This window comes from Paraburkholderia terricola (assembly GCF_900142195.1).
In the GTDB taxonomy this organism is placed as follows: Bacteria; Pseudomonadota; Gammaproteobacteria; order Burkholderiales; family Burkholderiaceae; genus Paraburkholderia; species Paraburkholderia terricola.
In genome coordinates this window covers 230,049-272,194 of record NZ_FRAB01000004.1, presented here as the reverse complement: position 1 = coordinate 272,194, position 42,146 = coordinate 230,049, and the positions used below count along the sequence as shown (strand labels likewise).

38 protein-coding genes, 1 tRNA gene and 2 pseudogenes (1 of these 41 only partly in view) are annotated in these 42,146 nt (G+C 62.9%); 25 read left to right on the top strand and 16 right to left on the bottom strand.

All coding sequences use genetic code 11. From position 1 onward, the window contains the following. A pseudogene (locus BUE39_RS05835) lies at positions 1-251 on the bottom strand (IS3 family transposase); the annotation flags it as partial. Between the two features lie 143 nt (positions 252-394). Then, the gene (gene argP / locus BUE39_RS05830; RefSeq protein ID WP_084561360.1) at positions 395-1,393 is read right to left on the bottom strand and encodes an HTH-type transcriptional regulator ArgP; all 999 of its coding nucleotides are present in this window, start codon (positions 1,391-1,393) and stop codon (positions 395-397) included. A gap of 743 nt (positions 1,394-2,136) precedes the next feature. Between argP and BUE39_RS05825 the strand changes: the two genes are divergently transcribed. After that, positions 2,137-2,223, top strand: a tRNA-Leu gene (locus tag BUE39_RS05825). A gap of 167 nt (positions 2,224-2,390) precedes the next feature. Here BUE39_RS05825 and BUE39_RS05820 read toward each other — a convergent pair. After that, on the bottom strand, positions 2,391-3,335 hold the full coding sequence (locus tag BUE39_RS05820) for an AraC family transcriptional regulator (RefSeq protein WP_073427683.1): 945 nt from the start codon (positions 3,333-3,335) through the stop codon (positions 2,391-2,393). Between the two features lie 185 nt (positions 3,336-3,520). Between BUE39_RS05820 and BUE39_RS05815 the strand changes: the two genes are divergently transcribed. Together BUE39_RS05815 and BUE39_RS05810 are read left to right on the top strand one after the other, a co-directional pair. Then, a complete protein-coding gene (locus BUE39_RS05815; protein WP_006046916.1) occupies positions 3,521-3,982 on the top strand; it encodes a (2Fe-2S)-binding protein in 462 nt (153 codons plus the stop codon). Positions 3,983-3,984: 2 nt separating this feature from the next. Continuing rightward, positions 3,985-6,195 carry a xanthine dehydrogenase family protein molybdopterin-binding subunit gene (locus BUE39_RS05810; RefSeq protein WP_073427682.1) on the top strand — a complete coding sequence of 737 codons (2,211 nt, stop codon included), beginning with the start codon at positions 3,985-3,987 and terminating at the stop codon, positions 6,193-6,195. A gap of 124 nt (positions 6,196-6,319) precedes the next feature. On the opposite strand, the gene BUE39_RS05805 is transcribed toward BUE39_RS05810, so the two are convergent. From BUE39_RS05805 to BUE39_RS05780, 6 genes are all read right to left on the bottom strand, one after another. Then, a complete protein-coding gene (locus BUE39_RS05805; protein WP_073427681.1) occupies positions 6,320-7,012 on the bottom strand; it encodes a TetR/AcrR family transcriptional regulator in 693 nt (230 codons plus the stop codon). A gap of 173 nt (positions 7,013-7,185) precedes the next feature. Continuing rightward, positions 7,186-8,655: an NAD-dependent succinate-semialdehyde dehydrogenase gene (locus BUE39_RS05800; RefSeq protein WP_073427680.1), complete on the bottom strand. Its 1,470-nt coding sequence runs from the start codon at positions 8,653-8,655 to the stop codon at positions 7,186-7,188. A gap of 11 nt (positions 8,656-8,666) precedes the next feature. Further along, positions 8,667-9,677: a dihydrodipicolinate synthase family protein gene (locus BUE39_RS05795; RefSeq protein WP_073427679.1), complete on the bottom strand. Its 1,011-nt coding sequence runs from the start codon at positions 9,675-9,677 to the stop codon at positions 8,667-8,669. 52 nt (positions 9,678-9,729) lie between these two features. Continuing rightward, positions 9,730-10,734: an ornithine cyclodeaminase family protein gene (locus BUE39_RS05790; RefSeq protein ID WP_073427716.1), complete on the bottom strand. Its 1,005-nt coding sequence runs from the start codon at positions 10,732-10,734 to the stop codon at positions 9,730-9,732. A gap of 104 nt (positions 10,735-10,838) precedes the next feature. Continuing rightward, positions 10,839-11,972 carry an FAD-dependent monooxygenase gene (locus tag BUE39_RS05785; protein ID WP_073427678.1) on the bottom strand — a complete coding sequence of 378 codons (1,134 nt, stop codon included), beginning with the start codon at positions 11,970-11,972 and terminating at the stop codon, positions 10,839-10,841. A 38-nt stretch (positions 11,973-12,010) separates the two neighbouring features. Continuing rightward, entirely contained in the window at positions 12,011-13,009 is a 999-nt protein-coding gene (locus BUE39_RS05780) for a fumarylacetoacetate hydrolase family protein (RefSeq protein WP_073427677.1), read from the bottom strand. Positions 13,010-13,258: 249 nt separating this feature from the next. On the opposite strand from BUE39_RS05780, the gene BUE39_RS05775 reads away from it, so the two are divergent. The 3 genes from BUE39_RS05775 (at position 13,259) to BUE39_RS05765 (ending at position 15,629) form a co-directional block, all read left to right on the top strand. Further along, positions 13,259-14,209 (top strand): VOC family protein, encoded by a 951-nt coding sequence (locus BUE39_RS05775; RefSeq protein ID WP_073427676.1) that lies wholly within the window; start codon positions 13,259-13,261, stop codon positions 14,207-14,209. A 24-nt stretch (positions 14,210-14,233) separates the two neighbouring features. Then, positions 14,234-14,602, top strand: a complete 369-nt coding sequence (locus tag BUE39_RS05770) for a Rieske (2Fe-2S) protein (RefSeq protein ID WP_073427675.1) — start codon at positions 14,234-14,236, stop codon at positions 14,600-14,602. 127 nt (positions 14,603-14,729) lie between these two features. Continuing rightward, the gene (locus tag BUE39_RS05765) at positions 14,730-15,629 is read left to right on the top strand and encodes a SphA family protein (RefSeq protein WP_073427674.1); all 900 of its coding nucleotides are present in this window, start codon (positions 14,730-14,732) and stop codon (positions 15,627-15,629) included. Between the two features lie 104 nt (positions 15,630-15,733). On the opposite strand, the gene BUE39_RS05760 is transcribed toward BUE39_RS05765, so the two are convergent. The 3 genes from BUE39_RS05760 to BUE39_RS05750 are packed head-to-tail and all read right to left on the bottom strand — an operon-like array spanning position 15,734 to position 18,924. Beyond that, on the bottom strand, positions 15,734-16,921 hold the full coding sequence (locus tag BUE39_RS05760; RefSeq protein ID WP_073427673.1) for an MFS transporter: 1,188 nt from the start codon (positions 16,919-16,921) through the stop codon (positions 15,734-15,736). 3 nt (positions 16,922-16,924) lie between these two features. Further along, positions 16,925-17,875: a PDR/VanB family oxidoreductase gene (locus tag BUE39_RS05755; protein WP_073427672.1), complete on the bottom strand. Its 951-nt coding sequence runs from the start codon at positions 17,873-17,875 to the stop codon at positions 16,925-16,927. Continuing rightward, positions 17,872-18,924, bottom strand: a complete 1,053-nt coding sequence (locus tag BUE39_RS05750; protein ID WP_073427671.1) for an aromatic ring-hydroxylating dioxygenase subunit alpha — start codon at positions 18,922-18,924, stop codon at positions 17,872-17,874. Before BUE39_RS05750 ends, BUE39_RS05755 begins: the two co-directional genes overlap by 4 nt. A gap of 109 nt (positions 18,925-19,033) precedes the next feature. On the opposite strand from BUE39_RS05750, the gene BUE39_RS05745 reads away from it, so the two are divergent. Beyond that, on the top strand, positions 19,034-19,966 hold the full coding sequence (locus BUE39_RS05745; RefSeq protein WP_073427670.1) for a LysR family transcriptional regulator: 933 nt from the start codon (positions 19,034-19,036) through the stop codon (positions 19,964-19,966). 2 nt (positions 19,967-19,968) lie between these two features. Here the strand turns inward: BUE39_RS05745 and BUE39_RS05740 are convergent, their stop codons facing one another. Genes BUE39_RS05740 through BUE39_RS05730 form a run of 3 tightly spaced genes read right to left on the bottom strand, consistent with a single transcriptional unit; the run spans position 19,969 to position 22,290 of the window. After that, positions 19,969-20,445 (bottom strand): PaaI family thioesterase, encoded by a 477-nt coding sequence (locus BUE39_RS05740; protein WP_073427669.1) that lies wholly within the window; start codon positions 20,443-20,445, stop codon positions 19,969-19,971. After that, the gene (locus tag BUE39_RS05735) at positions 20,438-21,403 is read right to left on the bottom strand and encodes a fumarylacetoacetate hydrolase family protein (protein WP_235004809.1); all 966 of its coding nucleotides are present in this window, start codon (positions 21,401-21,403) and stop codon (positions 20,438-20,440) included. The genes BUE39_RS05740 and BUE39_RS05735 overlap by 8 nt, the downstream gene beginning before the upstream one ends. Before the next feature lie 26 nt (positions 21,404-21,429). Next, complete coding sequence (locus tag BUE39_RS05730; protein ID WP_073427667.1) at positions 21,430-22,290, bottom strand: ABC transporter substrate-binding protein; 861 nt, start codon at positions 22,288-22,290, stop codon at positions 21,430-21,432. Positions 22,291-22,455: 165 nt separating this feature from the next. Between BUE39_RS05730 and BUE39_RS05725 the strand changes: the two genes are divergently transcribed. The 5 genes from BUE39_RS05725 (at position 22,456) to ppnP (ending at position 26,645) form a co-directional block, all read left to right on the top strand. Beyond that, on the top strand, positions 22,456-23,025 hold the full coding sequence (locus BUE39_RS05725) for a cupin domain-containing protein (RefSeq protein WP_073427666.1): 570 nt from the start codon (positions 22,456-22,458) through the stop codon (positions 23,023-23,025). Next, positions 23,022-23,951, top strand: a complete 930-nt coding sequence (locus BUE39_RS05720; protein ID WP_073427665.1) for a beta-keto acid cleavage family enzyme — start codon at positions 23,022-23,024, stop codon at positions 23,949-23,951. The genes BUE39_RS05725 and BUE39_RS05720 overlap by 4 nt, the downstream gene beginning before the upstream one ends. 154 nt (positions 23,952-24,105) lie before the next feature. Beyond that, positions 24,106-25,350 (top strand): MFS transporter, encoded by a 1,245-nt coding sequence (locus BUE39_RS05715; protein WP_073427664.1) that lies wholly within the window; start codon positions 24,106-24,108, stop codon positions 25,348-25,350. 172 nt (positions 25,351-25,522) lie between these two features. Further along, entirely contained in the window at positions 25,523-26,227 is a 705-nt protein-coding gene (locus BUE39_RS05710; protein ID WP_073427663.1) for a hypothetical protein, read from the top strand. A 97-nt stretch (positions 26,228-26,324) separates the two neighbouring features. Beyond that, positions 26,325-26,645, top strand: a complete 321-nt coding sequence (gene ppnP / locus BUE39_RS05705; RefSeq protein ID WP_073427715.1) for a pyrimidine/purine nucleoside phosphorylase — start codon at positions 26,325-26,327, stop codon at positions 26,643-26,645. 112 nt (positions 26,646-26,757) lie between these two features. Here ppnP and pdxR read toward each other — a convergent pair. Next, positions 26,758-28,306, bottom strand: a pseudogene (pdxR, locus tag BUE39_RS05700) (MocR-like pyridoxine biosynthesis transcription factor PdxR). 125 nt (positions 28,307-28,431) lie between these two features. Here pdxR and BUE39_RS05695 point away from each other — a divergent pair. The 13 genes from BUE39_RS05695 to BUE39_RS05635 form a co-directional block, all read left to right on the top strand. After that, positions 28,432-29,070 carry an FMN-binding negative transcriptional regulator gene (locus tag BUE39_RS05695; protein ID WP_073427662.1) on the top strand — a complete coding sequence of 213 codons (639 nt, stop codon included), beginning with the start codon at positions 28,432-28,434 and terminating at the stop codon, positions 29,068-29,070. A gap of 495 nt (positions 29,071-29,565) precedes the next feature. Then, positions 29,566-30,855: a quaternary amine ABC transporter ATP-binding protein gene (locus BUE39_RS05690; protein WP_073427661.1), complete on the top strand. Its 1,290-nt coding sequence runs from the start codon at positions 29,566-29,568 to the stop codon at positions 30,853-30,855. Continuing rightward, positions 30,852-31,745 (top strand): ABC transporter permease, encoded by an 894-nt coding sequence (locus tag BUE39_RS05685; protein WP_073427660.1) that lies wholly within the window; start codon positions 30,852-30,854, stop codon positions 31,743-31,745. The genes BUE39_RS05690 and BUE39_RS05685 overlap by 4 nt, the downstream gene beginning before the upstream one ends. Before the next feature lie 116 nt (positions 31,746-31,861). Continuing rightward, on the top strand, positions 31,862-32,743 hold the full coding sequence (locus tag BUE39_RS05680; RefSeq protein ID WP_073427659.1) for a glycine betaine ABC transporter substrate-binding protein: 882 nt from the start codon (positions 31,862-31,864) through the stop codon (positions 32,741-32,743). A gap of 91 nt (positions 32,744-32,834) precedes the next feature. After that, positions 32,835-34,130: a serine hydroxymethyltransferase gene (gene glyA, locus BUE39_RS05675; RefSeq protein ID WP_073427658.1), complete on the top strand. Its 1,296-nt coding sequence runs from the start codon at positions 32,835-32,837 to the stop codon at positions 34,128-34,130. A gap of 78 nt (positions 34,131-34,208) precedes the next feature. Continuing rightward, on the top strand, positions 34,209-35,096 hold the full coding sequence (locus BUE39_RS05670) for a dihydrodipicolinate synthase family protein (protein WP_073427657.1): 888 nt from the start codon (positions 34,209-34,211) through the stop codon (positions 35,094-35,096). Between the two features lie 4 nt (positions 35,097-35,100). Then, entirely contained in the window at positions 35,101-36,432 is a 1,332-nt protein-coding gene (locus BUE39_RS05665; protein WP_073427656.1) for an NAD(P)/FAD-dependent oxidoreductase, read from the top strand. Positions 36,433-36,449: 17 nt separating this feature from the next. Then, positions 36,450-37,943: an aldehyde dehydrogenase gene (locus BUE39_RS05660; RefSeq protein WP_073427655.1), complete on the top strand. Its 1,494-nt coding sequence runs from the start codon at positions 36,450-36,452 to the stop codon at positions 37,941-37,943. Between the two features lie 105 nt (positions 37,944-38,048). Then, positions 38,049-38,819 carry a pyrroline-5-carboxylate reductase gene (locus tag BUE39_RS05655; protein ID WP_073427654.1) on the top strand — a complete coding sequence of 257 codons (771 nt, stop codon included), beginning with the start codon at positions 38,049-38,051 and terminating at the stop codon, positions 38,817-38,819. Between the two features lie 224 nt (positions 38,820-39,043). Beyond that, complete coding sequence (locus tag BUE39_RS05650) at positions 39,044-40,045, top strand: LysR substrate-binding domain-containing protein (RefSeq protein WP_073427714.1); 1,002 nt, start codon at positions 39,044-39,046, stop codon at positions 40,043-40,045. Between the two features lie 113 nt (positions 40,046-40,158). After that, positions 40,159-41,187, top strand: a complete 1,029-nt coding sequence (locus tag BUE39_RS05645) for a GlxA family transcriptional regulator (RefSeq protein WP_073427653.1) — start codon at positions 40,159-40,161, stop codon at positions 41,185-41,187. 116 nt (positions 41,188-41,303) lie between these two features. Beyond that, complete coding sequence (locus BUE39_RS05640; RefSeq protein WP_073427652.1) at positions 41,304-41,723, top strand: cupin domain-containing protein; 420 nt, start codon at positions 41,304-41,306, stop codon at positions 41,721-41,723. A gap of 128 nt (positions 41,724-41,851) precedes the next feature. Beyond that, on the top strand, positions 41,852-42,146 hold the beginning of the coding sequence (locus BUE39_RS05635; RefSeq protein ID WP_073427651.1) for a LysR substrate-binding domain-containing protein. Its footprint extends 665 nt past the window's final position; the window shows 295 of its 960 coding nt (coding positions 1-295); the start codon lies at positions 41,852-41,854; its stop codon lies beyond the right edge, outside the window.

The window sequence follows — 42,146 nt, the reverse complement described above, 5'->3', positions numbered from 1 at the left end:
GTAGTAGCTGCTTCGCGGCACCTTCAGCAACCGGCACATCACGCTGACTGGCCAGGCCTTCTTCAGCGAACGGATCACCTCGAGGAGCGATCCAGTTCCTTGACGAAGAAGGCCGTGGACTTTTTTAGTATCTCGCGCTCCCTTTCGAGCTCGGTCACGCGCGCCTCCAGCTCCCGGATACGTCGCTGGTCAGCCTTCAGCTGTACCTCGGTGCGCGGAGGCTCAGCCTGCCCGGCCCGCCATTGCGCCAGCGTGCTGTACACGCTGGTCGGCATGCGGTAGAGCCGCATCGCCCGATGACCTGTCGGCTCGTGGTGTCGCCTGAGAGACCGCCCGTTCGCGCTGGAGGACATCCACCTGCCACGTGTTCCGGTAGACGTCTTTCCCTTCTCTCCTACGCAAGCGCCGTGTGCGCCTTGCGCACCGGGTTGAACCAGATTTCGGTCATGCCCCAACGCTTGCCGGTCTGCTCACCGGCTCCGTTGAAAATCGGCTGCGCTTCCATGTGCGCGACGACATCGATGGTGAGAAACAGCAGGCGCTTGAGCGCGGCATCGTCGTAGGCCGCAGCCTCGGGGTGTTCCCAATGATGCCAATACAGATCGACAGGAATCTTGTGATGAGGAGCCAGGGATACAAGATCACCTGAATTCAGCAGCGGCTGCGCCTGCAGCGATGGCACGAGCCCATAACCGACGCCGAACTGGATAGCAGCAAGCAATGCCGAAGGCGACGGAAAATAATGCGCGACGTAGCCTCTTACAGGAAAGCCCAGCAGGCGCTCAAGAAACAGCGCATGCAAGCCGTCCTTGCGATTAAACAGGACGGCCGGTACGGCAAGGATCGAGTGCAACGTTAGCCCCCGGGCAAAATGCATCTGGGCAAATGCCGGATCAGCGACGCATTCATACTCCATCGCGCCAATTGACTCTGCAACAAATCCAGTCGGCGCAGTGCTTTCCGTCGAGACGCAGCCCATGGCCTCCCCGCGAGCCAATATCGGCAATGTGTGATCCTGATCATCGACGATGAGTTCGAGTACAAAATCACTACTGGCGATAGCACAGCCAACAGGCTCGAACCACGTCGCCAAGGAGTCTGCATTGACCGCAATCGCGACTCTCGTACGCTCGCTCCCTTCCGGTTTGATTTGTTTGAGCGTATCCGTTTCGAGCGCCCTGATCACCTGTATGTGCCTCAAGAGTGCTTCGCCCGCAGGCGTGGGCGCCGCACCATCGCGCACCAGCAAGGGCACCCCGAGAGATTCCTCCAATGCATTAATTCGCTGGGACACTGCTCCGCGGGTAATATTCAGCAATCTTGCGGCATGCCCGAAATGCCGCAACTCCACGACGACGGCGAAAGTCTCTAACTGCTGACGGTCAAACCCCATACAGCCTGCTGCCGGTAAGCGTTGCCCACCGCGACTCCGTTGCCCACTATCGGCCTCTTTATTCTGGCACCAGCAACGGCAATCTGCAGACGAATCTCTCTTGCCCATTTCGAAGCTGCATAAAAGCGACACGCTGCCTCCCGACCAATCAAGCCGAACTTACGAGGTTTTCGCGCACATAAGTGCGTATATCGCGCGGCCGGGGATAAATTTATTCGCAATTCCATGGATATATTACATATAATATTCTAAACCACTCTTGGTCGAACACGAAATTCTCGTCGACGGCGCTCGAACCGGTAGGGGCGACATCCCTTGATTCGTCGAACACCCCGGGCGAGAGTGAAGCATCGCGTGCGGCGGTGCCAGCGAAACAGACGTGTAGCGTAAAGCTTACGTGTTCGGCATAGAGTCTGAACAAGGAACAATGCATAGGGATATCCGGTGGAATCCAATGGGTTTGCGTATACACATACGTATACATCACGCAAGCAGATACATTTTTTTATTTATAATCAATCTGTTGAAAACGGTATTCGAGTCCTCTCTTGGCACCAGATTCAAAGTAAAGCCGCCTGGCATTTTTAGGCGGCTTTACTTTTTGTGTGAGACGCTTGAAGCATCGCTTCGCGGCACGAGCCGTTGCCCGATCCGATCGGGGTGATTGACGAAGCAAGTTGTTTGTTGGCGGGGATTGACACGCTGCATCATCCCGATAAAATAGCTGTCTAGCTTGAAAACGTGCCCAGGTGGCGGAATTGGTAGACGCACTAGGTTCAGGTCCTAGCGGTGGCAACACCGTGGAGGTTCGAGTCCTCTCCTGGGCACCAACAGTTGTTACGGCGTAAGCCGATATAGTTTGCGAAGTAGATCGAGAAACCCCGTAAGACCACAGTCTTACGGGGTTTTTTGTTGGCCTGTCGCTTCTTGCGTTTCTCGCCCGCTTCTCACGCGTTTCTCGCGGACGGAAACGGGCTCGCTTCATCGAAGCGCGGCTTTACTCTCCGTACCCCACGCCGTTACGGCGCCTTAACTGCACCACATCGCGAAGCGGCGGCGCCCCGAACAGCCGGCTATATTCGCGGCTGAACTGGGAAGGGCTGTCATACCCGACCTTGATCGCCACCGACCCGACATCCCCGTTCTGCCCCAGTAACAATCTCCGGGCCTCGTGCAGCCGCAGTTGCTTCTGATACTGCAGCGGACTCAGCGTCGTGACGTTCTTGAAGTGATGATGGAACGACGACACGCTCATATTCACTTCCTGCGCCAGCATCTCCACCCGCAAAAGCTCGGTGTAGTGATTCTGGATCCATTCGATCGCGCGCACGATCCGGTACGTCTGACTCCCGTTCACGGCGATGTGCCGCAGCCGCTTGCCCTGCTCGCTCGTCATCAGCCGGTAGAGCAATTCCTTTTCGATGAGCGGCGCGAGAACCGGTATGTCATCCGGAGTATCGAGCAAGCGCACGAGCCGCAGCGCCGCATCGAAGACCGGCGCCGACAACGAGCCCACGGCAATGCCCTCGCCCGCCGACACGGCGCCCGGTTCCGGCAGACGCAGTTGCGTCGCCAGTTCGGCGATGCACTGCGGATCGAGCGCGAGCTTCACGCACAGGTAAGGCGCGTCGGACGACGCTCGCGTGACCCGCGACGTCATCGGCAGATCGACGGACGTCACGAGGCAATGCAGATGATCGTAGTCGTAAGCCTGCCCCGCGACCACGACCCGCTTGGCGCCTTGCGCCGCGAACACGAACGCCGAGCTCGCCACGCCGCAGCCGAGATCGACGGGCGCCGAGTATCGGTAGAAGGCCAGCGAGGGAATCGCCGTCTGATGCGCGCCGTCCGTTGGCGCGAAGCGGCTGACGAGCGCGGCGAGTTCGCGGCGAGCCGTTTCGCGCGCCTCGGCGGGATCGAGCCAGGAAGAATTCTGTTTCATACGCATGAACTCCGTTGACGGGATCGAGCATACCCAGGCGCCTGCCGCGCAGCCACGGCTGGGCCGCTCGATTTGCAGCATTGTTCAATATTTTTGCAGGATCGTGTAAGCACAACGGCGCGTGCTCGGTCACACTGCCGCGTACACCCGGCGCCAAGTTCGGGCTTTCCCCACGGAGAGGTTCCATGTCCACATCGTTTGTCCTGAACGGCAAGAACGTTACGCTCGATGCCGATCCCACTACCCCGCTTCTCTGGGCGATCCGCGAGAACGCGGGCCTGCACGGCACGAAGTTCGGCTGCGGCATGGCGCAATGCGGCGCCTGCACGGTTCATCTGGAAGGCGAAGCCACCCGTTCGTGCGTGCTGCCGCTCGCCGCCGTCGCGGGCAAGCGCATCACCACCATCGAAGGCATCGAAAGCCGGCCCGCCAAAGCCATCCAGGCCGCATGGGTCAAGCTGCAGGTGCCGCAGTGCGGTTACTGTCAGTCCGGGCAGATCATGTCCGCGACCGCCTTGCTCGAACGCAACGCCACGCCTACCGACGCCGACATCGACGCCGCGATGAACGGCAATCTGTGCCGCTGCGCGACCTACGCCCGCATCCGCGCGGCCATTCACGAAGCCGCCGCCACCCTGAAGGCCTGACCATGACCACCGATCTCGATCTCACGGACGCCGTGCGCCCGTCGCGCCGGACCTTCCTGAAAGCAGCCGGCGCGGTCGCGGCGGTCGGCCTTACCATCGGCTTCGAGTGGGCGGGCACGGGCCGCCGCGCGCTCGCCGCCACGACGCCCGGGGCGGCGTTCGCACCCAACGCCTTCCTGCGCGTCGCGCCGGACAACAGCGTGACGGTCATCGCGAAACACGTCGAGATGGGCCAGGGCGCGTACACCGGCATCGCGACGATCGTCGCCGAGGAACTGGATGCGAACTGGCAGGACGTGCGTGTCGAAAGCGCGCCCGCCGACGCCAAGCGCTACGCGAATCTCGCGTTCGGCACAATGCAGGGCACGGGCGGCAGTTCGGCGATGTCCAACTCGTGGATGCAACTGCGCGAGGCCGGCGCGAAAGCGCGCGCGATGCTGGTCTCCGCCGCCGCCGCGCAGTGGCGGGTGCCCGCGTCCGAATTGACGACCCGCGACGGCAGCGTTCATCACGCGGCCACGAACCGGAGCGCGACCTACGGCTCGCTCGCGTCGGCCGCGGCGCGGCTACCAGTGCCCGACAAGGTCACGCTGAAATCGCCGAAGGATTTTCGTCTGATCGGTCACCAGGTGCCGCGCGTCGACGTCCCGCCGAAAACCGACGGCACCGCGCAGTTCACGCTCGACGTGACGTTTCCCGGCATGCTGGTCGCGTTGCTGCAGCGTCCGCCGCTGTTCGGCGCAACGGTCAAGTCGTTCGATGCGTCGGCTGCCAAAGCGGTGCCGGGCGTGGTCTCGGTCGTGCAGGTGCCGGGCGGCGTCGCGGTGGTCGCCAAGGGCTTCTGGGCGGCCAAGCAGGGCCGCGACGCGCTGAAGATCGAATGGGACGATTCGAAGGCCGAGAAGCGCAGCTCGGACGCGATCATGGCCGAATACCGGCAACTCGCGGAGCAACCCGGCGCATCCGCCCGCAAGGACGGCGACGCCGCACAGGCGCTCGCCGGCGCGGCGAAGAAGATCTCCGCCACCTATTCATTCCCCTATCTCGCTCACGCGCCGATGGAGCCGCTCGACGCCGTCGTCAAGCTCACCGCCGACAGTTGCGAGATCTGGGCCGGCGACCAGTTCCAGACCGTCGACCAGGGCAATGCCGCGCACACGGCCGGGCTCGACCCGCAGCAGGTGAAGATCCACACGCTGTATGCGGGCGGCAGCTTCGGGCGGCGCGCGAACGCGCGCTCGGACTATATCGTCGAGGCCGTCTCGATCGCCAAGGCGCTGGGCGCGAACGGCACGCCCGTCAAGCTGCAGTGGACCCGCGAGGACGACATCCACGGCGGCCTGTACCGGCCGATGTACTTCCACAAGCTCGACGCGGGCCTGAGCGCGGACGGCAAGCTGGTCGGCTGGCGGCACCGGATCGTCGGCCAGTCGATTCTCGCGGGCACGCCGTTCGCGAGCTTCATGGTCAAGAACGGGATCGACGCGACGTCCGTCGAGGGCGCCGCCAACATGGCCTACGCGGTTCCGAACATCTCGGTCGAACTGACGACCACGCAGACCGGCGTGCCGGTGCTGTGGTGGCGGGTGGTCGGCAGCTCGCACACGGCATTCGCGGTCGAGGCGTTCATCGACGAAGCCGCGCACGCCGCGGGCAAGGACCCGTTCGCGTTCCGCCGCGATCTGCTCGCGCACGAACCGCGCATGCGGGCCGTGCTCGAACTCGCCGCCCGGAAAGCGGGCTGGGACCCGGCCAAACCGTTGCCGAAAGGCCGCGGGCGCGGCATCGCGGTGGCCGAGGCGTTCAAGACGTTCGTCGCGCAGGTCGCGGAAGTTTCCGTCGACAAGGACGGTAACGTGAAGGTGGAGCGCGTCGTGTGCGCGGTGGATTGCGGCACGCCGATCAATCCCGACGTCATCGCCGCCCAGATGGAAGGCGGGATCGGCTTCGGTCTCGGCGCGGTGTTGCATAGCGCGATCACGCTGAAGGACGGCAAGGTCGAGCAGAACAATTTCGACGGCTACCAGGTGCTGCGAATCGCCGAGATGCCCAAGGTCGAGGTGCATATCGTGCCGTCGGGCGAGGCGCCCACGGGTGTCGGCGAGCCGGGTGTCGCGCCGGTCGGGCCGGCGGTCGCGAACGCGATTTTCGCGGCCACGGGCAAACGGCTTCACAGCTTGCCGTTTCCGGCCGTTGCGGAAAAAAGCGCCTGACGGTCGCTTGTTCGAAACCGTTCGACAAGCGCCGCTCCCTGCCGGGAGCGGCGTTTTTTTTGCTTGATGGGCGGACCGGCGAACCGAAGCGGGTCACAAGCGCGTGGCGCTCACACGCCACGCCTCAGCGTGCGGCACCCGCCGTCTTTTTCGTGGGCGCTTTCCGCTTCATCTGCTCACGCAGTTGCACCACGTCCGGCACGTCGACGCCCAGCAACGTGTAGACGTAACTGATGTGCTCCTGCGCGAAATGGTCGTCGAGCGGACCGTTTCCGACCAGCAGGCGCATGTAGACCGGCGCATACAGAATCTCGCTCAGCGTCTCGATGTTCGGCGGCACGGGAATGCGCGCGCAACCGCGCCACTGCTCGAGCATTTCGCGAACGAGCGCCCGACGCCCATAGTGAAACCGCTCGCGGAATTCGCGCAGCACAGCCGGATCGGCCTGACCTTCCGCGATGATTTGCGCGACGATCCTGCCGGACCACCCGGCGTATTCGTGAATCAGCGAAACAAGATGCGCCGCAATGGCCTCGCCGGGCGGCAAGTTCCGCGGCATCGGCGTCTTGACGAGGTGGTGCTCGATGAACGCATCGATCACGACGAGCGCCTTCGAATTCCACCAGCGGTAGATCGTCGCCTTGCCGACACCGGCCTCCTTGGCGATAGCCTCGATGGAGATCGACTGAATCGTGCGCGTCTCGAGCAGACGAACCGTCGCCGCAAGAATCTGCGTACGCGTTTCCTCGCTGCGCGGTCGGCCGACGCCTCGTGCGGTGAAGGATGCGGTAACGGGAGGCTGAGCGTTTGTCTTCATTGGCGTAACGGAAAGTCGGTTGGCAAGATCGCCTCGATGTGCCGCGAGCGCGGACCGCGCAACACGCAATTATAAGACACATCGTATCCTATTTGCCTGTCCAACTCGAAGAAGCACGCCAGCCGCGGCGTTCCCGCCTGGACGGCAATGCCTACCGACGCGATCCACCGCCGTCAAAGCCCGCCGAGCGCCACATACTTGATTTCAAGGTAATCATCGACGCCATACTTCGAGCCCTCGCGACCCAGACCCGAGTGCTTGACGCCGCCGAACGGCGCAACCTCCGTCGAGATCAAGCCCTCGTTGACGCCGACCATGCCGAACTCGAGTCGATCGACGACACGGAAAATGCGCCCCACGTCGCGTGCGAACACATAGGAGGCGAGACCGAACGGCGTGTCGTTGGCTAGCGCGATTGCCTCGTCTTCCGTGTCGAAGCGAAACAGCGGTGCGACCGGTCCGAAGGTTTCCTCGTTGAAAATCGCGGCCTCGCGAGACACGTCGGCCAACACCGTCGGTTCGAAGAAGCAGCCGCCGAGCGCGTGGCGCTTGCCACCTGTCAGCACACGAGCGCCTTTGCGCAGCGCGTCCGAAATATGCTCCTCGACCTTGCGAACGGCGTCCTCGTTGATGAGCGGCCCCTGCACCACACCCTCGTGCATGCCGTTGCCCACGCGGAGGGCGGCGGTGGCTTCGGCCAGCTTCCTCGCGAAACGGTCGTAGACGCCCGACTGCACGAGTATGCGATTGGCCGCGACGCAAGCCTGCCCCGCGTTGCGGTACTTCGCGGCGAGCGCGCCTTTTACCGCTGCATCCACGTCCGCATCGTCGAACACGATAAGCGGAGCGTTGCCGCCTAGTTCCATGCTGGTTTTCTTGATGGTCGGCGCGCACTGCGCGAGCAGTTGCGCGCCGACTTCCGTCGAACCGGTGAACGAAAGCTTGCGGACCACCGCGCTGGCAGTGAGCTCCCCGCCAATGGCGCGAGCCGAGCCGGTGACGACATTGCAAACGCCCGGCGGCAGACCGGCGCGCTCGGCAAGCACCGCCAATGCGAGCGCGGACAGCGGCGTCTGACTCGCCGGCTTGATCACTCCGGCGCAACCGACGGCCCACGCCGGGCCTGCCTTGCGGGTAATCATCGCGGAAGGAAAATTCCACGGCGTGATCGCCGCGAATACACCGATCGGCTCCTTTTGCACGAGGATGCGACGACCGTCGACATTGCGCGGAATGATGTCGCCATAGACGCGCTTCGCTTCCTCCGAGAACCACTCGATAAAACCCGCGGCATACAGGATTTCGCCACGCGATTCGACGAGCGGCTTGCCCTGCTCCGCGGTCATGATGACAGCGAGATCGTCGATGTGCGCCAGCATCAGGTCGTATAGCGTGCGCAATACCTTGGCGCGCTCCTTGGGCAACGCCTTGCGCCACACCCGCATCGCGCGCTCGGCTGCGGCGATTGCCCGGCGGGTCTCGTTCGCGCCGCCATTCGGCACGCGCGCGACCCGTTCGCCGGTCGCCGGATTGCGCACTTCCAGCGTCTCGCCACTGTCGGCGGGCACCCATTCGCCGTCAATCAGCATGGCCTGCCTCAGCAGGCCGGGGTCCTTCAAAGGTAGCGCGATGAATTCACTCATGTCGGTCGGTCTCACACGGGATGGCGGCCGACGAAGAAGGCCTCGTCGGGATCGCTCGTCGGATTCAGGCCCGCTGCTTCGAGGCCCTTGCGCAAGACGGTCATGTCGCGCTGGTACACGCGCTGGGTCGGATGCGGCATCGGGCCGCCGTTGTAGCCTTGCAACCAGGCCTGGTATTTCCACAACATCCGGTTGAGCAGACCGTTGGCCGCGATCGGCAGGCTGGCGAACGCCTTGCGCGCCGGGTCCATCTTGTACCAGAGCTGCGTGGCCTGATCGTATTCGCCCGCACGGATCAGCTTGTGAATCCTTGGCAGCAGCGGCCCGTAATAGGCCGAATAATTCGTGCCGCAAAACGGGATGTCCATCACCTGCGCGAGCGGTACGTACTCGTATTCCAGCGGAGACGAAATCACGACTTCCTCGTGGAATTCGCGGTGCACCTCGATTGCCGACATGATGTAGGGCAGGCCGCCCTCGGCCTTGATCGCGACCACGTTGGGAATTTCATCCACCATGCGGCGCAGCACCGGCAGCGGAATATCGGCGGGATGCAAACGCGAAAAGCCCCACGCCGGCAGCGGGAACACCATCACGCCGAGATTCGTCGCGGCGCAGATCGCCTTCGTGTACTCGAACACTTCGTCGTAGGACTTCGGATAGAAGTACGGCGGATAGCCGAGCAGCACCAGGTCGGCGCCGCCCGCCTCCGCCAGTCTGATCGCCTCGATGTTGTCTTCCAGCGTATTGAACACCGCGTGATGCACGATCACGAGGCGGCCCGCGGCCTGGTCGGCCATGATGGCGCAGAACTCGCCGTACTGCGCCTGCGTGATCGCCACTTCCGAGCACGAAAGCGAGCCGACGAAGCCGTGCTCGATCGCCAGTTCGACATCGTGGCGGACGGCTTTTTCGTTGATGCGCCTGAAGTCCGATGTTATCGTCGGAATGGTCACGTTGGCGACGCCAACGAGATGCTCACGCGCCCATTCGCGCGCTTCGTTTCGGGTGTAGCGGGCCATCCTGTGCTCCTTTTTTGCGTTGCTATTGAATGCCGCGTGTCCTGGTGTGCGCTTAGCGCTTGGTTTCGAATTCGATCGGCAGCGGCGTCGCGAGGCCGGCCGCAATTGCCTTGTCGAGGATGAGTTCCGCCACCACGATGTCCTGCAGCCCGCCGCCCACCGACTTGTACATCCGGGTGCGGGCGTCTTTCAGGCGCTCGTCGATTGCTCCGCTCATCAGATCTGTCAGGCTGAACGACTTGTCGCGAAACGCGATGCCGGCTTCGTGGGCGGCAAGCATGTCGCCGGTTTCTTCCAGGACTTCCTCGAGCGTGTCGCACACGATGATGTCGCTGCGAGCGACGACCGAGACATCGATCTCGCGCTGCTCGGGAATGGTCGAGCCGATCGATGCGACGGTCGCGCCGGCCTCGAGCCAGTCGCCGAAAAGAATCGGCTGTTCGCCCCTCGCGCGCGCCGCGGCGAGCACGATCCCGGCGCCGTCTACCGCTTCTTGCGCCGACGCCACGCCGCGCGCGGGCACGCCGAGATCGCGTGTCACAGCTTGCGCGAACGCGGCGCGCCGCTCGGGTGTCGGGCTGAATACGACGACCTCGCTCAGATCCCGCACGCTGGCGATGGCACGGGTATGCATCGTCGCTTCGAGGCCGCTGCCGAGCACGGCGAGGCGCGCGGCGCCGCGAGGCGCCAGCCGGTCGAGTGCGGCAGCCGAGGTGGCGGCCGTGCGATAGCCGGTAACCAGATTGCCGTCGACAAACGCGGCGATGCGGCTAGTCTCCCGGTCGAACAGGACGATCACGTATTCGACGCCGGGCGCGGCCGCGTCCATCGCCATGCCCATGATCTTGGCGCCGTAGTAGCGGCCGCCCACCGGCACGGCCGGCAGCGTGCGCAGCCAGGTCTTGCCGGCGGCCGCCACGGTGCGCGGCGGGGCGGATTTCGGCGGAACCGGCCGCGCATAGGCCGACTGCAGCGCGCGTATCGCATCCGTCCAGTCGAAGACGGCCTTGGCGGTGTCGCTGGAGACGAATACCGGAGCAAACGAGGTGACGGTCATGGCAAACAATAAAGAGTGATTTGAAAGAACCGGGCCCGCCGGCAGCACGCGTCGATGCGTCCTTGCGCCGAGCCAATGCCCGCTCCGGAATCGAGGCTCCGCGCTTAGAACGGCTGGGCGAGCACGCCATATCCTTCGAACAGAAGCTCGACGGCACGCCGTCCGTCCGCGTGCGGGTCCTGCTCCGCCTGGCAGATGGCCAGCGAAATGTCGAACACCCGCTTCACCCGCTCGCCACGACGCTGCCCATAGGCGACGAGTGCATCGTCGATACTTGTGCGCTGGCTCAGTTCCTCGATCAGCACGACCGCGTCCTCGATCGCCATGCCGCCGCCGGACGTCAACTGCGGTGTGACCGAATGCGCGGCATCCCCCACCAGTACGACTCGCCCCCGATGCCACGGCTGCGGCATGAACAGGATGTCGAACGGACGGTAACTGATGTAGCGCGTGCCATCGCAACGCCCGATCGCCGCGAGAAGATCGGGCGCCGAAAAACCCTCCAGACGCTCCCTGAACATCTCGCTCAGCCTGTCTTGCGGCATATGCGCGTGGACCTTGGCGTTCTCGAGGAAGAAGTAGTAGCAAAGCTTGTCGGAGAGCGGCAGGCCACCCACCGCGCGGCCGTCCCGGTGCTTGTACAGCACGAGCCCGTCGAACTCCGCGGGACGCTCCACCGTGAAGCGCCACGCGCCTTGTCCCGCATAAGCCGGCTGATACTCGCCGCCGAATACTTTGCAACGCGTCTTTGAATACGTTCCGTCCGCGGCGACCAGCAGATCGCAGCGCCCCGTTTCACCCGTCGACAGTCGATATGAGACGCCGTTGCCGTCCTGCTCGATATCCTCGACGGTCGTGCGATAGTCGATCCGGGCACCGCTCGCGAGCGCCTGCCCTTCGAGCACCTCCGCCAGCTTCGGCCGCATGATGCCGATCGCGCCGGGGGCGTCCGGCCTGAAGATGCGCGGCGGGCGCCGCTCGTTCACGATCTCGCCCGCGTCGTTGCGCACACTGACCGTGTCCCATCCCGAGCCCGCCGCCATGCAGCTGTCGGCGAGCCCCACGCGATCCAGTGCGCGCAACGCGTTGCCAAGCAGGGAAATGCCGGTTCCCTGCTGATCCATCCGGTGGCCGCTCTCCACGACCCTCGCGTCCATACCGGCGCGCGCGAGTCCGTGAGCGAGCGTCATGCCACTGATCCCTCCGCCGACGACAAGCACCTTGTGCTGCGAAGCCATGACTGTGTCTCCTTGAAATTTGTTTTAGTCGCGTCAACTCACATGAACGGAGCGCGCTCCTGCGGCCACCACAATCCCGGTTGCGGCTGGCCCATCCGGTTGCGCAGAATGCCCACGCCGCCCACTTCGAGTTCCACCACGTCGCCGGGCTGAAGCCTGCGATCGAGTTCGAGCGCGGAGCCGCCGCCCATCGTGCCCGAGCCGATCACGTCGCCGGGCTCCAGCACTTCGCCCAGGCTCGCCCACGCGATCAGTTCGTCGACGCTCCAGAGCTTGTTCGCGCTCGTGCCCTTGCCCCAGGTCTCGCCGTTGACGCGCACTTCCATGGGAATGGCGTCGAGGTCGGCGAATTCGTCGATCGTCGTGATCCACGGCCCCACTCCATAGGCGAAGTCCTTGCACTTGGTCGGCCCCATTTGAATGGGCATTTCGATCGACTGGCGATCGCGGGCACTGAAGTCGTTGAACACCGTGATGCCGAAGAGATAGGGACGCGCCTGTTCCGGCCTCAGATTACCGCCGCGCCGGCCGATGATGTAGCCGAGTTCCAGTTCGTAATCCATATGCCCGATATAGCCCGGCCACGGCACCTCCGCATCATGACCGATGACGGTATGCGGCGTCCCCTTGAAATAGCCCGGCACCTTCAGCAGGCTCTCATGCGGCTCGTGCCCGATCTTCTCGTGAAAGCCCTTGATGTGTCCGATGAACGTCAAGCCGTCGCGGACAACGGAGGGATCGGTGGCAGGCAGCCACTTCGCCTCTGCGATCGGGATCGACGCTTCGTCCGGGCGCTCCTTGTCCGCGCGGCGGGCAGCGTCGAGAAACCGCTCGCCGAGGCCGATCGCCGCCGACATGCTGCCGGGAAAGAGCGCCTCCGACAGCCGGCGCGCCGATTCTCCCGTCGCGCCCTGTTTCTCCAGCGCCAGCACGGACGCGCGCTTCAGATCGATGACGCGCCCTTCTTCCGGCAATACCAGCACCAGACGGGCGACATCCCCATCCGGACCGTTCACAGCGATGCGACCCAGCTTCATTGTTCGGCTCCAGTTTCTGGATACGGCGGCTATGCCGGCCTTCCCGGTCCAACCCCACGCATCCTCGTTAGTGACCGTTTCATTATATATACGATACGATGCGTATCGTAAGCGAGGGTTTTTCCTCATGCTGAAAAACCATGTGGAAACCCGAACGCCTCTTGCGTTATTCGAAGCAAGCGGAATATTATGATCCGCACCGTATCGTATTAACCGACATCACCTTTCTCTTTCGACAGGACGCTTAAAGTGAGAATCCTTGGACCTGACACACTCGTTTTCGGCGTCGACGACGTCGCAAGCTGCGCGAGCTTTCTCGCCGACTACGGACTGACGCCGCAAGGCGATGGCGCGTTCGAGGCGCTCGACGGAACGGGCGTCGTGATTCGCCACAAGGACGACCCCGCGCTGCCGAAGTGGACGCTGCCGACGAGCAATCAGCTACGCAAAACGATCTACGGTGTGGAGGATCGAGCCGCACTCGACGAAATCGCGCACGAGTTGGCCAGGGACCGCGAAGTCAAGTTTCTGGCGGACGGCTCGATCGAAGCGACCGACGACTCGGGATTCCTCCTCGGGTTTCAACTCTCCGTGCGTCGAACGCCAACGCTCGCGGCCGAGCAGATCAACGCGCCCGGCGATGCGCAGCGCGCACTGAACGTCACCGGTTCGCCGGCGAACCGCGACGAACCGCCGCCGCTTCCGAGGACGCTTTCGCACGTCGTCTACTTCGTGCCCGACACGGACAAGGCCGAGGCGTTTTATGTGAACCGGCTCGGCTTCCGGGTCAACGACCGCTTCACCGGAATGGGCCCGTTCCTGCGCCCGCGGGGTACCCTCGATCACCACACGTTGTTCTTCATCCAGACGCCGCCGGCCATGCAGGGTTGCGAACATTTCACGTTCCACATGGGCGGTCCGTCGGAGGTGCTGCGAGCAGGCCACGCGTTCGCGGCCAAGGGTTACGAATCGTTCTGGGGACCGGGCCGTCACCGGTTCGGCTCGAACTGGTTCTGGTACTTCAATAGCCCGCTGGGTTGCCATATCGAATACGACGCCGACATGGATCAGCTCGACGACTCCTGGGTTCCGCGTGTCGCCCCCGCCATCGCGGAGAACTCGCAGGAATTTCTCTTCCAGTTGCGCGAGACGTGGGCGCCCGGAGGGCCGCCCCCGACACAATCCCGAACAGAGTCCTGAAAGCAATCCTGAACGCACGTCGCCATGCCGGATTCGGGCACTGCCCAATGGGTCCGCCTGTGCGAGTTGAACGCGCTTGCGCCGACTGGCGCACGCGGATTCGACTTGCAAGGACGCGGCGTCGACGACCTCTTCGTCGTGCGCCGGCACGCGCTCCTGCGCGGCTACATCAATTCGTGTCCGCATTGGCCCGGGGCTTCTCTGCCGTGGCGAAAGCACGCCTATCTCGACCAGGGTGCGAACCACATCGTTTGCCACGGCCACGGTGCGAAATTCACGCTTGATGACGGCCTGTGCGTATCGGGGCCCTGCGCGGGCCAGCACCTCCAGGCGGTCGCCTTGAGGATTGAAGAAGGCAGGTACGTCAGCGCGCTCTTGCCGATGCCGCGTTGACAAACGCACCGGCGACCCTCGCGAAACGTCGTCCGGTATCGCTGACTGCACGCCAACGAGAGCGTGTTCGTCGCGCAATAACTTCGCGGCACAAATCAAAATCCTTATAAATACAGGAGACACGGCAATGAAACGATACAAACTTTACGGCGTCGCGTGCGCCGCGCTGGGTCTCGCCCAGAGCCCCGCATTCGCGCTCGAAAACGGCACGAGCAGCTATCCGTCTGGGATCATGACCGTGATGAGCGGACTGCTTGGCGGCCCCGGAACCTATCTCTACACCTACAACAAATTCGAGAACATAACGTCGCTACGCGACGGCGGCGGCAACAGCAATCCGCAAGGCGCCAATGGCGGGCTGCAGGCCCATTCGCTGCGAGCGGTTCATGTGTTCGAAACGCCGACCATTCTGGGCGGCACCATCGCCGTCCAGGCTGCGCTTCCCTATGTGGACGGCACCTTGCACCTGCCGTCGTTTGGAATCTCCGGCGGCGGGCGTGGATTCGCCGATCCGCTGTTTGGCATGCTCGTCGGCTGGCAATCGCCGCACTATCTGCAGACCGTCGAACTCGACGTCGTCGCCCCGTGGGGTTCATACGACAAGAGCCGTCTGTTCAATCCGGGAAGCAATGTCACGAGTTTCTATCTCGCCTATGCGTTTACCTGGATGCCGCTCCAGCAGATCGAGCTCAGCTCCAAGATCAATCTGAGTTATAGCAGCGTGAATTCGGCGACGCACTATCAGTCGGGCGTTCAGCTTACCGCTGACTACGGCCTCAATTACCACATCAATCAGAACTGGCTCGTCGGTGTCGGCGGATACGTGAATACCCAGCTCAACGACGACAAGATCAACGGCCAGTCCGCGTTCGGCGACGGACATCGCACCAACGAGTTGACGCTGGGACCGCAGGTCGGCTACGGCACGCAGAAATGGGGCGCCGTGCTTCACTGGCAGCATCAGATCTACGCGCGCAATGCCGCCTACGGCAATACGTTGTGGCTCAACGCGTACGTCAAGTTCTAGCGGCATGAAGTCGGGCGTTGCGGCTGCATCGCCCGATTTTTGTGCTGCTCGCGTCTCGCTTCTTTCCTGCATCAAGGCGCCGCCACCGCATTGCAACCGCCCGCTTATTCCGGGACCCGCGACGTTTGCGGCGCACGCCTGGGCGCCGACAGATGCGCGAAGAGGAGCGCAAGGACGAGCAGCCCCACCGCGCAGACAGCGAACAGGATGCGTACCGAAGCATGAGCGAGCGACCGCGCACCCAATGCGATTCCGAACGACTGCCCCAGAAAGAGCACGCACGAAAACAGCGAAACGGCCGTGCCTCTCGCCTGCGGGGCCATCTGCGCGGCATGGTTCTGCAAGACGTTGTGAAGGGCGTAAAAACCGAATCCGGCGAGCATGCAGGCTGGGACGGATAGCCACCAGAACGGCGAGACCGCAAGCGCGACCAGCGAGATTGCGAGCAGCAGCCCGCCCACTCGCGCAAGCCGCGCATCCCTGAAACGCCGTATCGCGTGCTTCGAGCTCAGACTGAAGAGCAGCCCTCCCACGCCGTAGCTCGATGCGATCAATCCCGCCGTGGACGAAGACAGCCCAAACGACGTGCTGAGGTAGGTCGGCAAGAATGCCAATGCGCTGTACGCAAAGGCGCCTTCAACGAAGGTCACCAGCAAGACGATGCGAACCCGGCTTGCGCCGAGCATCCCGATCGTCCGGCGCGCGAACGCCGGTTGCTTCGCCGGGGTGTCTCGCGCGATCGGCGGCGACACGCTTCGCACCGCCAGCCAGCCGAGCGCGAACACCGCCGCGATCGACGCGAACGGAGTCCGCCACCCCCATGAGGAAGCCAGCGCCGCGCCGCCCCATTGCCCCGCGATCATGCCGAGCACGGTAGCGCCGAGCAGACGCGCGAGCGCCGCCTGGCGCTCGCCGTCCGCGCTGTGATCGCCGATCCACGCCATCGTCAACGGAACGATGCCTGCCGCCGCCGCACCCGAAAAAAACCGCGCCGCGAGCAGTTCGTCCAGGTTGCCGGCAAGGCACGCGCCAAGGTTGCCGAGTGCGCAAACAACCGCCGCGAGCGCGATCACGCGCATTTTTCCGAGCCGGTCGCCGAGCGGCCCCGAGCCTAGCTGACAGATTCCGTAGGCAAGCGCGAACGACGCTATGGTCTGCGCGGCGCGATCGGCGCCGACCGCGAACGCCGTCGCAAGAACGGGCAGCATCGAATCGCACATGCGCATGGAGGCCATGCTGCCAAAGCAGCAGATATAAAGCGGCCATTGCGCGTTATCGCGGGTTCCGGTCATGGCTCAGAGATCGATCACCAGCTCCTCGGTCGTCGCTCTCGACACGCAAATCATGAGCGACTTGCCCTCGCGCTGCTCCTCGGCGCTCAGTACATAGTCGCGATGATCGACCTTCCCCGACACGATCGCCGTCTCGCAACTCCTGCAAAGCCCTTCCCGGCAGGAAAACGCAGGCGTCAGACCATGCCGTTCGAGGCAATCGAGAATCGATTCGTCGGGCTCTACCGTGTACCGCGCGCCGCTCCGCGCGAGAGTGACGGTAAACAGCTTCTCGCCGCCGCGCTCCCGCTCGTCCGTTGAAGCCGCGAATCGCTCGAAATGAACGCGATTCGCACCGATGCCCAGGTCGCGAGCGCGCGCCGCGACTGCGTCCATGAGCCCGCCCGGTCCGCAACAGTACACATGCTCGGCGGGTTTCACGCCAGCGAGCATGCCGCTCACGTCGTGCGGCAACGCTGCCTCGTCGTCGGCATGGAGACGAATGTCACCGCCCAGCGCGAGCAACTCGTCCAGGAACCCCGCGTGTGCTCTCGAGCGTACGCAGTAGCTCAATTGCCACGGCAGCGCATGACGCTCACACCAGCGGATCATGCTGAGGATCGGCGTGATGCCAATGCCGCCGGCGATGAAGCGATGACAGGTCGCTTCGGCCGAGAGCGCAAAGAGCGAGCGCGGCTCACTGATGCGCAGCGTGTCGCCGGCCCGCAGCGCATCGTGCAGGTAAGCCGATCCGCCCCGCGACGCCGCACTTCGGCTGACGCCGAGGCGGTAGCGTGTCGGATCGATCGGGTCATTGCACAGCGAATACTGACGCACGAGCCCCTCGCGCAAGTGAACGTCGACGTGCGCCCCCGGATCGAATGCCGGCAGGTTCGTCCCATCCGGTCTGCGCAATTCGATGTCGAGTATGCCCTCGGCCGCACGCGCGATTTTCTCGACGACGACTTCGATCACGACGTGACCTCGCTCTTCCGCGCCGCTGCGGCGCCTTCTTCCTCGATCCGTTTGTTCACGGCCCAGCGAAACTGCGAGAGGGCCGCGTCGATGCCGAACGCCATCATCCTGAAGCCGGGATCGAGCGTGAGATTCCGATGCTGAGCCGTCACGATGTCGCGGTCCTCGTCGAAGGCGTCGACCACCGCCTGATGAATCGAACGCGTCACGTCGGGCTGATCGAGCGAGAAATTGTGCGGATGAGCAAAGAAATAGTGCGTCGAGTTTTCGGTTTCAGGCGTCAGGGCCTGGCAACCGCGAAACTCGACCGCGCCGACACGAACGCCCTTGGGCGCACCGGTACCCGTGGGCGCCATGCCCGAATCCATGCGCAGAACCGCCGGCACCGTGAAGTCGTAGATGTTCCAGCGGTCGACCTTGCCCGGCCACGCCCGGACCGCTTTGGCGAACGGCGGCGGCTCGGTGTCGAGTGTCCACCGCGTGATGCGCACACCGTCTTCGAGTCGCTCGACTTTCGGCTGGCTGGCGGCGTAGTCCTCGCCTCCGCCCAGCGTGGTTGGATGAACGAATGGGAGATGCGAAAAGTCCAGCAGGTTGTCGCAGATGAGCAGGTAGTTGACGTCGTAGTGAATGTAGCCGGGCAGCGAGCGCCATGCTGGATCGTCGACCCAATGCGTGTCGGGAATCGTGGCCGGATCGGCCAGCGCGGGATCGCCCATCCAGATCCAGATCCAGCGGTAACGCTCCACGACCGGAAACTGCCTGACCCTGGCCTGCGGCGGAATTCTCTCCTGGGCCGGAGCTTCGACACAGGCTCCGTTGCTGTCGAATTTGAGGCCGTGATACATGCAACGAACGCAATCGCCTTCACGCCGGCCGACCGACAACGGCGCGCCGCGATGACAGCAGCGATCCATCAGCGCGACGACCTCGCCGCCTTCCTTCCGATACAGCAGAACGGGCGTGCCGATGATGGTGCGCGAGAACAGTTCTGCGCCCTCGACCTCATGCGACCAGGCGGCCACATACCAGGTGTTCCTGATGAACATCGCTTGTCTCCTGATTCGTTATAGCGCGTCTTGTTCAACGCTTGACGCCACGATAGGTTTGCCCGGATCATGCGTCAACCTAATGGGACTAATTCCCTGAATGCACGCCATGCATATCCGCGACCTCGATCTCAACCTGTTGGTGCTGTTCGACGCCCTGCTGAGGGAGCGCAGCGTCACGCGCGCCGCCGCCGAAGTCGGGCTGTCGCAAGGCGCGATGAGTCACGGGCTCAACCGGCTCAGAACGTTTTTCGAAGACCCGTTATTCATCAAGACGTCGGCCGGCATGCAGCCGACTGAGAAAGGCTTGCTGCTCGGCGCGACGATTACCGAGGTCATGACGGCGTTGAGGCAGCGCGTCGTTTCGCAGGCGCACTTCGATCCGGCCAGCGCTCGCCGCACGTTCGTGCTCAGCATGACCGACATGGGCGAACTGGTTTTTCTGCCGCCGCTGATCCGCCGCTTGCGCAAGATTGCGCCTAACTGTGCGGTGCGGTCCGTGCAGGTGCCGCTCGAACAGATCGAGGCGACGCTCGCGGCCGGCGAGGCGGATCTCGCGCTCGGCTCCGTGCGCGCGGCGCCCGATGGACTATTCCAGCAACGCCTGTTCTTGCACACCTTCGTCACGATGGTCAGCGTGCGCAACAAGGCGGTCGGCAAAACGATCAGCCGCGCGCAGTTCGAGCGCATGCCCCAGATCGTCGTCTCGCTGACCGGCCGGGCGAGCGCTGCCTACGACAGCGCATTCGACGAATACGGCATCAAGCGCAACGTCTATCTGACCACGCCGCACTTTCTGGTCGTGCCGCATCTGATCGACGCGCAGCCGGATCTGATCGCCACGGTGCCGCTCGAACTCGGCAACGTGTTCGCGCGGCTCGGCACGATCAGGATGGTGCCGCCGCCGGTGTCGTTGCCGCCGTTCGCCCTCCGCCAGCATTGGCACCCGCGATTCCACGACGATCCCGCCAACATCTGGCTACGCCATCTCATCAAGGAAACGTTCGACCGCTATCCGGATATCGCGGACGACGAGGCCTGAAGTCAGCCCCGCACATCGAACACCGCAAACGGCGCGGTGGCGCTTGCGACGCGGCGCGTTCCCGTCGCATCGTAAAGGTCGGCTTCCACGAACGAGACGCGCCCGCCCAGACGTTTGACGCGGGCGTCGGCGATAAAGTCGCCCACGTATCCCGGCTCGATCATGTCGACCGTGAGACTGATCGTTGCGCACGTGCGGCCGTGCGGCAGCCTGGCGAGCAGCGCTAGGGCCATCGCGAGATCGAGCATCGAGGCGAGCGTTCCGCCCGATACCACGCCATTGCCTTGCACCGAGTGGTCCGGCGCGGTGAAGCGGAGCGACAGCCCCTCCGCGCTGCCCGCCAGCAAGGTGGCGCGCAGCGAGGTCAACGCGGGATTCATGTCGAGCGTGACGTTGCTCGCTTGCGCGGACAGAAGCTCGTGAAGCAAGGCGCGATCGGGATTGTCTCGACGTAGCGTCGGTTCGATCACGTCAGCCATGTCGTTGCGCGACGCACACTTGTCGTTGACGGCCCAGTCCCTCGATCTCGGCTTCCATCACATCGCCGTCGCGCAGGAAACGGTTGTAGTGCGTGCCGTTGCCGGCCGGCGAGCCGGTGCAGATGACGTCGCCGGGCAACAGCCGCGAATAGCGCGAAATGTATTCGATCTGCCGCTCGATACCGAACAGCATGTCGGCGGTCGTCTCGTCCTGCATGACTTGCCCCGACACCGTGAGCCGCATTCGCAGACGATGCGGGTCGGGAACGAATGCCTTGGGCACCAGATACGGTCCGAGCGGCAGAAAGCCCGGCTGTCCCTTCGAGCGCAGCCAGTCGGTGCCCAGCATCTTGTAGTCGGTGCGTGGAATCAGATCACGCGCGGAGATGTCGTTGGCGATGGTGTAACCCGCCACGTGGTCCAACGCCTGCTCGCGGGGAATCCGATAGCCGCCGCGACCGATGACGACGGCCAGCTCCAGCTCCCAGTCGGGCTTCACTGTCGTGACCGGCAGCACCAGCGGATCGAACGCCCCCGAGACCGCGGAGACCGGCTTCGTGAATGCGTAAGGCTCGCCGTTCGCGAGCCGCTCATCCATCATGGCTTCCGCCCAGCGCCGAAGGCCAGCCTCGTCGAGTCCTTCTGGACCGACCTTCGCATCCACCGTCAGATCGACCACATGCTTGCGGTAATTCGCGCCCGTGCAAAAAATCTGACGCGGCAGATCGATGGCCGGGTGAGCCTGCAAATCGGACAACGCATGCCAGCGGCCCTCTTCCGCCGAGACCTGCGCGGCGAGGCGGCCCAATGCGGGCTCGCTCGCCGGCCAGGCGTCGAGAAGCGCGAGCACGCCGGGCGCGTTTGCCAGATCGCGTTCGCCATGACGCGCTGCCAGTTCGGCAAGCGAAGCCACGCGATCATTCACGACGAAGCCCACAAAGCGGGCAGCGTCCCCCACCGAAAACGTTCCGAGCGCGTATCGCTTCACTTCTGTCCCCCCATGTATTGCTCGACCATCGAATCGTCGACGATGGTCGAATAGTCATTGTCCGCACCCACCAGACCGAGCGAGCGACGGTGCGCGACGAGTAGCGCGACGCCCTCTGCCGATGGACGCAGCGAATCCGGGTTCTGCGCGATCATCGCGGCGGCAACCGCGTCCGGAAAACCGGCCGCCAGCACTGCCTGCCTCGCAAATTCCGCGCGCTCGCCAACGCGCCGGCGAGCGCGTTCCAGCGCTCGCAGCCACGCGGCGACCCTGGCGTTCGCCGCGCCGCCCCGGCGCACGACGACGCCCTGCCCGGGAAAATCGGCGTACGTGTCCTGCACGCTCGCGATACAGGCAAGCCCCGCCGCTTGCGCCATCGAATCGAATGGCGGCCCTAGCAAGGTTGCGTCGCCCTGTCCCGCCACGAGCGCGTCGAAGCGCTCCTTGACGCCGCCCGCAGGCGTCAGGCGCACCGCATCGGACGGCACGCCCGCATCGCGCAGCATGGCCCTGAGCGCAACGACGAAGCCGTTGTCCGGCGCATCGACGAGCAGGTTCGCACCGTGCAGATCCCGCAGATTGCGCAGTTGCGGCCTCGCGAGCACCGTCAACGGCGTGGTTCGCTCGATCTGCGCGACGACGCGAAAGTCTCGCGGACCCACGCGGCCGTTCCAGCCGATGACGTTGTCCATCGAAGTCACGACCGCATCCACGCTTCCGGCCACGAGCGCGTCGAATTGCTCATCCGACGAACGGTTGCGATCGGCGTGAACCGCGATGGCCAGCTCGTCGCGACTCGCGACAAGCGCAAGCAGCGGCGGCACGAACCACATCACGCGAATTTTCTCTGTCTCCATGAATCCCGGCTGTTGTCATTTGATTGCCCCCATTACAAAACGGACCGTTCATATTTGTCAAGCTCAAACCTAGCCAAAAACCGCTAACCATCCCTAATCATTTTCCCTATTGACAGGCAACTCCGACTCATTAACGATACGATACGACTCGTTAATGGAGAGAACATGGAGACGCTGGTCAACAATCAGGGCTTGCAGCAGCAGGCGGACACGGACACGTATTGCCCGGTCAGGCGGATCGTCACGGGCACCAATACGCGGGGCCAGTCCTGCTTCGTGTCGGATGGACCGACGCCGAACCGGACGAACCGGCCGGGGCTGCCGCTTGCGCACGTCGTGTGGGCAACCGGCGAAGCGCGCGCACCCGGCGACGATCCCGCGCCGGCCGGTCGCGCGTTCGCGTTCCATTCGAAGGGCGGCTCGTTGCTACGCGTCGTCGATTTTCCGCCTGACAACAACTACGACGAAGCGCAGCTCAAGCAATTCCTCGACGACAGCGGCGTGCGCGGCAAATCCGACGCACGGCATTTCTGGTTTCACAAGACGGAGTCGCTCGACTACGCAATCGTGCTCGAAGGCGAAATCTGGGCGCTGCTCGACGAAGGCGAAACGCTCATGCGCGCTGGAGACGTGCTGATCCAGCGCGCGACCAGTCACAGTTGGGCGAACCGCTCGGACAAGCCGTGCCGGATGGCGTTCGTGCTGCTCGATCTCGTCGAAGGAGAGCCGCTGTGAGCAAGGCGATCATTACCTGCGCGGTGACGGGTGGCGCTCATACACCCTCCATGTCGCGGTTTCTGCCGGTCACGCCGGAGCAGATCGCAGCCGAATCCATCGCGGCCGCCGAGGCCGGCGCCTCGATCATTCATCTGCATGCCCGCGATCCCGAGGACGGCCGCCCCTCCGGCGACCCTGAAATCTTCAGGCGCTTCGTCACGGCCATCAAGTCCTCGACGAACGCCGTCATCAACATTTCGACGGGCGGCGGCGGTCCGAACATGCCCATCGAGGAGCGCACGGCGGCAGGCCGGGCGCTCAAGCCCGAGATGTGCTCGCTCAACATGGGCTCGCTCAACCTCGTGCTGTCGGAGATGGCCGAACGCGAGCGCGAATGGCGGCATGACTGGGAAGTGCCGTTCCTGAAGGGCACGCGCGGGCTGATCTTCCGCAATACCTACGACGACATCGCGTGGATTCTCGAGCATGTCGGAAAAGCCGGCGGCACGCGCTTTGAATTCGAGTGCTACGACGTCGGCCATCTGTACACGCTGCAGTACTTCCTGGAAAAGGGTCTCGTGAAGCCGCCGCTTTTCGTGCAGACCGTGTTCGGCCTGCGCGGCGCGATGGGCGCCCACGCCGAGGACCTGCTGCATCAGAAGCGCACCGCCGACCGGCTGTTCGGCAACGACTACCACTGGTCCGTGCTGGCGGCCGGCAAGCATCAGATGCCTGTCGCGACGATGGCGAGCCTGATGGGCGGCAACGTCCGGGTCGGCCTCGAAGACAGCCTGTATATCGGCCGCGGCGAGCTGGCTCGAAGCAACGCCGACCAGGTGCGCAAGATTCGCCGGATTCTCGGCGAACTGGGCATCGAGATCGCCTCGCCGGACGAAGCGAGACGGATGCTCGATCTGAAGGGCCACGACCAGGTGGCCTTCTAGCCATACCGGACAGGGATCGCCCCCCGGTCGCTGGCGTGAAACCGGCAGCGATCCCGATCCGGCGTTCGATGTCCGTCGTTCCGTCCGCGGACGGCGACACATTGCCCGACGCCCTGCGTCAGGAGCAGCCAATACAAGAACGTTGGAGACGAACATGACTCATCTTTCCCCTGAAGCCCGGCCGGCACGCGTCGCCGGTGCGCGGCACGGCTGGCTCCTGATGGCCAGTTGCTGGCTCTCTTCGACCGGCGCCGTGCTGATCGCCCCCGTGCTTCCGCAGATGCGGCACGACTATGCGGGCGTCCCGCATGCGGACGTGCTGACGCTGATCGTGCTGGTCATTCCCGCGCTGATGATCGCGTTGTTCAGTCCGCTCGTCGGATCGCTGGTGGACGCGTTCGGACGCAAGCGCCTTTATCTGGCCGCGGTCGCGATCTACGCGGTGGCCGGCGTCCTGCCGTTCTGGCTAACGAGCCTCTACGCGATCGTCGCCGCGCGCGCGGTGATCGGTCTCGCGGAAGCGGCGATCGTCACGATCGCCACCGCGCTCGTCGCCAATTATTTCTCCGGTATGCGGCGACAGAAGTGGCTGACGATGCAGCACGCGTCGGCCTCCGTCGTGGCCGCCTTGATGTTCGCCGTGGGCGGCGGGCTTGGCAGCCTGGCGGCGGGCTGGCGCACGCCGTTCCTGGTCTATGGATGCGCGATCCTGTTCCTTCCGTTTATCGCGGTGATGATCTGGGAACCCGGCGAAAAAACGCACGTCGAGCATGCTCCCGTGCAGAAGTTGCCGTTTCCGTGGCGCGAGATCGGCCTTCTCTGTTTGCTGATTCTTTTCGCGTCGGTCATGTTTTTCGTCGTGCCGGTGCAGATCAGCTTTTTGCTCAGCGAGCGCGGCGTCACGGCACCGGCGATTCTCGGGTTCGGCGGCGCCATCGCCAATGCGGGCATTCCGGTGGGTTCGTTTGCGTTTCACCGGCTCGCCCGCTGGCCTATCAACCGGCTTCTGGTCATCGCCTTCGGGCTGCTCGCGCTGGGTTTTTTTGTCATCGCATCGTGCGCGGGCGCAAACGCGACGGTCGCGGGCGCTTTTCTCGCCGCGGCGGGCGCGGGCATGGCGCTGCCGCTACTCGGCACGTGGACGCTGGCGCGCGTGCCGTTCGCGCAAAGCGGTCGAGCGACCGGCGGGTATATGGGATCGTTTTTCCTCGGCAATTTCCTGAGCCCGCTCATCGTCGAATCAGTCGCCAGGTTCGCCGGCGGACTCATCCAGGCGGTCGCGTGGCTGGCGGTGGCCTGCGCCGGCACGGCGGTCGCGGTCCTGATCCTGACACTGGCGAAACGCGGACCCAGCGGATCGGTGCATGCGGCGCAGGTGAACCGCGTTCCGCTCGGCTGACCGCTTCGATCACACGTCTGCGACTGCGCCGGCAGTCGCCGCGTCGACGTCCTTCGTGCCATGAACAAGGCGACACCGACGCATGGCATGGAGACGGCTCAAGCGAGCCCTTCGACTCGTTACAATAGCCCGTGCAAAAACGCGTTCCCTTCAACCGCATCGTGTGCGACACATGTTGACCTCTTATTTCCGGAGCGGCGACGCCATCCGCAGCCGGCGCGTGAGCGATATCGTGTTAACGGACACGATCGACGTGCCCGCCCCCCCGGCGCGTCTGCTGGCGGATTGGCAAAGAGAGACGTCGACGCACATGCGGTTGGACCCCGGCGACGTCGAGCCCATGCCTTTGGCGCGAGCGCGGATGCGCTGGCCCGACTACGCGCGCTGCGTCGAGGCCATGTCCGACTGGACGTCCGCGCTAGGGCTGCCCGAGGTGCTCGCTTCCAGCGACATCGCCCTCATGGCCTGCCGCGGCGCGCGGTATCACCATGACGCCGCGCAATATGGCGGAGCGGCCTTTTGCAATCTCTTCATGAGCGAGGACAAGGGGCTGGATCTGCATTTTCCCGCGTTGGGCCTGCGCATTCCCCTGACCCGCGGCACGGCCGTGATATTCGACACTGGCCAGCCTCATGGCGTCATTCGGCGCGGCCGCACGAGCTTCGACGCCGCCGACTTCCCGCAGGACCAGGACTGGCTCCAGATATTCCTGACCTGGGAGCTTCCTATCGAAGAGGCTCATGTCGGGCAGGCGCTCAACATTGCATTCGATATCGCCCCTCCTGTTTCGCCGCAACCGGACGAAGAGCAAGTCCGGCTCGATGGCGAACGAGCCGACGTGTGCCCGAATTCCGGTCGCTGGTTCCAGGTGGACTAGACGTCGGGGCTCGCCGACCGTCTGTATGATGGCGGCTTTCGCCGACGCCTGGCACGCGCGGCGCAACGCATTCATCCACACTCAGAGGAAGACCGCCATGACGGCCGCAACGCAATTCGATCAGGTTTCCATCGTCAAACGCGCCAATGTCTACTTCGACGGCAAGTGCGTGTCGCACACCGTTCTGTTCGCCGACGGCACGCGCAAGACGCTCGGCGTTATCTTGCCGGGCGTGCTCAACTTCGGCACCGACGCGCCGGAGATCATGGAGGTGCAGGCGGGCCAATGCCGCATTCGCCTCGAAGGCACCGACGAGTGGCGGACGTATGGCGCGGGCGAGTCATTCTCGGTGCCCGGCAAGAGCCGCTTCGATATCGACGTGATCGAAACCCTCGACTACGTCTGCAGCTATCTGTAGATCGACTGGGCGCATGACGCGCGGCGATGCAGGCGGCTTCATAGGCATGCGCCGGGGCCACGAAAGAAGCCCGCTCCGACCACGCAGCGTGTAAGCCTAATGGCTGCGCTTTCTATCGACTTGGACCACTTCGCGTGGCTGCTTTTCGTAGGGCGGCGTGTTTTCGTTTGAGTGGCTTCGTCACGCCGATAATCACCTCGGCAAGACGTTGCGCGGCCGCCTTCATTTGCGCGTTGCTGAATCCGCCGAATCCAAGCACCAGACCGGGCCGGGCCGTTCCCGGCGCGAACATCGGCGATACGGCCCGCACGGCGACTCCGGCCCGCGCGGCCAGTTCGACCACCTTGCGGTCATCCATGCCTTGCGCCAGCCACAGGACGACATGCATGCCCTGGTCGCCCGGCTCCAGCCATGCCAGATCATTCGGAAGCAGCGCGTTCAGCGTCTCGATCAACTGGGCCCGGTGGTCTGAATAGACGTTGCGAACTCTGCGGATGTGGCGCTCCAGATGGCCCTCGGCCATGAAGGCCGCCAACACATGCTGATCGGCGTTCGGCGGATGACGGTCCATCAGCACACGCGCGCCGCAGAAAGCATCGACCAGATCGTCGGGGACGATCACATAACCCGAGCGCAACGACGGAAACAGGACCTTGCTAAACGTGCCGAGATAAAATCACCCGGTCGGGGTCCAGTCCCTGAAGTGACGGAAACGGATAGCCCTGGTAGCGAAGTTCGCTATCGTAGTCGTCCTCGACGACCCATGCGTGGTTTGCACGCGCCCAGGCCAGCAAGGCGCTGCGCCGAGCCATGCTCATCGGCATGCCCAGCGGATACTGATGCGACGGCGTGACGAATGCGGCCCGCGCGTGAGGCGCCGCCCGTATCCCCGCTTCGACATCGATGCCCTCGGCGTCGACCGGTATGCGAATCATCGCATCGCCATGCCCCGTACTTTCGAGTATCGCGGTAACACCACGGTAGGCCGGGTTCTCCACCCAGACCTGATCGCGCGGACCCAGCAACACCTGGCTCGCGAGAAAAAGTCCCTGCTGCGTACCGCTGGTAACGATGACCTGACCCGGTTCGCAGCGCACGGAACGGGACTTGCGCACGTAGTCGGCAATCGCTTCACGCAGCGGTAAGGCCCCAAGCGGATCGGAGTACCCAGCCGGCGCGCCGGCTCCCCTGGCACGCAGACGGTTGCCGAGCCGGCGCCAGATGTCGGCGGGCGCGGTCGAACCGACAGGTACGGAAATCGCGAACGGCACCGGCGGCAGCGGCCTGAATTCCTGCGCGATCCGCGCAAATGCCGCGGCGGGCTCAGGCAGGCTGGTCCGCGCGACACGCCGGCGGGCCGCACGCGGTTCGATCGCCTGTCGCGGCTCGGCGAGTGCTTGCGCGACGCACGTGCCGGCGCCCCCCTTCGATTCCAGAAAGCCCTCGGCGATCAGTTGCTCGTAAGCCCCGATCACCGTGCCGCGCGAGACTTGCAGCGAAGCCGCCAGCAATCGCGTGGACGGCAACGCATCGCCGGGCTGGATATTCCCCGTGCGCACCGCCTCTCGCAACGCCTGCGCGACCTGACGGCTGAGGCTGCCCGCCGCGCGGTCCAGGGTGCCGATCGACGGAATTTCCGCGGCCCGCGCCGTTCTCGCCATGATTCTGGTCCTATGAAATCGATCTAAACTGGATCTGTAGGATAAACCAGTTTTTCAACATAATGCGTCCACACGGCTTTCGATCCGATCGCCTTCGAACACCTCCGCCAGCTAGTGGAACCGACATGTACATACCCGCCGATTTCAATGAACCTCGCACCGAGATTCTGCACGCGCACATCGCGCAACATCCGTTCGGAACGCTGATTACGCATGGAAACAGTGGGCTCGACGCCAACCATCTTCCATTCGAACTGGCGGCGGCCGAGGGCGAGCTGGGCGTCCTGCGCGCGCACGTCGCGCGGGCCAACCCGGTATGGCAGGACGTCGCGAACGGCGATGAAGTGCTCGTCGTCTTTCGTGCGGGAGACGCTTATATTTCCCCGACCTGGTATCCGAGCAAACACGAGTTTCACCGGCAGGTTCCCACCTGGAATTACGTCGTCGTCCATGCGTATGGACGCATCGCCGTTCACGATGACGAGCAATACGTGCGCGGCGTGGTCGCCCGGCTAACCCGCACGCATGAGGCTTCGCAACCCAAACCCTGGAAGATGGCCGACGCACCGAGGGACTACATCGATACCCTGCTCAAGTCGATCGTCGGCCTGCGGATCGACATCACGCGACTGGTCGGCAAGAGCAAGCTTGCCCAGAACAAGGACGCACGCGATATTCGAGGTGCTGGCGAAGCGCTCAGGGCGCGCGAGAACTTTCAGATCGGCGATGCCATGCTGGCCGAGGCCGCCAGGAAGCCGGAGTAACCCGCTCCGCCGCTGTCGAATTGCCCGGCATAAGCCGGGCAATGGTTTATGGCGAAACCAAACCGCCCTATCTCATCACGCTTTGTTCATGCTTTGCCCTACCTTCGGTTATGCAAAGCAGTCGCCGAACCCCAGGACATTCCCGTACGACAGGGTTCCGCGTTCAATAATGAAAGGCCGGGCCGGCACTCCGCCTTCTGCGCAAACCCTTCAATGAAGCTGCACGGGCCCGCCCCGTCTGAGGCTCCTCTTTCACCAGCACTGCCGGCTCCACTTGCATTACCAAAAGTAGGGAAAAGCCCGCAGAAAATGTAGCTGGATCGATCAAATTGGCTTGAATACGCTGCGATTCATCCATCAAGCAGAGGTGGCAGCGCACGGTCGACATAGTGCTTCTTTTCATTCGACGAATCGTGTTTGCTGTTCGCCCGGCTGCCTTGCAACTTTCATAGGTCGCGGGCTTGATTTCTTGAACTCGCCAGTTGGGAAGACAGAATGAACCCTAACCTGACATTTGCGCCGGGAGATGTGTTGAGCCCGGGCACAATGGAAGCGGAAGACGTTGCAGCGGCTGCCAAACATGTCGCGGTTTCCGGCACCGACATTCTTACGGTTAAAAACCTGTCGAAAATCTTCGGGCCGAAGCCCGAGCGTGCCGCCGATCTAATCAAGCAAGGCCTTGGCCGCAACGAGATTTTCGAGCAAACCGGCAACATGGTCGCTGTCAACGACGTCAGCCTCAGCGTTAAGGCGGGCGAGATTTTTGTCGTCATGGGCCTCTCGGGTTCCGGCAAGTCGACGCTGGTTCGACTGCTCAACCGGCTGATCGAGCCGACGTCGGGCCAGGTCATTCTCGAAGGCCACGACATTGCGCCCATGTCTACGTTGGAATTACGTGATGTGCGCCGCAAGAAGATGGCGATGGTGTTCCAGTCATTCGCGCTTCTGCCGAACCGCACGGTCCTCGACAACATCGCGTACGGGCTGGAAGTGGCCGGCATCAAGAAGGCGCAGCGCTACGAAATCGCCCGTACCGCGCTCACGCGAGTCGGTCTCGGCTCGTACGAAAAACTGCTTCCCAGCGAACTGTCCGGCGGCATGCAGCAGCGGGTAGGCCTCGCACGCGCGCTTGCCGTGAATCCCGCCGTGCTTCTGATGGACGAAGCGTTCTCGGCGCTGGACCCGCTGATCCGCTTCGAAATGCAATGCGAACTTCTACGGCTTCAGAAAGAAGAGCAGCGGACAATCGTCTTCATTTCACACGACATCGAAGAAGCCATCAAGATTGGCGGCCGGATCGGCATCATGAAGGATGGCTGCCTGATCCAGGTCGGCACGCCTGCTGAACTTATCCAGTCGCCCGCGGACGCTTACGTGCGGGACTTCTTCCGCAATGTCGACGTATCCCGCTTCCTCAAGGCCTCCAGCCTGATGACAAAGGTGGACCGGGGTCTCATTTCCTGCGACGTCGGCACATCCTCGGAACGTTACCTCAATCAGCTTATCGATAGCGGCGTCGAATGCGGTTATGTCTGCGACGAATCGGGTCGATACCAGGGCTGCGTCACGCCGGCCTCGTTGCATAAGAGCGGTACGCGCCCCGTGCGCGACGCCTTGCTTCGGGATGTGAATGCGGTTTCGCTGGATGCGGATTTGCATCAACTGGCCGCGATTGCATTGAGCCAGGAGCACGACGTACCCGTCACCGACACGGCCGGAAAGCTCGCGGGCGTGGTGTCCTGCCGGACGATACTCAAGCAGGTTATGGAACGGAGAGCAGCATGAACTCGTCAGTCATCGGGAAATTCGCAGAAGACGGCGTCAATTTTCTCTTTCAGCATTTCCGGGGCGGTTTCGACGCTTTCTCCGCCTCATTGGGCGCGGTCATCAAGCTATTGCAGGACGGACTGGCCGCGATTCCCTTCGTTGCGATGCTGGTCATTCTCGTGGCCTTTGCGTTGTGGCGACGCGGTGTGGTTTTTTCGGTCTTCGTCGGCCTTGCGCTTCTCGCGATTCATTACATGGGTCTGTGGGCTCAAACCGTCTCGACCTTGGCACTCGTCATCGCAGCGACCTTCTTCAGCCTGGTAGTGGGCGTGCCACTCGGCATCTGGGGAGCGCGCAACAAACGGGTGGAAATGATCTTGCGCTCGCTGCTCGACTTCATGCAGACGATGCCCGCCTTCGTCTATCTGATCCCGGCGGTCATCCTGTTTGGCTTGGGACGCGTGCCGGCGGTGATCGCCACCATCGTGTTTGCCATGCCGCCAGTTGTGCGGCTCACGACCCTGGGTATCCGGCAGGTGCGCGAGGAACTGCTGGAGGCGGGCCGCGCCTTCGGCAGTACGGACATGCAGCTTCTCTGGAAAATCCAGTTGCCGAATGCACTGCCTTCAATCATGGCCGGCGTGAATCAGACCATCATGATGGCGCTTTCGATGGTCGTGGTGGCGTCGATGATTGGCGCCGGCGGGCTGGGCGAATACGTGCTGAGTGGTATTCAGCGTCTCGACATCGGGATCGGCTTCGAAGGCGGACTCGGCGTCGTATTGCTCGCCATCGTACTCGACCGCTTGACGGAGAGCTTTGGCGTGAAGGCGAAGAAGAAAGTCAAACGAGTCACGCCCGGCACGGGAGCGGCAAAGGCCGGCACACATGCCGCGGCGCGCACTTGACCGGCAGCATCGCATCGCGCATGCGATGCGATCGCCAGCGAGTTTGGAGACCCGACACGCTATTGCAGCAGCAGTCGAATTTTCAAGAAGATTTCATCATCTCGTAGGAGTAGCGCATGAACAGCAATGTATTGAAGTCGCTCGTTATGAAACTGGCGGTGTCGGCGGTCGTTGCCCTGGCTGCCGGTGCGGGGCCGGCAGTCGCGGCCGAACCGCTGAAGATGGCGGTTACGAACTGGGCGGATGTACTGGCCGTCGCCAATGTCGCCAAGTACGCTCTGGAGACGAACCTCAAGCAGCCGGTGCAGTTTGTTCAGGCCGATATCGGCATTCAGTACCAGGGCGTCGCCCGCGGCGACCTCGACATCATGGTGGGTGGCTGGCTGCCGGTGACGCACGCAGCGTATTACACAAAGTACAAGAACGATATGGACGACGTCGGCATCATCTATACCGGCGGCAAGAACGGTTGGGCGGTGCCGGCATACATTCCCGAGGCCCAGCTCTCGTCGATTGCCGACCTGGAGAAAGCCGACGTCAAGAGCAAGCTGAATGGCACCGTGCAGGGTATCGAGCCCGGCGGCGGCCTGATGCAGGCGTCCGAGAAAACCATCAAGGCCTATGACCTGAATGGCTACAACCTGCAATCGTCGAGCGAAGCAGGCATGCTCGCAGGCGTGCAGCGAGCTTACCAGTCGAAGCAATGGATCGTCGCCACGGTCTGGAGCCCTCATTGGCTGTTCCAGAAATGGCAGATGCGTTATCTCAAGGACCCCAAGGGTACGCTGGGTGGCGAGGAGCAGGTTCACGCCTTCGCATCCAAACAGTTCGCAAGCAAGTTTCCGCGGGCGGACGTCTTCTTCAAGCATTTCAAGCTGACTCTCGCTGACGTCGAGGCCATCGAGTTCGAGGGCAACGCCACGAACGACTATGCGACGGCGGCGAAGAAATTCGTCGACGCGCATCCGGAGAAGTTGAAGGCCTGGTTGCAGCAATAGATCACGTTGTTCTCGCCGTGAGCGGAAGGGTTCATTGCCGCTCGCGGCGTGGCATGACTTGTCTTACACGATTTAATTCCGGAGTGACCACGTGAACGAGAACTCACGCTTTTTTGCTGAAACTCTCCAGAGCCGTGACCCCGTCATCGCATCGGAGATTGCGTTGGAGTTGCGTCGCCAGCAAACCCAGATCGAATTGATTGCTTCCGAGAACATTGTCTCGGCTGCGGTAATGGAAGCGCAAGGCACCGTGCTGACCAACAAATACGCGGAAGGGTATCCGTCAAAGCGGTATTACGGCGGTTGCGAGCACGTGGACAGGATCGAGGCGCTCGCCATTGACCGCGTGAAAGCGCTGTTCGATGCCGAATACGCGAACGTGCAACCCCATTCGGGCGCCCAGGCAAACGGCGCAGTGATGCTCGCGCTGGCCAAACCGGGCGACACGGTGATGGGCATGTCGCTCGACGCCGGCGGACATCTGACGCACGGCGCGCGTCCCGCGCTTTCCGGCAAATGGTTCAACGCGGTCCAGTACGGCGTGAATCCCGAAACGTATCGCATCGACTACGAGCAGGTCCATCGGCTTGCCGACGAGCATCGCCCCAAGCTCATCATCGCAGGTTATTCGGCCTACCCGCGCGCGCTGGATTTTGCCGCGTTCCGTGAAATCGCCGATAGCGTGGGCGCATTGTTGATGGTCGACATGGCGCACATTGCCGGGGTCGTCGCGGCAGGCAGGCACGAGAACCCGGTTCGATTCGCCGACGTGGTGACATCCACGACGCACAAGACGCTTCGCGGGCCGCGCGGCGGCTTCATCCTCACGAATAACGGCGACATAGCCAAGAAAATCAACTCGGCTGTATTCCCCGGTCTCCAGGGCGGCCCGCTCATGCACGTCATAGCGGGCAAAGCGGTCGCATTCGGTGAAGCGCTTCGTCCGGATTTCACGGCGTATATCGACCAGGTGCTGCGTAACGCCCAGGCGCTCGGCAACGTCCTGACGTCGGGCGGCCTGAGTCTCGTCACTGGCGGAACCGACAACCATCTGTTGCTGGTCGATTTGCGCGGCAAGCGGCTCACCGGCACCCAGGCTGAAAAGGCGCTGGAACGTGCGGGCATCACCTGCAACAAGAATGGGATTCCGTTCGATACACAAAGCCCGACTGTCACCTCGGGAATCCGCCTCGGCACGCCCGCTGCAACAACCCGAGGCTTCGGCACCGATCAGTTCGAGCAGGTCGGCCAGATGATTCTGGAAGTGCTGTCGGCGCTCGAACGCGAGCCCGACGGAGATGATCAGGTCGAACGCGCGATCCGCAGCCGCGTACGAGATCTGTGCAACCAGTTTCCGATTTACTCGCATGCCGAGGCACTTGTGTAGCCGGCCCACGATACGCCTGCGATTCTTGCCGGCTATCCGGGCAGCGCTTTGCATCTTTTATTCAAGAGAGAATTCAAAATGAGCTTCGAGGGCGTACATACACCGCTAGTCACACCGTTCAAGGCGGACGGCGAGATCGACCATGATCTACTCGGCAAACATGCCGCCAATCTCGCAGGCCGGGTTTCGGGCCTTGGAGTCGGCGGGACCACGGGCGAGTACTACGCGTTGAGTTTCGAAGAACGGGTTCGGACCTTCAACACCGTGGCGCAAGCGGCAGGCGGCAAGACGTATCTGACCGCCGGCATCAATGCGACCACGACGAAGGAAGTCATTCGCCTGGGTCAGGAAGCCAGGCGGGCCGGCCTGTCCGCGTTGCTGCTTGCCGCTCCGTACTATGCGCAGCCGACGCAGGAAGAACTGCTGAACCACATGTTGAAGGTGGACGACAGTCTCGACATGCCGATCATGCTGTACAACTTTCCGGCGCGCACCGGGACCGAAATCAGCAACGGCGTTCTGGCAACGCTGCTCGAACGGCCAAACTTCATCGCGATGAAGGAAAGCACCGGCGACATCTCGCGTCTGCATCACCTTGCCACGCATTTCCGCGACAAGCTGGTACTGAGCTGCGGCATGGACGATCAGGCGCTCGAGTTCTTCGCATGGGGAGCGAGGAGCTGGGTCGGGGGTGCTTCCAACTTCCTGCCCGAAGCGCATACCGCGCTCTTCGACGCATGCGTCGAGCAAGCTGACTTCGTAACGGGCCGCAAGCTGATGGCGCAACTGCTGCCCGTACTCGAATTGCTGGAGCGCAGCGGCAAATTCATTCAATACGTTCGCTACGGCTGTGAACTCGCCGGCACGCCAGTCGGTATCGCGCGCGCGCCGCTCGGCACGCTCACTGAAGAAGAGCGCGGCGATTTTGCGAAGCTCGTTCAACCCATGTTGCGCAACGCGCAGTAAACGCATGGCCTCGAAACTGGAATTCGTGCGGTTCCCGGCGCCAGATGGCGTGAACGGCTGGTGGGAAAGTCTGCCGCCGCCCTCCCCCGCCAATACGGTGTCTTCCGGGCATCGATATGACTGGGTCGTCGTCGGCGGCGGTATTACGGGGCTGTGCGCCGCGCGGCGTCTGGCGGAGCTTGCGCCTGACGCCACGATAGCGCTGGTCGAAGCGGACCGCATCGGGCGCACCACGGCGGGACGAAATTCCGGGTTCTTCATCGATTTGCCACACGACATCAGCAGTGAAAGCTATTCGCGCAGTGTGGAAACCGATAAGGCCGATGTCCGGTTTCAACGTCACGGCATTGACTATGTGCGCTCGACGGTCAAGCAATACAACATCGATTGCGACTGGCGGGACGACGGCAAGTTTCATGCGTCGGTGAACAGGAAAGGCCACGCCGCACTGACCCACTTTGCAGAAGGACTTGCTCGCATCGACGAAGCCTTTCAATGGCTGGACGAGACCGCCATCGCTAAAGTGACCGGCACGAACTTTTATCAGGGCGCGCTCTTTACGCCGGGTTGCAGCACGGTTCAGCCGGCAGCGCTCATGCGCGGTCTCGCGGCAACGTTGCCGGAGAACGCGAAGGTCTTCGAGCTGAGCGCGGTCAAGGGCATCGAAGACCAGGGGCTATCGAAAGTACTGCGCTTCGACAGCGGCAAGATCGTCGCGAGGCGCGTGATTCTATGCACCAACGCGTATGCGGCGACCTTCGGCGGGCATCCGAACGGTCTGCTGCCTGTTTATACGTTTGCGTCCATGACACGGGTAATGAACCCGGAAGAAGTCGGGCGACTCGGCGGCACGCGGTCATGGGCACTGATTCCCGCCGACCCGATGGGCTCGACCGTTCGCCGTCTGATTACGGACCGTATCTGCGTTCGCAACCACTTCGCCTTTCGACCTGGCCTGGAACTTTCGCAGGCTGACCTGGCGAAGGCGAAGACCATGCATCAACGGTCGTTCGACCGGCGCTTTCCGATGCTGAAAAACGTCGAACTGGAATACACATGGGGCGGTCCGTTGTGTCTGTCCGCGAACAACGGCGCGCTGTTCGGATGCAGGGACGATGGCGTCTTCCAGGCGATCGGATGCAATGGCCTCGGTCTGAGCAGAGGGTCGGCATCCGGGAAACTCATCGCCGAATACGCACTCGGCCAATCCAATGAACTCGTTCGCCAGCTTTTGAACCAGCCGCATCCGCGCTCGCTGCCGGTCCGCCCGATCGCGGACGTCGCGGTGTCAGCGGCTATCTGGATGAAGGAATTTTCGGCGGGAGCCGAGCTTTAAATTTGCGAGGACAGAACATGACGACTTATCAGGAATGGCTGCAGAAAGCTGAAACCCTCTCAGTCGATGGCAGAGCGTTTATCGCCGGGCAACGGTGTCCGGCGGCGGCGAACGAAACGTTCCAGACACTCAATCCTTCGACAGGAAAAGTACTGGCCGATATTGCAAAGTGCGATATGAAGGACGTCGACCGGGCGGTGGCGGCGGCAAGGAATGCGTTCGTGTCCGGCGTGTGGTCGAAGGCCGCGCCTGCCCAACGAAAGTCGGTGCTTCTGCGGCTCGCGCAACTCATCGAGGAAAACGCCGAGGAACTGGCGCTGCTCGAAGCACTCGAAGCGGGCAAGCCGATCAGCGAGTGCATGGCACTGGACATCCCCGAATCGGCGGCCTGTATCCGCTGGCACGCGGAAGTCACCGACAAGCGGTACGACGCGCTGTCGCCGTCTGGCGCGAGCGTCGTGAGCATGATTACGCGCGAGCCGATTGGTATCGTGGGCGCAGTTCTGCCGTGGAACTTCCCGGCGCTCATGCTTGCCTGGAAAATCGGCCCGGCGCTCTCCGTCGGCAACAGCGTCATTGTGAAACCCGCCGAGCAGACATCGCTTTCCACACTGCGCATCGCCGACCTGGCAAGGGAAGCCGGCGTGCCCGAAGGTGTCTTCAGCGTCGTCACCGGCTTTGGCGAAAGCGCGGGCCAGGCCTTGGGCCGCCATGCCGACGTCGACCTGATTGCTTTCACGGGCTCGACGGAAACCGGCAAGCGGTTCCTCCATTATTCGGCGGACACGAACCTGAAGCGAGTCGTGCTGGAATGTGGCGGCAAGAACCCTCAAGTCGTTCTGCCCGACGTCGCGAACCTGGATGCCGTCGCGGAGCAGGCAGTCGCTGCCGCGTTCTGGAACATGGGCGAGAACTGCAGCGCGGGCTCCCGTATTCTGGTTCCTTCGACAACAAAAACCGAGTTGCTCGACAAGGTCCTGGCCGTTCTGGCGGGATGGAAGACGGGCGACCCGCTCGACCCCGAGGTCAAGCTTGGTTCCCTGATCGAAGAGAAGCACTGTCAAAAAGTACTCGCCCACATCGAGAAAGCGAAAGCGGAAGGCGCGCACCTCGTGTGCGGCGGCAAAGCCACGCTGACTGAGACCGGCGGGTGGTTCGTCGAGCCGACCATCTTCGACCGTGTCACGCCAGAGATGAGCATCGCCCGCGAGGAAGTCTTTGGCCCCGTCGTCTGCTTCATCGAATACGCCGACATCGACGAGGCTGTCCGGATCGCCAACGACACCTGCTATGGACTCGCCGCATCGCTATGGACCGACAACGTCAACAACGCTCACAAGATTGCCGCCCGCATCAGGGCGGGTACGGTCACGGTGAACTGTTTCGGCGAGGGCGACCTGTCCACGCCATTCGGTGGATTCAAGCAATCGGGCTTCGGCGGCCGTGATAAATCGGTCTACGCGCACGATCAGTATTGCGAGCTGAAAACCACCTGGCTGAAGCTGGACTAAAGCAATTCGACTCGATCGGGAGCCCCGGCCTGTGACGCCGGGGTGTTGACTTTCCGGGCGCGACGGCGTTTGACGCTGCCGCGCTTCAACGCTATGTGAGACCCCATGCGACTTGGATTCATCGGGACCGGCGCCATCACGCAGGCAGTCGTTACCGGATTGCTTCGGTTCGACTTTCCGCTTGAACGCATTTCGCTGTCGCCCCGCAATGCGCGGACCGCAGCGGCGCTTGCCGCTCTCGATAAGCGGGTGCAGGTATGCGAAAGCAATCAGGACGTGCTGGAAGCATCCGACGTCGTCTGTCTTGCCGTCGTGCCGCAAATCGCTGCCGACGTGTTGAGCGAACTGCATTTTGATGCGCGCCATCATGTCGTCAGCTTCATCGCCGGCATCTCGATCGATGAGGTGCGCAGGCTCGTCCGCGCGCAGGGCAAGGTCGTTCGCGCGATACCGCTGCCGGCAGTTGCCGAGGGCAAGGGAAGCACGGCGATCTGTCCCGCGGACCACGTTGCGAAATCCTTGTTCTCGGCGTTGGGACAGGCGGTCGAAGTCGACGACGAAGCCAGGTTCGACGCACTGTTGGCCGTCACCGCGACGATGGCGAGCTTCTATGCGGTGCTGGAAGCCCAGGCGTCATGGCTGGTCCGCCAAGGGCTCAGTGACGATGCCGCTCGCTCATTTCTGTCGGGCTATTCTGTCGGCCTCGCGCACGACACAACGCGAGGTGAAAGATCGTTTACTGAGCTGATCGAGCACTCCATGACGCCGGGTGGCATCAACGAACAGGTTCACGACGAGCTCTCGAAACGCGGTACGTATGCGCATTTCGCCGACGCCCTCGACCGGGTTTTGATGAGGATCCAAGGCCGCGCATAACGTCACGTTTTCGCCACGTTTTTCGCCACGCAGAACGCCGCCTGAGGAGAGGCCTGACCTCGGGTTGACCTCTCTTGCCAACGAGCAGGGAGACTCGCAAACTATTCCGATCGAGATGCTCCTGCCTCATGACGGATGGCCGCCTTGCACCGAGAAAAAATAGAGCGGCGTAGATCCACCGTCTTCGGACAGCACCGCGCTTGCGCGTGAAAAAGGTGACAACGATGCAACAGAAGCATTTATTCGCGGACCGACTCCTCGCCCAGATGCCGTCGTTACGGGCACTGCGATGCTTCGTCACCGCGGCGCGCTACGAAAGCTTCACACAGGCGGCGGAAGTGCTATGCGTCACGCAGGCCGCAATCAGCAGGCAAATCAAGGAACTCGAGGATTCGCTAGATGTGGCCCTGTTTGAGCGCACCGGGCGGCACATCGCGCTCACCGATGCGGGCCGCATTCTCTACAACGCATCGTATCTGTCGATCATGAATATCGCGGAAGCAGCCGAGGCGGTGCGTCGCTCGGACAAGCGCGCGCTGACCATTTGCGTCTCGCATACGTTCTCGGCTTTGTGGCTGTCGTTCAGGCTGCCCGAGTTCCGCAGACGGTTCCCGGACATCAGATTGCTCGTGATGGTGACCGAGCATTTCATGGAACTGGATGAACTCATGCAACCTGACGTCATCATTACCAAGAATCCGCCGCGCGAACCGGAGTACGAAGTCGAGCCGCTCTTCCACGACGTGGTGTATCCCGTCTGTAGTCAGCCGTTCTTCGAGAAACACTTTCGCGGACAGTCGTTGAAGCCGCTCGATCTGCTGTCGCAGCCCACGTTGAACCTCTCGCTGCTGGGACGGGCCCAGGTGTGTGAACACGTCGACTGGCGCGTGTGGCGAAACTGGTTTCAGCAAGGTGATGGCTCGGACAGGCTCACTGAAAACGAGCACTTCGAGAGTAACGACTATCGACTCCTCGTCGCCCAGGCCGAAGCGGGCGAAGGCACCCTGCTCGGCTGGCATCATCTCGTCCATCGCCAGGTCGAACAGGGCCGTCTGATTCGGCCGGTGCGTGACGCGCTCGAGTTCCACGACCGTCACCACTACCTGATCACGCATAAGAACGCGAAGCTTCGACCGGAGTCTTTGCAGTTCCGCGAATGGCTCGGTGAGGAAGTCGGCGCGATGATGCGCGAATGGCGAGGCGTCGAAGCGGAGACTACCAGGTAGCTTTCGCTCGCAACCGTTCGAACAGCATGAGCAGGTCCGTCGAAAGACGATTCTCCTGGCCGGATTCCAGAGCGCATCTAGAGCGCTTCCAGAGCATTAATGCAGGCAGTCCCATGTTCAGCGACCCCACTCATCCCGGAACCGTCCGGCCGCTTCGCTTTGGAATCGTGCTGTTGCCCAATTTCACGTTGACCGCATTTTCCGGTTTCGTCGACCTTCTCAGGCTGGCAAGCGACGAAGGTGACATGAGCAGGCCGGTCCGCTGTTCGTGGAGCATCGTCGGCGAGTCTTTTACTCCCGTCAGGGCAAGCTGCGGAATCCAGATCGCGCCGTGGACAACCTTCGAGGAAGCCGGGTCCTTCGATTACGTCGTGATCGTCGGCGGCCTGCTGCACTCGGGGCCGTCCGCAAGCAAAGCCACGCTCCAGTTCATTCGTGACGCAGCGCGAACGTCCGCCACCCTGGTCGGCATTTGCACAGGGGTATTCGCCTTGATGCGTGCCGAGGTGATGGACGGATACCGCCTATGCGTGAGCTGGTTCCACTACTGGGATTTCGTCGAGCGCTTTCCCGGCGTTGACGAACGCAATCTCGTTGCGGACCGGCTGTTCGTCATCGACAGACGGCGGATTACCTGCTCAGGCGGACGGGCCTCGATTGACGTGGCAGCGGCCATACTGCTGCGGCACGTCGAGGCCACGGTCGTGCAGAAGGCGCTGCGCATCATGCTTGTGGACGATGCGCAGAAAGGCAATGCTCCGCAGCCGCACCCTCCGGGACTCGAACCCGCGACGCACCACAAGGTAAGGCGCGCGATCCTGTTGATGGAACAGCACATGGGTCAGCCGTTGAGCCTGGGAGAACTTGCCCGGCGTCTCGAGATGTCCGTCCGACAGCTTGAGCGGCTGTTTGCCGCGGAAACGGGTAAATCGCCGCACGCGTACGGGCGGCAGATTCGTATACGGACGGCGTCCTGGCTGCTGACGAGTTCCGACCGAACGGTGGCCGATATTGCGACGTCCTGCGGCTTCTCCGACGCCTCGCATCTTGGCCGCGAGTTCCGCAAAGAATATGGCCAATCGCCGAATGCCTATCGGGTGGCTCGACCGCAGAGCGAGGCGCTAGCGCTGGACTCCGGGTAGCGCGGCCAGTTGGGCTTGTGAACGTGGAATGCAAGTGCACCGACTTCCCCTACAGCGCGCCGCCGAGACGCGACAGGCAGGAGGTCCCCTTTGACAGACAATGGATACGGCAGAACATGATTACCGGGCACGCGCACGATGACACAGTTCTTTTTGGCTTGAACGTCAAGAATGGGCGACGCTGTTACTCCATTGACGAGCGCGACTGGCAGCCTATGAAAATCGGCGCAACAGTGCTGCCCGGCTTTCTGTGGATTCCTGTCGCCGATGATGAGAATGGCGCCTGGAGCAGTTACTGGATGCGTCTGCAACCCGGAGCGCGCTCGTTCGAACACCGGCACGACTCGACCGAGTTGATCCTTGTTCTCGACGGCGTATTCACCGATGACGACGGCACGGATTTCCTGCCGGGACAGACGGTATGCTACGCGGCCGGCTCGCGGCATAGTACGTCCTCGCAAGCGGGCTGTACGGTACTGGTCGTTGCTCATACGGGGTCGACGATAGTTTCTCAATCGCCAGCCACGCGCGTCTGAGTCACGCGGACCATGGCGTTCATAGGCGGCGGGCGGCACGCTGGGCGAACATCGTCAAAGCCGCTCGTCATGCCTTTGCGAAAGTAGTCAGACACTGCTGCCCTGTTTTTTGACTGGAGGGGGCCGAAATGAAACCGACAGGCGCACGGACCAAGGGATACCGGCGGCTGATTCCCTCCGTGACGGCGCTCGTCGAGTTCGAGGCGGTCGCGCGTCATGGCAGCTTTACTCTGGCTGCCGATGAACTCGGGGTGACGCAAGCAGCGGTAAGCCGGCAGGTCAAATTTCTTGAAGAAACGCTCGGGACTCGGCTCTTCAATCGTCTGCATCGTTCCATCGAGCTCACTCAGGAAGGCGAAGCTCTGTATCTCGTGGTCGCCGAGTCGATGCAGAAAATCGCCGGCGTGTTCGACCGGTTGTCGA

Excerpts from the sequence above, each read along its gene's own strand:
- BUE39_RS05690 (WP_073427661.1), top strand. The coding sequence starts at position 29,566 with ATGAACCCTAACCTGACATTTGCGCCGGGAGATGTGTTGAGCCCGGGC.
- BUE39_RS05785 (WP_073427678.1), bottom strand. The coding sequence starts at position 11,972 with ATGGCTTCGCAGCACAAGGTGCTTGTCGTCGGCGGAGGGATCAGTGGC.
- BUE39_RS05795 (WP_073427679.1), bottom strand. The coding sequence starts at position 9,677 with ATGGCCCGCTACACCCGAAACGAAGCGCGCGAATGGGCGCGTGAGCAT.
- BUE39_RS05780 (WP_073427677.1), bottom strand. The coding sequence starts at position 13,009 with ATGAAGCTGGGTCGCATCGCTGTGAACGGTCCGGATGGGGATGTCGCC.
- BUE39_RS05695 (WP_073427662.1), top strand. The coding sequence starts at position 28,432 with ATGTACATACCCGCCGATTTCAATGAACCTCGCACCGAGATTCTGCAC.
- BUE39_RS05740 (WP_073427669.1), bottom strand. The coding sequence starts at position 20,445 with ATGGCTGACGTGATCGAACCGACGCTACGTCGAGACAATCCCGATCGC.
- BUE39_RS05730 (WP_073427667.1), bottom strand. The coding sequence starts at position 22,290 with ATGGAGACAGAGAAAATTCGCGTGATGTGGTTCGTGCCGCCGCTGCTT.
- BUE39_RS05820 (WP_073427683.1), bottom strand. The coding sequence starts at position 3,335 with ATGAAACAGAATTCTTCCTGGCTCGATCCCGCCGAGGCGCGCGAAACG.
- BUE39_RS05790 (WP_073427716.1), bottom strand. The coding sequence starts at position 10,734 with ATGACCGTCACCTCGTTTGCTCCGGTATTCGTCTCCAGCGACACCGCC.
- BUE39_RS05645 (WP_073427653.1), top strand. The coding sequence starts at position 40,159 with ATGTTCAGCGACCCCACTCATCCCGGAACCGTCCGGCCGCTTCGCTTT.
- BUE39_RS05770 (WP_073427675.1), top strand. The coding sequence starts at position 14,234 with ATGCCGGATTCGGGCACTGCCCAATGGGTCCGCCTGTGCGAGTTGAAC.
- BUE39_RS05660 (WP_073427655.1), top strand. The coding sequence starts at position 36,450 with ATGACGACTTATCAGGAATGGCTGCAGAAAGCTGAAACCCTCTCAGTC.
- BUE39_RS05640 (WP_073427652.1), top strand. The coding sequence starts at position 41,304 with ATGATTACCGGGCACGCGCACGATGACACAGTTCTTTTTGGCTTGAAC.
- BUE39_RS05725 (WP_073427666.1), top strand. The coding sequence starts at position 22,456 with ATGGAGACGCTGGTCAACAATCAGGGCTTGCAGCAGCAGGCGGACACG.
- ppnP (WP_073427715.1), top strand. The coding sequence starts at position 26,325 with ATGACGGCCGCAACGCAATTCGATCAGGTTTCCATCGTCAAACGCGCC.
- BUE39_RS05655 (WP_073427654.1), top strand. The coding sequence starts at position 38,049 with ATGCGACTTGGATTCATCGGGACCGGCGCCATCACGCAGGCAGTCGTT.
- BUE39_RS05665 (WP_073427656.1), top strand. The coding sequence starts at position 35,101 with ATGGCCTCGAAACTGGAATTCGTGCGGTTCCCGGCGCCAGATGGCGTG.
- BUE39_RS05760 (WP_073427673.1), bottom strand. The coding sequence starts at position 16,921 with ATGACCGGAACCCGCGATAACGCGCAATGGCCGCTTTATATCTGCTGC.
- BUE39_RS05805 (WP_073427681.1), bottom strand. The coding sequence starts at position 7,012 with ATGAAGACAAACGCTCAGCCTCCCGTTACCGCATCCTTCACCGCACGA.
- BUE39_RS05670 (WP_073427657.1), top strand. The coding sequence starts at position 34,209 with ATGAGCTTCGAGGGCGTACATACACCGCTAGTCACACCGTTCAAGGCG.
- BUE39_RS05745 (WP_073427670.1), top strand. The coding sequence starts at position 19,034 with ATGCATATCCGCGACCTCGATCTCAACCTGTTGGTGCTGTTCGACGCC.
- BUE39_RS05765 (WP_073427674.1), top strand. The coding sequence starts at position 14,730 with ATGAAACGATACAAACTTTACGGCGTCGCGTGCGCCGCGCTGGGTCTC.
- BUE39_RS05750 (WP_073427671.1), bottom strand. The coding sequence starts at position 18,924 with ATGTTCATCAGGAACACCTGGTATGTGGCCGCCTGGTCGCATGAGGTC.
- BUE39_RS05710 (WP_073427663.1), top strand. The coding sequence starts at position 25,523 with ATGTTGACCTCTTATTTCCGGAGCGGCGACGCCATCCGCAGCCGGCGC.
- BUE39_RS05810 (WP_073427682.1), top strand. The coding sequence starts at position 3,985 with ATGACCACCGATCTCGATCTCACGGACGCCGTGCGCCCGTCGCGCCGG.
- BUE39_RS05815 (WP_006046916.1), top strand. The coding sequence starts at position 3,521 with ATGTCCACATCGTTTGTCCTGAACGGCAAGAACGTTACGCTCGATGCC.
- BUE39_RS05650 (WP_073427714.1), top strand. The coding sequence starts at position 39,044 with ATGCAACAGAAGCATTTATTCGCGGACCGACTCCTCGCCCAGATGCCG.
- BUE39_RS05800 (WP_073427680.1), bottom strand. The coding sequence starts at position 8,655 with ATGAGTGAATTCATCGCGCTACCTTTGAAGGACCCCGGCCTGCTGAGG.
- argP (WP_084561360.1), bottom strand. The coding sequence starts at position 1,393 with ATGGGGTTTGACCGTCAGCAGTTAGAGACTTTCGCCGTCGTCGTGGAG.
- BUE39_RS05715 (WP_073427664.1), top strand. The coding sequence starts at position 24,106 with ATGACTCATCTTTCCCCTGAAGCCCGGCCGGCACGCGTCGCCGGTGCG.
- BUE39_RS05680 (WP_073427659.1), top strand. The coding sequence starts at position 31,862 with ATGAACAGCAATGTATTGAAGTCGCTCGTTATGAAACTGGCGGTGTCG.
- BUE39_RS05685 (WP_073427660.1), top strand. The coding sequence starts at position 30,852 with ATGAACTCGTCAGTCATCGGGAAATTCGCAGAAGACGGCGTCAATTTT.